The sequence below is a fragment of the Streptomyces capparidis genome (genome assembly GCF_054782095.1).
The window spans coordinates 57672-115342 of record NZ_BAAGTD010000007.1; the positions used below are offsets into that span (position 1 = coordinate 57672).

Here is a 57671-nt window from a genome sequence, read left to right on the forward strand (position 1 = left end):
TCCCGCCGGGATCCATGGTCAGTTGGGAGGTCTTGACCTGGGTGGGCGGGCGGTTGTAGCGCACCCGCAGGAAGGCGTCGTCGGAGAAGCGCTTCCAGCCGTAGGGGTCGTTCTCGTCCTCGGCCCGGAGCCCGAAGGTGATCGACGGCCAGGACTTGGCCGCGGCCTGCTGCACCGTGCCGAGGATGTCGAACTCCGCGTCATCGGCCTCGCATCCGTCGTGGCCGTGGGCGAAGTTGCCCGTCGTCAGGTGGTCGATCCAGAAGCCGGCGGCGAGCTGGGAGTTCCAGGTGGTGGAGGAGGAGATGTCCTTGGTCCGCCACAACTGGACCTTCCGCGGTTCGCAGGAGGCCGCGTGGGTCTCACGCACCACGAACTCCGCGTTGAGAATCGTTTTTCCCGCGAACTTGGCGGTGGGGATCCGGTAGAACAGGCGCTTGGTGTCGTGCGGCTTGCAGTAGGCCCAGTTGCAGTACCCGAGCCCGGCGTCCCTCTCACCGTTGAACTTCCACTGGGGCGAGTTCTCCCAGTACTTCGACGCCATCGTCCACGCGGTGGTCTTCGGCGTGTACCACTGGGGGTCGATGTACACCGGGTACACGGTGTCCGGCCCGGTCAGAACGTCACGGTCCGGGGTGAGGAGCAGTTCGCCGCCGCCTGGAGGCACCTCCACCTTCAAGGGCGCCAGCTTCCCGGTCTCGCCCGGTCTGGGCTCCTCGCCGGCGGTGGTCGCGGTGCGGCGTGCTCGGACGGTCCCGTCCCCGGGGCCGGAGTCCCACATCATCGGGGTCGGGGCCTCGAAGACGACGCCGCCGGAGCCGCCGTCCAGCGCCTCCACCCCTCCGGCGGCGGTCTCGCGCACCGTCACGGCCTCGGTACCGAGTCCCAGGCGCAGCTCGGACAGTTCCTCGCTCGCCGCCGCCTGGGCCGACTTGACGACGAGCAGGTGCTGGAAGCCGTCGGCCTGGGCGCGCACGCGCAGGTCCACGTCGGGGACGACCTCGGGGTAGGTGGCCGTGTCACCCTCCAGGCGGGGCGCGGGCAGCGACCCGGGCCAGGACAGGGCCAGGCTCCGCCCCGCGCGCTCCAGCCGCACCAGCGGCTCGCCCCCGCCGCCGGAGAACTCCAGGCCGACGGTGGCCGCACGCGGGGTCACGGTGCCGTCCTCGTGCCGTACCAGGGTGGTGTCGACGGGTTTCCAGGCACCGCCCACCCGGGTCCGGATCGGCCGCAGATGCTCGATCGCCTCCAAGTCGCCCTCGGGCGTGGCGAAGACCTCGCCGGTCTCACCGCGCAGGTGGAGGATCTCCACCCGTCGGCCCGTGCTTCTTGCCTCCTCGAAGGCCCTGGCCTCGGCGGACGGTCGCCCTTCCGGGTTGTCCGGTTCGGCCGCGGTGGTGCGGTGCGGCGTGGTGGCCGCCGCGGTGGCTTCCTGAGCTGTGCCGGGCAGCGGTCCGGCGATCAGTGCCAGACCCAGCCCGCAGGCGGCAGCGCCGCCCAGAGCGCGTATGCGCGCACGACGAAACATCCCCCCAGCTCCTCCCCAGAGCAGGACGTGAAGATCGCGCAAAGAACTCGCAAGAACCTAGGGGGAACCGGAGGGGGTGGTCCACGGCGGCGAATCGGTGCATTCAGTGACCGGAGCGGACCAATTCCGCGTACACGTGACGTGATGCGTGCCACACGCAGGGTAGCCGCCTTCGGCAGGATTTCATCGTTTGATGAAGGGCGCACGAGGAGAAGGGCGCAGGCCCAAGGGGCGGTTGTTCCCGGGAGAGGGGATGCGGGCGGCAGCGTGCTCCCCGGTGGAGGGGTTGTTACCGGACAGGGGCCCTGCCCTGTTTCCCGGGTGGAGTCAGGCTCTAGGGGGTGGCGCGGATCATGGGGTGGGTTCGTGGAGGTCGTCGGTTCGGGAGCCCGTCATGTCGTCGGTACGTTCGCACGCGGTCGTCTTGGGTGGAAGTCTCGCGGGGATGCTGGCCGCGTCGGTGCTCGCGCGGTCGGCGGACCGGGTGACGGTGGTGGAGCGGGACCGGCTGCCCGAGGGGGCGGAGGGGCGGCGGGGGGTGCCGCAGGCGCGGCATGTGCACATGTTGTGGTCGGGGGGTGCGCGGGTCGTCGAGCAACTGCTGCCGGGGACGACGCAGCGGTGGCTGGCGGCGGGGGCGCGGCGGATCAGTCTGCCGGGGGAGCTGGTGGCGCTGTCGCCGCACGGGTGGTGGAGCCGTCAGGGGCCCGAGGCGCAGTTCCTGATGGCGTGCAGCCGGGACCTGCTGGAGTGGGTGGTGCGGGACCAGGTGCGGCGCATACCCGGGGTCGAGGTGCTGGAGGGCGTCGAGGCGGAGGGGCTGCGGGGGGACGCGGGGAGGGTGACGGGGGCCGTGGTGCGGGACCCGGAATCCGGAGAAACGTCCCTGCTCGAGGCCGACGTGGTCGTGGACGCCACCGGGCGGGGGTCGCGGGCGCGGGCGTGGCTGGCCGGTCTGGGGCTGCCGGAGGCGGCCGAGGAGACGGTGGACTCGGGGCTGGTGTACGCGACCCGGGTCTTCCGGGCACCGCCGGGGACGGAGGGCTTCCCCGTGGTGAACGTGCAGGCGTTCCCGGAGCCGGACCGGCCGGGGCGGGGCGCGGTGCTGGTGCCGATCGAGGACGGGCGGTGGATCGTCACCGTGGCGGGCACCCGCGGCGCCCACCCCACGGACGACCCGGGGCAGTTCGAGGACTTCGCCAGGAGCGCCCGGCACCCGGTGGTGGCGGACCTGCTGGCGCGGGCGGAGCCGCTCGGCGAGGTGCGGCTGACCCGCAGCACCGGCAACCGGCGGCTGTTCTTCGAGCGGCTGTCGCGCTGGCCCGCCGGGTTCGTGGTGGTCGGGGACGCCGTGGCCGCCTACAACCCGGTGTACGGGCACGGGATGGCGGCCGCCGCGCTGCACGCGGCCGCGCTGCGGGACGGGCTGGCCGGGCGGGGCGGGCTGGACCCGGCGCGGGCGCGGCGGGTGCAGCGGAGGGTCGGCCGGGCCGTGAACGACGCCTGGGCGATGGCGACGACGCAGGACATGCGCTACCCGGGCGCGGAGGGGCGCCCGCCGAACGGCTTCACCCGGCTGCTCCAGCGGTACACCGACCGGATGTCGGTCACCGCGACCTGCCGTCACGCGGCGATGCGGGCGATGCTGGACACGCTGTCGCTCTCGGTGCCCTCGGCCCGGCTGCTCGCGCCGCGGGCGGTGGCGGTGACGGTGCTGGGCCCGAACCGCCCTCCGCTGCTGGAGCCGCCGCTGAGCGAGGCGGAGCGGGCGGTGGCGGAGACCCCGGAGGAGGTCGCCTGACGGGTCGCCGCGCGGGAGGGGGAACGGGGGCCGCCGGCCGCGGGCGCCCCGTCAGCCGCAGGCGTGCTCCAGCCACAGCGTGTTGGGCGGCAGCTCCTCCTGCTGGGCCTGCTGGATCCTGCCGAGCAGGGGACGGGGGTCCTGACCGGGGTCGGCGAGGAACTCCAGCGCCTTCTCGTGGAAGGCGCGGCGCACGGTGGGCGGCATCACGTCGGAGGCGTCCAGGCACAGCCGCTCCGACCGCCGCAGCTCCTCCACCACGCGGGCGCCGACCGGGTCGTCCCGGTAGTCGGCCGCGATGACCTCCCTGTTCGCGGAGAAACCGGCGGGAGCGGCGTCGGTGGCCCAGGCGCGCTGGGTGCCGGTCTCCACCAGGAACTCCAGCAGGTCGTGGGCGGCGGCGTCGTCCCGGAAGACGGCGGCGTAGTCGGCCGCCACCTGCCGGTCCGGGCCCTTCCCCGCGGCGTCCCGCAGCATCCGGTCGGGCAGCAGCTCCGGGGACGGCCGGAAGTCGGCGTCGCGGGCCCTGTCCCCGTACCAGCCGCGGGCGAAGCTGCCCTGGTGCTCCAGGTCGCACGGGGAGCGCTCGGAGAACAGCAGTCCGCTGCCGCCCTCCTCGCCGCGGGCGTCCCGGACGAGGGAGTCGGGCCCCTCGGTGCCGTCGCCGCCGGACATGAACTCGCCCAGCTTCTCCCAGGCGTCCACCACCGCCTCGTCGGTCCAGGGCAGCCGCCCGGTGGCCCACCGGTCGTAGACGTCCCGGCCGGAGCGCTGGAGCAGGACGTCCTCGATCCAGTCGGTGGCGGGCCAGCCGATGGTGGAGTCCGTGCCCATGCCCAGGCACCAGCGCCTCACGTCGCGGGGCGGGTCGGCGGGGTCGCCGCCGCGGTCGGTCCGGTACCACACGATGCTCTTCAGGTCGGCCTTGACCGGGACCCAGTAGCGCTTGGCGTCACCGCGGGGGCGGGCCTGCCACGGGTCGGGGTACGCGGACCGGTCGAAGGCGTCGGCCCGCAGCGCCCTCAGCTTGCCCCGGCGGGCGAAGTCGGCCAGGTCGCCCGTGCCGGACAGCACCGCCACGTGCGGCGGGTCGCTCGCCTCCACACCGGCCAGCAGCACCTCGCGGGTGGCGGTGGTGCCCTGGTAGTCGACGTCGATTCCGTGCCGCCGCTCGAAGGGCTCCAGCAGTTCGCGGAACGCCTTCTCCTCCCCGCCGGTCCACGGGCCGATCAGCGTGACCCGCTCGCGGGGTTCGCCGCAGCCGCCGGTGAGCGCCGCGAGGGCCACCAGCAGGGCGGCCAGGCACAGCCGCGCCGGGCGGGCGGCCCTCACGAGCGGGGCCGGTACAGGGCGCGGTGCCGGTGCAGCCCGGCCGGCACGGCCAGCGCCGCGACGGCGCCGCCGGGCAGGATCGCGACCAGCCACAGCCATCGGCGTCCGCTCGCCGCGTCCATCTCCCCCCGGACGACGCGCGCGCTGCGCTCGGTGTCCGCCTGCCATGCCTTCACCTTCCCGTCCGTGGCGGCGTCCGGCGGCGCCGACAGCTCCACGTGCACGTCCGGCTGCCGGTCCACCAGCGCCTCCAGACGCGTCCTGGCGTCCTCCAGGTCCTGCTGGGTCTGCCAGGTCATCGTGAGCGGCGCCGCTGAGGCCAGCACCAGCGCGGAGGCCAGCAGCAGCCACGGGTTGAGGCGCTGCGGGAAGCGCCGGCCGAGCTGCCACTGGGTCAGCGCCAGGGCGGCGGTCAGCAGCAGCAGCGCCGTCCCGGCCACGCACCACATCGCCCAGCGGAGGTCGGTGAACGCCGTCTGCCGGCGCAGTTCGTCGAGCTGGTCGTCCTGGAGGTCGCCGAGGCGGGAGAGGATCCCGGTGCCGTCGCGCTTGAGGGTCGCCTCGGCGCTCCCGAACCACGCCTCGGCGAGCGCGCACCGGGGCCGCCGCCGCTCGCCCTGCCCGCACTCGGCCTCCCCCTCCCGGCCGGGTTCGGGTGTGGCGTGGCGCACCGCCGTGTCCACGGCGTAGTCGTAGCTGGTGAGCAGCGCGTTGACGGTGGCCAGGGCGCGCTCGCCGGAGCTGCCCGCGACCTGCCGGTCGGCGGTGCGGGACAGGCTGCGGGTGGCGACCGCGATCTGGGTGCGGTACTCCTCGCCGGCGCCCACCACGTCCACCGCCGGAGAGCTGATGCCGTCGCGCGCGGCGCGGTGCGCGCCGAGCAGGGCGTTGCGCGCGACGGCGATCTCCCGGACGGCGGGCCCGGTGGCCTCCCTGACCATGGCGGGGCGGCGGTGCGTGTCGTCGTGGGCCAGGGACAGCAGGGCGGCGGTGAGCAGGGTGAGCAGCACCAGGAGGTACAGCCTCCGCTTCAGCATGCGCCGGGTGCTCTTCACCGTTCTCACCGCGCCTCCGCGAGGAGGTGGCCGCAGCGCTCGCAGAAGCGGCCGGGCCGCACCCGCTTCGCGCAGGCGCCGCAGGTGACCGGCCCGGTGGCGCCGGAGGTGCCGGTGTGCTCCCGCACGGGCGGATGGGTGTGGTTGCTGGCGAGGAGCACCGACTCGATGTGCTGGGGCTCGGGCGCGGAGCGCACCCTGACCCGGCCCTCGGCGGGGTCCTCCACGACGACCAGCCTCGCCAGGCGGGCGAGGTGCTCCTCGTCGTGCAGGAGGTGGGCCAGGCGCACGGCGCGGCCCAGGTGCCGCACCGCTTCGTCGAGTTCGCCCTCGCGCAGGGCCCGGGAGCCGTCCTGGGCGGCCCGGTCGAGTTCGGTGTAGCGGTGCCAGTGCTCGGAGGGGCCGCCGAGGTCGGTGGGCGGCGGGGAGGTGTCGGTCCAGTGGACGGTGATCCGCCGCGGGGGCGGCAGCTCCACGTCCCCGGTGTCCGCCTCCAGCCACACCTCGGCGATCGGCGGGGAGCTCCCGGGGCCGGGGGCGGGGTATCCGGTGTCGGGCCGCAGCCGCAGCTCGTACCAGCGCTCGCCGTCGCCCCACGCGCCGGTGGGGTAGGCGTGGGTGCCGCCGTCGTGCTCGGCGGTGGCGGTGAGGTCGTCCAGCGCCGGGTGGTGCTGCCGGAACAGGGTGACGTGCACGTGCGGCGCGGGCCGCACCCGGACGGTGAGCCGCGGCAGGGCGCGGGCGGTGGCGGCGCCGACGACGCGGCGGAAGACGCCGGACAGGCGCTGCCTGGCCCCGTCGGGGCCGTCGCCGTCGAGTTCGACGTGTTCGGCGCGGCCGCCGAGGCGGGTGACGATCCGCCGGAGCTGGTCGGCGTCCCAGTCGGTGCCGATGCCGAGGGCGTCGCAGGTGAACCGGCCCGCGCAGCGGTCGAGGACCCGGTCGAGCTCGGCGGCGGAGTCGTGCTCGTCCCTGCCGTCGGTGAGCAGCAGGGCGTGGCGGAACGCGGCGTCGGGGCGGGCGGTGAGCAGCCGGTCGGCGAGGTCGAGCCACGCGGAGATGCGGGTGCCGCCGTAGGCGTTCATGGCCAGGGCGGCGCGGCGGCCAGCCTCACGGGTGCCGGGGGACGCGGCGACGGTGGCCGGGGCTGACGGGTCGCCGCGCGGGTGGATGACGCGGGCGCTGCCGGTGCCCTCGATCAGGGCGAAGTGGACGCCGTCGGGGAGCCGGCCGATGGCCTCGGCCGCCGCCGCGCGGGCCGCGCCCATCTTGCGGAAGGTGGGGTGGGCCATGGAGCCGGAGCAGTCGATGATGACGACCTGGCTGTGGGCGTGCGCGAGGCCCGCCGCGGCGCCGCTCATCCCCTGGGCCGCGACCTGGAGGAAGACGCCGACGTCGGGTCCGCTGCCCGGCGCGTACTGCTCCTGCCCGGCGTGCACGGCCAGGGTCAGGCGGGGGCCGCCGTGGCCGGGCGGGCCGCCGTGCCGCGCCGTCCCGCGCTCGCTCATCTCCGTCGCCTCCTTCCGTCCGCCCGGCGCTCCCCGCCGGGTGCGGGCCCGGGGCCGTGCTCGCGCTCCGGCCGGGCGCGCCCGCGCCGCTCGGCGCCGCGCCGTCCGCCGCCGGGCCCGCCGAACAGCCAGGTCCGCGGGTGCACGGCGTTGGCGCAGTCCACCAGGTGCTCGTGCCGGGCCTCGGCGGCGCGGCACAGCTCGGCCAGGGCCAGGAAGGACTCGGCGAGCAGCCCGCGCAGGCCGTGCTCGGTGGGGCCCTCGCCGAACAGCGGCCCGGCGAGCTCGGCGAGGCCCGCCCGTTCCGCCGCGTCCCGGCAGGTCCGCTGGACGCGGTCCAGGGCCCACTCGCGCAGCTCCGCCGTCAGCCGGTCGCGCTCGGCGCCGTGCTCCGCCCCGCCGTCGAGGTCGAGGCCGGGCAGGTCGCGGGCGGCGCGGGCGAGGCTGCTCAGGGCGGGCAGCCCCGTGTCGGGGTCGCCGTCGGGCGTGGCCAGGCGCGCGGCGCGGATCCGGACCGCGGCGACGCGGGCGGCGTCGTAGTGCCGGGACACGGGCGGCACGGCGTCGAGCACCTCGGCGGCCTCCTCCCGCCCGCCGCGCGCCAGGTGGACGCGGGCCAGTCCGAAGGCGGCTCCGGCCTGCTGGTTGTTGCGCCGCCACACCGCGTGGTAGAAGCGCTCGGCCTCCTCGGGCCGGCCGGCGCGCTCGGCGCACTGGGCGACGGCGAGCTTGGGCGCGTACTCCCCCGGCAGCGCCCGGTGGACGGCGTCGAAGCGGGCGAGGGCGGCCGCGGTGCCGCCGCGGGCGAGCTCGACCAGGCCGCGGTGCCAGTCGAACCGCCAGCTCGCCCCGGGGGCGGGCGGCGCCGTGCCGCGGACCCGCTCGGCCTCCGCCAGCCAGTGCCCGGCGGCGGCCAGTTCCCCGGCGCGGCCCTCGGCGTCCCGCGGCGGCAGCTCCTCCATGGCGCGCAGGTGCGCCCGGCACAGCCGCAGCCGGACCTCCACGCTGGGCCGCATGCCGTCCTCCTGGGCGTCCAGGTACCGCCCGAGCTGCCGCACCACGCCGAGCGGGTCCTGCGGCGGGGGCAGCCGCAACTGGGCGATCGCCGGGTCGGCGGGGTGCGGGAACGGCTCGGGCAGCCCGGCGGCGACCGCGGCGGCGGTGGGGCGGCCGTCGCACAGCGTCGGGGCGGTGATCCGGGCGGCGCGGTAGCTCCTGGCCTCGCGGCCGTCCCAGTGCTCGGGCCCGGGCACGGCGCCGAGCCCGGAGTCGAGCAGGGTGTAGGTGGGCGCGAACACGGTGGAGGGCCGGGTGTGCTGGCGGCCCGTGCGCAGCGACAGCAGTTCCCGCAGCACCCCTTCGAGCTGCTCGCCCATCTCCGCGGCCGACGCGAAGCGCTCCCGCGGGTCGGTGGCGGTCGCGCGGGCGAGGAGCCGGTCGAAGGACTGGACGCCGAGCCCGTGCCCCGGCGGCTGGTGCTCCACGGCGGCCCGCAGGTCGGCCAGGGTGACGCCGACGGTGTGCAGGTCGTGCGCGACCGTGGGCGGGCCCTTGCCGGGGCCGGTCTCCGGGGCGCGGTACCGGGGGGTGGTGACGCAGGGGCCGTCGGTGTCCCCGGGGCGCTGCACACCGCCGAGGTCGATCAGCACCACGCGGGTGCCGCGGTGGATGACGTTGTCGGGCTTCATGTCGGAGTAGACCAGGCCGCGTTCGTGCAGGGCGGACAGGGCGGTGAGGATCTGGCAGCCGTAGCGGGCGGCGTGCTCCAGCGTCAGCGGCTCGTCGGCGCCCAGCGGCCGCCGCCCGTGCGCGGCCTCCGTCACGATGGCGCGCAGCGACTTGCCGCCGACGAACTCCATGACGATGTAGTCGGCCGGGAGCCTGCCGTCGTCGGGCTCGTGGGCGACGTAGTCCAGGATGCGGACGATGGACTCGTGGCTGATGGCGATCATCCGGTCCCGTTCGTCCTGCATGCGGGCCGCGGCGTCCGGCTGGTGCGGGTTGAGCACGCCCTTGAGCGCCACCGCGCGGCCGGGCAGCCGGGTGTCGTCCGCCAGGTAGATCCAGCCGAGGCCGCCGTGGGCCAGGCAGCCGCGCACCTCGTACCGCCCGCCGTCGAGCAGCTCTCCCGAGTCCAGTTGCGGCAGCAGGGAGTACGGGGTGCGGCACACGGCGCAGTACCCCTTGGGCACGGCGGGCAGGTCGCCGAAGGGCCGGCCGACGGCGGCGCGGCAGTTGCCGCAGGGCCGGCCGTCGGACGGCGGGGCGGGCTCCGCCAGCACCAGCGACCCGGGGTCCGGCGGCCGCAGCTCGGGCAGGGCGAGCAGGTCGGCGCCGGTGCCGGGGGCGCCCGGGGCGGCGCCGGGGGCGGCGCGGTCGTCACCGGAGGTCATGGCTCCCCCGTCCAGCCGCGGCGGCGGCGCACGGCCTGCGTGTACCGGGTGACGGCGAGCCGGGCGGCGTCCTCGTCGAACGCCAGGTGGTAGAGCTGGTCGCGGGCCGCCCGGTACTCGACCTCCAGCTCGGTGTCCTCCGCGGGGCCGTCCACGACGGCCAGGTAGCGGCTGGACTCCAGGTCGGCGCGGAGCCGTTCGCGCCGCGCGCGCCGCTCGTCGGTGACGCCGCGGGCCGCGTCGAGGCCCTGCCCGGCCTGCTCCGCCCGCTCCCCCAGGGCGGTCAGCGCGTGCTCGGTGCGCCGCTGCGGCAGTTCGGCGCCGGCGCGACGGGCCAGGCCGAACAAGGCCAGGGTTTCGGCGACCCGGGTGACGGCGCCGACGGCGGGGGTGACGTCGCAGAGCCCCGCCGCGTCCCTGGCCAGGGCGCGGGAGCGCGCGGTGAGCTCGTCCACCCGGCGGGCCAGGTCGCCCATGCGGTACCGCAGTTCGAGGTCGGCGCCGACCGCCGCGTCCGGCCGGTGGCCCTCGCCGTACCAGACCAGCAGTTGGCGGCAGGCGCAGTCGGCCAGCTCACCGCACAGCCGCAGCAGGTCCGGCGGGTCGGCGGCCAGGTTCATGCCGAGGACGGCCACGGTGAGCGGCGCCCTGCCCGCCCGCAGCCGCTCCCGCACCCGCGCCGGGTCGGGCTCCTGGAAGTTGAGCCGCTCGGCGATCCGCAGCACCACCTCGTCGGCCGTGGCGCCGCGGGCGTCCACCGCCAGGTCGAGGCTGCCGACCGGGGGCACCGTCGCGGGCGGGTCGCCGGAGGGCACCGCGGGGGCGTACCGGGACATCTCGCGGTCGGCCAGGGCGAGGGCGCGCTGGAGGGTGAGGTCGCGGACGGAGCCCCGGACCACCTCGGTGACGCGGACGCCGGGGGCGCCGGACTCGCCCCGCAGCCAGGCGGCGAGCCGCTCGGCGTACCCGGCGTCCCACGCGGGGTGGCCGCCCGGCGCCGAGACCTGGGAGACCATCCCCGGTTCGACGCCGGGGCGGCCGGTGACCCACGGCCGCACCTCGGGGAGGTATTTGACGACGGTGTCCACCGGGATCATGTGGACGAGGTCGAGGGGGGCGCCCGCCTGCTCGTCGTGGTACCCCGTGGCGGTGATGCCGAGCACGCTGGCCGGCTGGTGCAGGTCGAGCACCGGGCCGCCGCTGAAGCCGTGCCGGACCGCGTGGGCGGGGGTGGCCGGGTTGAGCTGCACCCGCTCGCCCGTCCGCATGCTGACGGTGGCGTCGAAGGCGGTGCCCGTGCCGCCGGCGACCGACTTCGGGTACCCCCACAGGTGCACCTTGGTGCCCGGGGAGGGGGCGGTGCGCAGCAGTGACGCGGAGACGTCCGCGGGCTGCGGGCGGTGCAGCCGGAGCAGGGCGAGGTCGCCCTTGTCGCCGTCGTGCTCGGGGACGAGGCGGTCGTGGACGACCTCGGCGGTGCAGGGCGGCTCGCCGTCGATCTCGGGCAGTTCCACCTGCACCGTGTCCACGCCCGTGACCGCGTGGGCGCAGGTCAGGACCGTGTGCCCGCCGAGCAGGACACCGGAGCCCAGCAGTTCCCCGCTGCCGGGCCTGCGTAATCGCACCCGCCAGGGATGCCGGTCCGGCGGGTGGTGCTCCCCGCGGCCGCCGGGGCCGCTTTCGCCGTTGGCCTTGAACACACTGCCGCCCCCCATACGGCTGTTCCCCCGATTCGTCCGTCAGCATACGCCGGGGGACCGACAGCCAGTAGCCTCGTGTTACGGACATGTGACAGACAGACAGGTCGCGGACACATGCGGAACGGCTCGCGGACGGCTCGCCGACGGCTCGGGCTGACGGATCGGGCTCACGGATCGGGCCGACGGATCGCGGGACGGAACGCCTGGGACAGTGGGGGCGGGCATGGGGGAGACGGCTTTCGGTGACGAGATCGGCCTGGCCGACGTCATCCGGCAGGTGCGCGCGGACCTGGAGGCCGCGCAGCGCGAGAGCGAGAGGCTGGACGGCGGGCTGCGGTTCACCGTGGAGAAGGTGAGGCTGGAGATCGCCGTCCAGGTCCGCCGCGAGGGCTCGGGCCGCGCCGGCCTGCGCATCGGCGTGGTGACGGCCGACCTCGGCGGCGGCGCCACCCGGGACGCCACGCACCGGGTCACGGTGGACCTGCTGCCGCGGGGCAGGGAGGGTACCTACCAGGTCGGCGGGATGGAGAAGTTGGGCGGCGGGGGCGGGACGGGTTGAGGCGAGTGGGCTGAGGCGGGGCTCGGTCGGGGCGGCTGTCTGCCTGACGCGTCCCCCCTTGCGGGCGCCGGGTTCGAGGTGAGGTGGGCGGCGGGAGGGCGGGGCGGCGTTGACAGGCTTGTCGTCATGACCGGAAACAAGGCCGCGGGCCAGGACGGGGGAGTCGGCCGCGGCGTCACGTTCGGGCTGCTCGCCGCGTGGGCGGTGCACGATCCGGAGGAGCCGGCCGCGATGCCGGGCTGGACCCGCCGCCGCGTCCCCGAGCTGCGGGAGCGCTTCCCGCGGGTGCAGGAGTCGGTGTGGCGGCGGCTCGGGTCCGCGGACGGGCGCGAGTTCGCGGTGGCCGTCGCCGGGATGGCCGCCCTGGTCGCCGCCGCAACCGCCGACGGGCACCGCACCGGCGGGCGCTCCCCCTTCCACCGGGCGGCGCTCGACGGGTTCGGGCTGCACGGCCTGGTGCACCTGGGGCAGGCCGCGGCCGTCCGCGGCTGCACCCCGGGAGTGGTCACCTCCCCGCTGGTGGTCGTCCCCTTCACCCTGTGGGCCCGCGGCCGGCCGCGGCGCGCCGGGGTGGCGCGCCCCGCCGGTCCCCGCGACGCGGTGCGGGGACCGGCGCTCGCCGCGGCGGCCACGGCCGGGAGCCACCTCCTGGCCCACCGCCTGCTCCACCGGAGCCGGGTGACCCCGGCCTGATGGCCGCCGGGCCCGCCCCCGCCGCCGTCAGGCGAGCGCCGCGCTTGCGGCGGCGGCGTGGAACTCCACGTACTCGATGGTCGCGCCGCCCGGGTGGCGCACCGTGAGGTTGCGGCCGGTGGGCACCTCGTTGGGGCCGTCGAGCACCTCCCCGCCGCGCCGGGCGGCCAGCCGCAGGACCTCCTCGACGGACTCGACGATCGCGGTGGCGTGGGTGCCGCGGTACGGCGCCAGCGCCTCCTCGCTGCCCGCGAGGAGCAGGTAGCCGCCGATGCTCGCCAGCTCCAGGCCCCGGTAGGAGAAGCGCAGGCCCGGCTCCTCCCCGGTGAGCTCGGTGAACGTGGGCAGGGCGGTGTCGAGGTCGTCGACGTAGACACGGGCGTAGGTGGCGAGCACGGGCATGGCCCCTCCGGAACGACTGAACATTTCGACTTTCCCGAATTGAGGAAGTGATCTGCATACTAGGGCCTGTCGTCGCATCCCGTCGCCACCCGAAGGGCGGGCGGCCCGGCGGCGTCTGCCGCGCGCCCTCGGCATGCCGGGCGGAAGTCCCCGCACCGGACGCGCTCGGGCTTTCGCCCGGTGCGGTGCCGGCGAGAGCGCGTGCCGGGCGCCGCGGGGCGGGCGGGGATTCGACGACGGGCCCCAAGGGGTGTCCGACCGTCCCCTCCGGGCGTGGTGCCTCGCTGCCTGGTCGGATCACCCGCGTACGCCCGGCGCGCGGGAGATCCTCCGCCGTGCGACGCACCGCGCGGGAGGAGCCGTCGCGCGCTCATCCGACGCGGATGGCCGGACACTCCCTGGGGGACGCACACGTGAAGGAGGAGGCGGGGATGGCGGAAACCGGGCACGACGACCTGGAGCTGGCCGCGGTGCTGCACGCGCTGGGCGACCCGGTGCGGCTGGCGCTGGTCCGGCGGATGGCGGAGGACGGGGAGTGCACGTGCAGCCCGCCGGGCGTGGACGTGCCGCGCTCGACGCTCTCCAACCACTGGCGCATCCTGCGCGAGGCCGGCCTCACCCACACCCGCCGAGCCGGCAAGGCGCGCGTGATGACCCTCCGCCACGAGGAGCTCGCGACCCGCTTCCCCGGCCTCTTGGCGGCGGTCCTGGGCAACGCCCGCTGAGACCCGCCCGGTCGGGACGGGCGGGGTGCGCCGCGACGGGAAGCCGTCGCCATCGGCGCCACGCGACGAGCCCCGCCCCGCGCACAGCAGGCAGCAGGCAGCGTACGCCCCGCTCCCACCGTCCCCCCGCACGCCGCAAAACCCTCCCGCACACCCTCTCCCCGCGCCCCCCGCGCCCCCGCGCCGCACCAAACCCACCCCCCTCCTCAAGCAGCACCCTTGTCCGATCTCTTGACGGCTCCTCCTCCGGCGACGAACCATTCTCACGTCCTTGGGAGCGCTCCCAAAGTTCCCGAGGGCGGCACCGACGTACGCATGCGCCTCCTTCTTCACCCGCACAGGAAGGACCGACCGTGCCACCTCCGTCCCCCCACACCCCGCGCCGCCGCGGCACCGTGGCGGCGCTAGGGCTCGCCGCCGTGCTCGCCGGCTCGGTGCTCGCCGCGCCCGCCTCCACCTCCACCGCGGCCGCCGCGGACGAGGGCCCCGAGCAGATCGTCAACGGCGACTTCGCCAACGGCACCACCTCCTGGTGGTGGACGAGCAACACCTCCGCCTCCGTGGTCGACGGACGGCTGTGCACCCAGGTGCCGGGCGGCACCGTCAACCCCTGGGACGCCATCGTCGGCCAGGACGACCTGCCCCTGATCGCGGGCGAGAGCTACCGGCTGAGCTTCTCGGCCAGCTCCACCGTTCCCGTGTCCGTCCGCACCAACGTGCAGATGAACACCGAGCCCTGGACCTCGGAGCACACCTCCAACGACACCGTCGATCCCACCGCGAGGACGGTCAGCCACGTCTTCACGGCCGCCGCCGACCACGACGCGGCGCAGCTCGTGTTCCAGATCGGCGGCAGCGCCGAGCCGTTCACCTTCTGCCTGGACGACGTGTCGCTGCGCGGCGGCGCCGAGCCGCCCGTCTACGAGCCCGACACCGGCTCCCCCGTCCGGGTGAACCAGGTGGGGTATCTAACGAACGGCCCGAAGAGCGGCACCTTCGTCACCAACGCCGAGCAGGCGCTGCCGTGGCGGCTGAACGACGCCGCGGGCGCCCAGGTGGCCTCCGGCAGCACCACGCCCGCCGGGGTGGACCCCACCTCGCGGCAGGCCGTGCACACCTTCGACTTCTCCGCGGTCACCCGGCAGGGTGAGGGCTACACGGTCACCATCGACGGGAAGACCAGCGAGCCGTTCTCCATCGGCGACGACCTGTACGGGTCCCTGCGCTCGGACGCGCTCGCGTACTTCTACCACAACCGCGCCGGCATCGAGATCGACGCGGACCTCGTCGGCGAGGAGTACGCCCGTCCCGCCGGGCACCTCAACGTGGCGCCCAACCAGGGCGACAACGACGTGACCTGCTGGGCCAACAACCCCTGCGACTACACCCTGGACGTGCCGAAGGGCTGGTACGACGCGGGCGACCACGGCAAGTACGTGGTCAACGGCGGCATCTCCGTGGCGCAGCTCATGTCCGCGTACGAGCGCACCCTGCACGCCCCCGGCGCGGACGGCGCGCCGCTCGGCGACGGGAAGCTGCGGGTGCCCGAGCGCGGCAACGCCGTCCCCGACGTGCTGGACGAGGCCCGCTGGGAGCTGGAGTTCCTGCTGGCCATGCAGGTGCCACAGGGCGAGCCGCTGGCGGGCATGGCGCACCACAAGCTGCACGACAAGGAGTGGACGGGCCTGCCGATGCGGCCCGAGCTGGACCCGCAGCCGCGCGAGCTGCACCCGCCGTCCACCGCCGCCACGCTGAACCTGGCCGCCGCCGCGGCGCAGTGCGCCCGGCTGTACGCGCCGTACGACAAGGCGTTCGCGGACCGCTGCCTGACCGCGGCCCGCACCGCCTGGGACGCGGCGAAGGCGAACCCGGACCGGTACGCCGACCCCAACGACGGCACCGGCGGCGGCGCGTACAGCGACGGCGACGTGCGCGACGAGTTCTACTGGGCCGCGGCCGAGCTGTACGTGACGACCGGCGAGTCCGCCTACCGCGACGCGGTGACCTCCTCGCCGCTGCACGGCGACACCGCGGCGGTGTTCCCCCGCGGCGGCATGTCCTGGGGCGCGACGGCGGGCCTGGGCGCGCTCGACCTGGCCACGGTGCCCAACGGGCTGAGCGCGGAGCAGCGCGCCGCGGTGCGCAAGATGGTCACCGAGGCGGCGGACGGCTACGCGCAGGACTCGGCGCAGGCGCACTACGGCACGCCGATGCAGCCCGGCGCCAACGCCTTCGTGTGGGGCTCCAACAGCCAGGTGCTCAACAACATGGTGGTGCTGGGGACGGCACACGGCCTGACCGGCAAGGCGGGCTACCGCGACGCGGTGCTGCGCGGCATGGACTACCTCCTGGGCCGCAACCCGCTGAACCAGTCCTACGTGACCGGCTACGGCGAGCGGGACGCGCACAACCAGCACCACAGGTTCTGGGCCCGGCAGGCGAACCCGAACCTGCCGCACCCGGCGCCCGGCTCGCTGGCGGGCGGCCCGAACGCGGCGCTCCAGGACCCGGTGGCGGAGCGGAAGCTGAAGGGCTGCGCCCCGGCGATGTGCTACATCGACGACCTCGAGTCGTACTCGACCAACGAGGTGGCCATCAACTGGAACGCCCCGCTGGCGTGGGTGGCGTCGTACGTGGACGACCTGGGCGGCGGAACCGCGCCGTCCGGCTCCTGCCAGGTGACGTACACCGCGCACCGCTGGAGCGGCGGGTTCACCGCGAACGTCGCGGTCCGCAACACGGGTACGGCCGCGCTCGGCTCGTGGTCGCTGGACTGGGGCTTCGCGGACGACCGGACCGTCACCCAGTCCTGGGGCGCGAAGGTGCAGCAGCGCGGGCGGTACGTGACGGCCGCGCCGGAGACGTGGAACACGCGGCTGCGGCCGGGCGAGACCGTGCACTTCGGGTTCAACGCGACGACGGGGCGGCTCGGTGACGTGCAGCCGTCCGCGTTCCGCCTGAACCTGGCGCGCTGCACGACCGGCTGAGCCACCGGCTCACCGACGCACGAGGACCGGCCGGGCACCGCGGAAGCGGGCCCGGCCGGTCTGCGCGTACGGCCTCCCGGCCGTTGGGAGGCCGGGAGGCCGGGAAGCCAAGAGGCCAAGAGGCCGAGAAGCCCAAGAAGCCGAGAGGCCGAGAAGCCAAGAAGCCGAGAGACCGAGAGACCGGGGAACGCCGAGAGACCGGAAGGCAGAGAGACCGGAAGGCCGGAAGGCCGACAGACCGAGAGACCGAGGGCCGACAGGCCGGAAGGCCGAGAGACCGAGGGCCGACAGGCCGGAAAGCCGGGAGCAGAGAGGCCGGGAGGCGGCCTCGGTGAGCCCCTGCCCCGCGGCGGGCGCGGTCGCCGCCGTCCGGGGCGCGCTCGGGCGGCCCGGCGGACGCGGGGGCGAGCGGACGCGGGGGCGCGGCTCGCGGCGCCCCCGGCCCGGTGTTCCGCTAGAACGTGCCCGACGTCCTGACCGTCCCCTTCGTCGCCTTGCCCTGCACGGAGTAGGAGTCCTCGCCCGGGGCGCGGCTGTCGGTGCCGTAGGTGTACTGCACGGTGAAGGTGTGGGTGCCGGCCGGGACGGTGCGGCCCGGCTTCAGCGTCCAGCGCAGGACGACGGCCTCGCCCTCCCGCCGCGTGGTGACGTGGAAGTCGTCGGCGGACAGCGAGCTCCACTGGCCGGTCGCCTCCACGCCGCCCGTCTGGGCCAGGCGCACGTCCACGGTGAGGGCGGTCAGTTGCTCGGTCGCGGTGACGGTGAGGTTGCCGGCGGACCAGTAGCGGCTGCTGTTCGGGTCGGTCTCCGCGGCCGCCCGCAGCGGCCCGGCGCCGGGTGCGGGCGGGGGCGCGGAGGGCGCGGGCGGCGAGGACGCCCCCGCGGTGGCGGGCGGCCCGCTCTCCTCCGCGTCGTCCTCGGCTCCCCGGGTCGCCGACGCCGCGGCGGACGAGGCGGGGGCCGACGGAGCGGTGACGGTCTCGCGGGTGGGGCGCGCGGCGCGGGAGGGGGTGCCCGACTCGGCGCCCGGGGAGAAGCTGGCCCGCAGGTGCGGGTCGCCGTCCGGGACGGCGACGTTGCCCGAGGGCCCGCTGACCGCGGCGAGCAGGACGGCCGCCGCGCCCACCGTCAGGAGCGTGCCGCCGGTGGCGACGGCGACGCGGGGCCAGCGCCCCGCGTCGGCGCGGCGGCGGGCGGAGCGGCGGTGGGAAGAGGACACGGACCTGAACCTTTCGATGCCAGTACGCGAAAGCCGGTGCTCGGGACCGGCGCACGGGCCGGCGCGAGAGCCGGCGCGGGACGCGGACCGGCACGGCGGGCCCGCACACACTGTCGCGGCCCGCGGCCGCCAGGTCGCCGCCGTGTGACGAAGACCACTCCGGGCAGGCTTCACTCCGTCACGGGCCCGCGCCCGCCCCCGGCGTGGGCCTCCCCGGCCGGGCCGCGCCGTCAGTGGGCGGAGGGCTCCAGCGCGGCGCCGGCGCTCTCGGCGTCCTCGTCGGGGTCGGCGGCGTTCAGGATGGAGTCGAGCAGGCCGGGGAAGCGGGCGTCGAGGTCCTCGCGGCGCAGGGAGAGCAGGTTCTCCCGGCCGGACGGGCGCTGCCAGATGACACCGCTGCTGCGCAGGACCCGCCAGTGGTGCGTGAGCGTGGACTTCGACACTCCGTCGAGCACCGTGCCGCAGGGGTGCTCACCGCCGGAGGCGAGGATGCGGACCACTTTCAGCCGCATGGGGTTGCCCAGGGCCGTGAGCACGTTCTCGAGCCGGATCTGATGACGGTCGGGGTGCTGGGGGATCACCGTTCCATGGTAACGCGACAGCCGAACGATCGCCGGAGGCGCCCGTTCCCGGCCCCGCGGCGGACGCCCCCTCCCCGCGCGTCGAGGGAGGGTCGAATTCCGGTACAGCCCGCGCCTTCCCCACTCCCCGCCGCCTCACCTGCCCCACGCCCCCAACTTGACCGAAATCAGCGGCACTCCGCCCCGAGCGAGTCCCGTTCCGGCGATCATCTCCCCTCCTATGCTGGGTAGCCGGAACACGCGGGCGGCCGCAGGCACGGGGGAACGGGGGCAGCGTGGGCAGTGCGACCTATCCGGCGGGCGAGGACACCGGCGCCCCACCGGCGAGCACGGTGCGGGTGCGCGTCCTCGGGCCGGTCGCGGTCGAGGTGGAGGGCCAGGAGGTCACCCTCGGTCCGCAGCAGCGGGTGCTGCTCGCGGCCCTGGTGCTCGCGCGCGGCCGGGCGGTCAGCCGGGAGCGGCTGCTGGACCTGATGTGGGAGGACGACGTCCCCGAGGGCGCCGCCGCCTCGCTGCGCACCCACATCCTCAATCTGCGCCGGGTCCTGGAGCCCAGGCGCCGCGCGCACGACGGGTACGCCGTGCTGGTCAGCGTCGGCGGCCGGAACAACCCCGGCTACGCGCTCCGGTTGGCCGAGGAGCAGCTCGACGCGGCCCGCTTCCTGCACCTGGCCGAGCGGGCCCGCCGCGCCGTGGCCGACGCCGACCCGGCGGGTGCCCTGGCCGCGCTCGACCAGGCCCTGGCGCTGTGGCGGGGGCCCGCGCTGGACGGGGTGGGCGACCGGGCGTTCGCCGTCGCCGAGGCCACCCGGCTGGAGGAGCAGCGCCTGGCCGCGCACGAGGACCGCGTGGACGCGCTGCTGGCGCTCGGCCGCTACCAGGAGGTGGTGGGCGAGCTGACCACGCTGGTGGGCGAGCACCGGCTGCGCGAGCGGCTGTGGTCGCAGTTGATCCTGGCGCTGTCCCGCTCCGGCCGGCGGGCCGACGCCCTGGCCGCCTACCGCCAGGTGTACCGGCTGCTGGACGAGGAGCTCGGGGTGCGGCCGGGGCGGCCGCTCCAGGAGCTGCACCAGCGGATCCTGGAGTCCGACCCGGAGCCGGCGGCGCCGGTGCGGCCGCGGCCGGCCGCGCCCGTGCCGCGCCAACTGCCGCCGGACGTGGCGAGCTTCACCGGCCGCGACTCGTACGTGCGGGCCATGGACGCGCTGCTCGGGGAGAGCGCGCGGCCCGGCCGGGCGCTGGTGATCTCCTCGGTCTCCGGCACGGCCGGGGTCGGCAAGACGGCGCTCGCGGTGCACTGGATGCGCCGGGTCGCCGACCGCTTCCCCGACGGCCAGTTGCATGTGAACCTGCGCGGCTACGCCCTGACCGACCCGCTCACCGCCGACCAGGCCCTGGGCCGGCTGCTGCGCGCGCTCGGCGTGGGCCCGGCGCACATCCCCGTGAGCCAGGACGAGAAGGAGAGCCTGTACCGGTCGCTGCTCGCGGACCGGCGGATGCTGCTGCTGCTGGACGACGCGGCCTCGCTGGAGCAGGTCAGGCCGCTGCTGCCGGGCTCGGCGAGCTGTCTCGTCGTCGTCACCAGCCGGCACGACCTGCGGGGCCTGACCGCGTTCCACGACGCGCGCCGCATCAGCCTGGACGTGTTCACCGAGGAGGAGTCCGTGGCGCTGCTGGCGCGGATCCTCGGCGAGGAGCGGGTGCGGGCCGAGCCGGAGGCGGCGCGGGAGCTGGCCCGGCTGTGCGGGCACCTGCCGCTGGCGCTGCGGATCTGCGCGGCGAACCTGGCCGGGGGCAGGCACCGCGGCATCGCCGACATGGCCCGCGCGCTGCGGGAGGGCGACCGCTTCGCCGAGCTGCACCTGGAGGGCGACCGGCGCAGCGCCGTGCAGGCCACGTTCGACCTGTCGTACGACGCGCTGCCCCCGGCGGCCAGGCGGGTGTTCCGGCTGCTGGGCCTGGTGCCGGGACCGGACATCACCGCGCCGGCCGCGGCGGCGCTGGCCGGGTGCCCGCAGGCCGAGGCGGAGCGGCTGCTGGACCAGTTGGCGGCCCGCCACATGATCGAGTCCTATGAGCCGGGCCGCTACCACCTGCACGACCTGCTGCGCCTGTACGCGCGGGAGCGCGCCGAGCGGGAGGACCCGGCGCCGGAGCGGGAGGCGGCCGTGCGGCGCCTGCTGGGCTGGGGCCTGGTCACCACCGACAGCGCGGCGCTCGCCATCTACGGCCCGATCCACGCCAGGTTCGTGCTGGTCAGGCACACGGCGGCGGGGGTGGTGCCGCACACCTTCAACGACCCGCAGGAGGCGTGGTCCTGGGTCAACGCCGAGCGCTACAACCTGCTGAGCTGCATCGAGCACGCCGCGGACCACGGCATGCACTCCCTGGCGTGGCAGCTCGCGGACGCGCTGCACGGCCACTTCGTGATCGGCGGCCAGCGCGCGGAGTGGCTGCGCGCCGCCCACGCGGGGCTGCGCGCCGCGGTGGCCTGCCGGAGCGAGCTGGGCCAGGCGGCGATACACGGCAGCCTCGCCGACGCGTACCTCCAGTTCGCCGACTACGCGGGCGCGGTCCGGCACGCCGGCCGCGCGGTGGAGCTGGCGGAGCTCGCCGGGGCCCGGCTGCTCGGCGAGACCAACCGGCTGGTGGTGGGGCTCGGCGAGCGCGAGCAGGGCCGGCTGGAGGCCGCGACCGCTCATCTGACGCGGGCGCTGGAGGAGATGCGCCGCTGCGGGGAGCCGGCCGGCGAGGGCATGGCGCTGGCGCTGCTCGGCTTCGTCCGCGCCGAGCTCGGGCATCTGGACGAGGCGCTGGCGCACGTGGAGGCGGCCACGGAGCTGAGCGTCAAGCACGACAGCCTGCTCACCACGGACACCACGCTGCGCTCGCTGGGGGTGGTGCACCGCTATCTGGGCAATCTGGGCGAGGCCCGCCGCAGCCTGAACGACGCGCTGAAGCTCGGCCAGGAGAGCCACACGCCGTACTACCAGGAGTCGTCGTTCCAGGAGCTGGCGCTGGTGCTGCGGGACTCGGGCTATATGCGGCTCGCGCTGATCAACGCCGAGCGCGCGCTCCAGGTGGTGCACCGCACCAACCGCCGCATGCTGGAGTCGGACGTCCTCAACACGCTGGGCTCCATCCTGTGCCGGCTGGGCGACGTGGCGGAGGCGCTGGACCACCACCGCAGGGCGCTGCGGGTCGCCGCGGAGATCGGCTGCCACCGGGGCGAGGCGGCCGCGCACGTGGGGATGGCGGCGGCGCACCGGGGTCTGGCGCGGCCGGACGACGCGGTGGCGCACGCCCGGCAGGCGGTGCTGATAGCCAGGCGGCACGGGTTCCGGCTGACGGAGGGCGAGGCGCTGGAGGAGCTGGCGGCGGCGCACGCGGCGCGCGGGGCGTACGAGGAGGCGGCCCGCCAGGCGGAGTCGGCGCTGGCGGTGCACCGCGGCACCGGGTACCGGCTGGGCGGGGCGCGGAGCCTGGAGCTGCTGGGCGACGCGATGGCGGCGGCCGGTGAGCCGGCGGCGGCGCGGCGGTGCCGGGGGCAGGCGCTCGAGGCGTACGAGGCCATGGGCGTCCTGGACGGCCGGCGGCTGCGGGCCGCGCTGGACGAGCGGCAGACCGAGGGCGTCCAGAGCTGCTGACGGGGTCGGCCGACGGGCGGCCTCGCCGGGGCGCCGCTCCGGCGAGGCGCGGGCCCCCGGCGGTTTGGTGCCCCCGGCGGAGGTGGGGCCGCCGGGGGCCGGGTCCGGGACGGCAGCCGGGCGGTTTCGCGGTTCCCCCGTCGCGCGGCGGCGGCTTTCCCCCGTGAAGCCGTCTGTACCGCGTGGCGACCGCTCACCGGCTGCCGTCCTCCCAGAAACAGAGTGGCACCGGTCAGTGAAAGATGTGTCAAAGCGGCGGCGGGCCCGCCTCGGCGGGGCGTCCCGCGGCGGTGCGCCGGGCCCGGAGCGCCGGTCCCCGGCGCGGTACGGACCGGCCCGGTCGTCCGCCGTGTCCGGAGAATCCGCCGCCGTGGCGGCTTCGTCAAGCGGGGCGGGGCCCGGACGGCAGCCGATCAGGCCACCGCGGCGCGGGGCGGCGGCTCCGGGGCGGGCCCGCGCCGCGGCGCTGCGGCGGGGGTGAGACCGCCCTGACAGGTTGCTCGTGCCGAGGTCGACGGGCGCCGCACACCCGGTCGAGCCGCGGTGCGCGCCAGTACGGTGAGCGTCCGCACACGGTGTGTCCGCGCTGGTCAGCGTATGAGGTGGCAAAGTAGCCAGACTCTGACCAGAAAACGACATTTGAGAAGGTAATTTAGTCGCGAGCTCACTGGGCGGAGCGCCTGTCAGGATGCGAGCCACACAAGGGGGAGTGATCTCACATGCCGCCGAGCGACACGAGAGAGGCCGCGCCGGCCGACACGCTCTTACTTCGGACGTTCGTGGAGGAGGTCTTCGAGCCGTTGCAGCGCGCGGATCAGCGGCGCTGGGCCAGGGCCTACCTGAGCGGACTGCTCAGCGTCAGCGGCAAGAAGACGCTGCAACGGCTGGCCAAGGCGGTCTCGCCCGGCCCCGCCGCCTCCCACGGGCTCCAGCAGTTCATCAACGCCAGCCCCTGGGACTGGACGCCCGTGCGGCAGTGCCTGGCCCGCGCCGTGGCCGCGCGCACCGCGCCGCGGGCGTGGAGCGTGGCGGAGCTGGTCATCCCCAAGCGCGGTGAGCACTCCGTCGGGGTGCACCGGCGCTTCGACGCCGACTCGGGCCGCACCATCAACTGCCAGTTGGCGCTCGGCCTGTTCCTGTGCGCGGAGTCCTGCTGCGTGCCGGTGGACTGGAGCCTGGTGCTCGGCGACTCGTGGTGCCGGGACGAGCAGCGCAGGCGCCGCGCCCGGATCCCCGAGTCGGTCTCGGCCCGCCCGGCCTGGGCGCACATCCTGGACTTCGCCACGGCGGTCTCCGCCCACCCCGGGCTCGCCGCCGTCCCCTGGGCGGTGGACCTGCGCCGCACCCCGGTGGCGGGCGCGGTCGTCGCGGGCCTGGCCCGGCGCGGCCTGGACTTCGTCTGCGAGGTGGGCCCGGGGCAGCCCGTGGTGCCGCCGAGCACCACGGCCCCGGCGCTGGGCATCGGCGAGGTGATGGCGCGCGGCCAGGCCAGGCAGCCCCATCTGGCCGTGCGTCAGCAGACGCCGCTGGGGCGGCCGGAGCTGACCACCGTCCACTCCGCGCCGGTGCGGCTCCCCGTGCAGGAGGGCACGCCCGAGCCCCTGGCGTCGCGCAGGTACCGGGCGCTGATGCACCCCGCGGCCGGTGCCCGGCAGGGCGCCCGGTACTGGATCACCAGCTTCACCGACCGGCGGGTGGACGAGGTGCTGGCCCTGGCCCGCCACGCCCCGGCCTCCGCCGCCGCCGTGGCCGACATGGAGGCCCACTTCGGCGTGCAGGACTTCGAGGGCCGCTCCTATCCCGGCTGGCACCATCACATGACGATGTCCTCCGCCGCGTACGCGTTCCGGCAGCTCTGCGCCCGGGCCGGGGACGGCGCGGTCCCCTCGCGGCCGGTCGCCGGGTCCTCCTGCGCCTGACCGGCGGCGGCCGGCGCCGAACCCGGCTGCGACTTCCGCAAGTCGGGGTTGTCCCGGCCCATCGGCTGCCTCAGAATCCTGGCAGGAAAGCACCGGACGGGTCGGCTCTCCGCGATCCGTGACACGGGTGGGACCCCAACCGTCCCGCTCCGCTCTCCGCGGACGGTGCCGGGTGCGCCGCTCGAGCGGTTCCCTCCAGGCCACCTCCCCTCCCCCGGCGGAGCGCACCGGGAGCACCGCACGCGGCGCACCCCGCACTCCCCTACGCGTATCAGCGTGGATACGCCCCCGATGACCGAGCGCCAGGGGCCGCCTTCGCGGCTAAAGTACGCATGTTCGCGTACTAACGAAGCGAAATGCGCCACCGGTATCGCCCGCATCGCCCGAAAAGCACCGACCACCGCCTTCTCCGACCCCGCGACCGACGACTGTGGAGTTGACTGCCGTGAGCCCTGCCGCCACCGCGCGCGAACTGTTCCGTACCGGCCCGTCCGAGCAGACCCGGGAGTGGCTGGCCCGGGTGGAGAGGATCGCCCCGGTCATCGAGGCCCACCGCGAGGAGGCCGAGCGCGAGCGCGTCACCCCGCGCCCGGTCTTCGAGGCGCTGCGCGACGCGGGCATCCCCCGGATGTGGGTGTCCCGGGAGTTCGGCGGCGAGCAGGCGTCGATCGCCGCGGGCTCCGCCGTGATCCAGGCGCTCGCCGGGCTGGACGCGTCCGTGGCCTGGCAGATGGGCGTCCAGGGCGCCATCGGCCGGCTGTCGGACTACCTGCCGGAGTCCGCGGCGCGCACCATGTTCAAGGACCACTCCGGCCTGGTGGTCGGCGGCGTCAACCCCTCGGGGCACGCGGAGCCGTCCGGGGACGGCTACACGCTCAGCGGCGAGTGGGCGTACGCCAGCGGCTCCGCGCACGCCGACTGGCTGGTGTGCGCGGCCTTCGTCACCGACGCGGGGCAGGTGCGCCGCGGCCCGGACGGGCAGCCCGAGGTGCTGATGCTGTTCGTCCCGTGCGCCAAGGCGGAGCTGCTCGACACCTGGTACACGGTCGGGCTGCGGGGCACGGGCAGCAACCACTACCGGGTCAACGGCGTGCACGTGCCGCGGGAGTTCACGGTGCCGGTGGCCGACATGCACCGGCCGCCGGCCGAGCGGCCCTCGCGCGCCTACGCCGTCAGCTACTACGACTTCGGCCCGTTCACCTCCGCCTCCACCGCCCTGGGCATCGCGCGGGACGCGCTGGAGTCGTTCCGGCGACTGGCCGTGCGCAAGACCCCGGCCGCCGCCACCTCCGCCCTGGCCTCGGGCCACACCGTGCAGGACCGGCTGGCCCGGGCGGAGATGCAGGTGCACACCGCGCGGGTGCTGCTGGAGGACGCCGCGCGGCGCGTCACCGAGTCCGGCCCGACCGGGGGCGACGCCCTGACCGCGCTGGTGCGCCTCACCGCCGCCACGGTCGCCGAGAAGACGGTGGCCGCGGTGGACACCGTGTACGAGCTCGCCGGGGCCAGCTCCCTGTACGCCACCAGCCGGCTGGAGCGCTGCTTCCGCGACGTCCACTCGGCCGTCAAGCACATCACGCTCTCGCACACCCACTTCGAGATGGTCGGCCAGTACCTGCTGGGCGGCGAGCTGCGCATGCGGCGGTAGCCGCCCCCTCGCCCGCGCGCCGCGGACCCCAGGGAAGCCCGCGGCGCACCTGATGGAAACCGACGGAAGACGAAAAGAGGGCTGACTCCCATGGAGACGATGAAGGCCGTTCAGTTGCTCGCCCCGCGCAAGACGGTCCTCGCCGACATCCCCGTGCCGCCCACCCCCGCGGACGGGCTGCTGATGAAGACGCGCTGCGTGTCGATCTGCTCGACCGACATCTCCTTCTTCGAGGGGCACCTGTTCCCCTCGGAGTATCCGGTCATCCTCGGGCACGAGTACCTGGGAGAAGTGATCGACATCGGCCCGGAGTTCGACCAGGGCGGCGCCGGCGTCCGGGTCGGGGACCGGGTGGTGTACTGGGGCCAGACGGACTTCGGCGGGTTCGCCGAGTACCGCAGCGTCCGGCCGATCTTCTCCGGGCAGGTCAAGGAGGACGTCTTCCGGGCGGACCGGGACTTCTTCGACGACCGGCGCGCCGCGGCGGTGAAGGTCCCCGACGAGCTGGGCGACCTGGAGGCGTCGTTCATCGAGCCGGTCACCGGGGCGCTGCGGTCGGTGCTGTCGAACCCGCCGGGCATCGGCGACCGGGTGCTCGTCCTGGGCACCGGCCCGATCGGCATCATCGCGGGCAGCGTCATCAGGCGGCTGCTGGCGCCGAACTCCGTGGTCTCGGTGGACAGCAACCCCGCGCGCAACGCGTTCGCGGCGCGGCACTTCTCCGAGCGGGCGTACCTGCCGGAGGAGCTGATCGAGACGGTGCCGGACGGCACGTTCGACTACGTCTTCGACGCGCTGCCCACCGTCAAGGGCGTGGCCGAGGACCGGGACCCGCGCCGGGTGGCGATGCGGAAGCTGCGCGCGGGCGGGCGGTACGTGCTGTACGGGGCGTCGCAGGAGATGCAGAAGTTCGACACGTGGCTGATGCTCGCCAAGGGCATCACCATACGGTCCGCGCCGTTCGACGTGACGAGCTTCCCCATGCACAAGACCGCCAACGTCATCGCCTCGGCGATGCAGATGCTGCTGTCCGGGGTGGTGGACGGCAAGGCGCTGCTGTCCACCGTGCACAGCTTCAGCGACTACGACGGGCTGGTGGAGATCCTGGAGAACTACCGGTTCACGACGGATCTGAAGACCATCGTCGACTTCCGGGAGTGAGGTGGCGCGCGCCGCCGCCCGCTCCGCCCCGGCGCCCCCGCCCCGCGACCCCCTCCCCCGAAACGGACACCGCCATGCCTGTGCATCCCGCGGACTTCACCCGGACGATGGCCCGGGTGCCCGCACCCGTCACCGTCGCCACCACGCTGGACGCCTCCGGGCGGCGCTGGGGCTTCACCGGGAGCTCGTTCGCCTCGCTGTCCCTGGACCCGCCGCTGGTGCTGCTCTGCCTGGGCCGCGGCGCCAGCACGCACGGCGCGTTCACCTCGGCCGAGCACTTCCTGGTGAACGTGCTGGCACGGGACCAGGCCGAGGTGGCGCTGCGGTTCGCCGCCTCGGGCGCCGACCGGTTCGCCGCCGGTGACATGGTGCCGTGCGAACTGGGCCTGCCGGGGCTGCCCGGGGCGGCGGCCCGGGTCGCCTGCCGCATGCACGACATCCTGGACGGCGGCGACCACAGCATCCTGGTCGGCCGGGTGGAGCAGGCGCACACGGGCGGCGCGCCGCCGCTGGTGTACAGCGACCGGGCGTTCGCCTGGCCTGCCCCCGCCGACCGCTCCGTCCCGCAGGGCGTCTGAGCCGCCCGCCCCTCCCTGGCGGGGCACCGGACTTGGCAAAGTCGCGGTCCTCCGCTGGCCCACCCGCCCCACCGTACGATTCAATACGTACTGTCGCACTGTCGAACTGACGCCCAGGCACACCGGCGTCGGCCCGCCGGATCCCGGCCCACCACCCCACGACTGGAGGCACCGCATGACGTCGCCCCTGACCCCCACTCCCCTGATGGACCTCACCCTGGGCGTCTACGCCTTCAAGGCGCTGGCCCTGGCCACCGAACTGGAGGTGTTCACCGAGCTCGCCGGTGGCGGCACCACCACCCTGGAGGGCTTCGCCGGCCGGCACGGCATCCACGAGCGGCCCGCCGAGCTGCTGCTCACCGCGCTGGTCTCGCTGGACCTGCTGGAGCTCGACGACGAGGGCCGGTACCGCAACACGGCGGTCTCGGAGGAGTTCCTGGTCAAGGACAAGCCCCGGTACTTCGGCGGCTGGGTGACCCTGGTCGACAAGCACGAGTACCCGGCGTACATGAAGATGCTGGACTCGCTGCGCGGCAACCACCCGACGACCTGGGACGTGGAGAACCAGAAGTCGCTGTTCCAGCCGGACGACCCGGTGGTCAAGGAGCACTTCTGGGACGCGATGCACTCGCTGTCGGCGTACACCGCCAAGCAGCTCGGCGAGCACTTCGACTTCACCACCGTCACCTCGCTGCTGGACGTCGGCGGCGGCGGCGCCGCGTACGACATCGAGCTGTGCCGGCGCTACCCGCACCTGCGGGCGACCGTCTTCGACCTGCCGTTCGTGTGCGAGCTGACCAGGCCCCGGGTGGTCGAGGCGGGCCTGGCGGACCGGATCGGCTTCGCCAGCGGCGACTTCTTCGAGGTCGGCGGGGTGCCCTCCGGCCACGACGCGATCCTGCTGTCGAACATCCTGCACGACTGGGGCATCGAGGACGCCCGCAGGATCCTGCGGGCCTGCGCCGAGGCGCTGCCCTCGGGCGGGGTGCTGCTCATCACCGAGTCGTTCGTGGACGACGACAAGCGCGGCCCCGCCCCGGCGGCGCTGATGAGCCTGAACATGCTGGTGGAAACGTGGGGCCGCAACTACACGGCCGCCGAGTACGGGCAGTGGATGGCCGAGTTCGGCCTGAAGTCCGAGGGCGTCACCCCGTTCGAGGGCCAGGGCGCCAACGGGGTGCTGGTCGCCCGCAAGCCCTGACCGGGCACCCGAGGCCGGCGGCACCCGCCGCGGCGCACAGCACCGGGCCCCGCCGGATCCTCCGGCGGGGCCCGGTGCTCGGCCTGCCGCCTCCCCGGGGCCGCCCCGGCCCGGGGGAGGCGAGGGCGGCCCTATCCGGCGGACGCCGCCCGCGCCGCGTCGGCCGGCCGGGGCCGGCCTGCCGCCGCCCGCACCGCCGGGTGGAGCGGCGGCTCGGCCGTGCCCGGGGCGCGCCGGGCCGCGAACTCCCTGCGCAGCACCGGCACCACCTCCTCGCCGAGCAGGTCGAGCTGCTCCAGCACGGTCTTCAGCGGGAGCCCCGCGTGGTCCATGACGAACATCTGCCGCTGGTAGTCGCCGAAGTACTCGCGGAAGCGCAGCGTCTTGTCGATCACCTGTCCCGGGCTGCCGACCGACAGCGGGGTGATCTCCATGAACTCCTCCAGGGAGGGCCCGCCGCCGTACACCGGGGCGTGGTCGAAGTAGGGCCGGAACTCCTCCACGGCGTCCTGGGACCGCCGCCGCAGGAACGCCTGCCCGCCCAGGCCGACCACCGCCTGCTCGGGGGCGCCGTGCCCGTTGGCCGCCCAGTGCTCGCGGTACAGCGCGATCAGCTCCTGGAAGTGCTCCTTGGGCCACAGGATGTTGCTGGCGAAGAACCCATCGCCGTACATCCCGGCCTGCACGGCGATCTCCGGGCTGCGGATGGAGCCGTGCCACACGAACGGCGGCACGCCGTCGAGCGGCCGGGGGGTGGCGGTGAACTGGTACAGGGGCGTGCGGAACCGGCCCTGCCAGTCCAGGTCGCGCTCGCGCCACAGCCGGTGCAGCAGCGCGTAGTTCTCCAGCGCCAGGGGGATGCCGAGCCGGATGTCCTTGCCGAACCACGGGTACACCGGCGCGGTGTTGCCGCGGCCGAGCACCAGGTCGACGCGGCCCCCGGCGAGGTGCTGGAGCAGCGCGTAGTCCTCGGCGATCTTCACGGGGTCGTTGGTGGTGATCAGGGTGACCGCGGTGGACAGGATGATCCGCTCCGTGCGGGCGGCGATGTAGGCGAGCAGGGTGGTGGGCGAGGTGGGCACGTGGGGCGGGTTGTGGTGCTCGCCGGTGGCGAAGACGTCGAGCCCGACCTCCTCCGCCTTCAGCGCGATCGTCACCATCGACCTGATGCGCTCGTGCTCGGTCGGCACCCGACCCGTGGTGGGGTCGGGGGTGACGTCGCCGACGCTGTAGATCCCGAATTGCATGGTGTCCCTCTCCTGTGGTGGCGGTGGCGGTGCCCGGACCGGCGCGCACCGCGGGCGCGGGGCGGCTCGCGACCATGCGGATCGGCGGGCGCCTGGGCCCGTCCGGCGTCAGCGCGAGGAGATGCCGAGGGCCTCGGCCGCCTCGTCGCCGCGGGCGCCGGCCAGGATGGCGTCGAGCAGCCCGGGGTAGCGCGCGTCGAGGTCCTCGCGGCGCAGTGAGAGCAGGTTCTCCCGCCCGGAGGGCTGCTGCCGGATGACGCCGCTGTCCCGCAGGACCCGCCAGTGGTGGGTCATGGTGGACTTCGCGGTCACGCCGATGACGTTGAGCACGCTGCCGCAGTTGTGCTCCCCTCCGGCGTCGAGCACGCGCACCACGGCGAGCCGTACGGGGCTGCCCAGCGCCGACAGGACGCTTTCGATCCGGATGTCGTCGCGGTGTGGGTGACGGAGACTCATGTCACCACGGTACCGCGACATACGTACGAATGTTCCTCCTCCCCGGTCGCGCGGCCGGCACGGCACACGGGCCGCGCGGCGGGCCGCGCCCCACGGCGGGCGCGGGCCCGTCCGCCCAACTCCCGGACGCGCACGCCAGGTTGTCGACCGGTCCGGGTTGCCGAACAGTCCGAGTGTACGTAAAGATACGAACAGTTCGCGACCCGGATGGGCCTCATCTCCCGTCCGCCGCCCCGATTCCCATCCGTTCCCGAGAAGGGACGCCTTCCCATGTCCACTTCGTCCGCGCTGCACGGGCAGCCCCCGGGCGGCGCCAAGCGGCGGCTCGGCTGGACCCTGGCGCTGCTGGCCCTCGCCCAGCTCATCTACGGGCTCGACCTGAACATCGTGTTCGTCGCCCTGCCGGAGATCGGCTCCGACCTGGGCTTCCCCGGTCAGACCCAGCAGGCCGTGGTGAGCGCCTACGTCGTCGCGGCCGGCGGCTTCCTGCTGTTCGGCGGGCGCGCCGCCGACCTGCTCGGCCGCCGTCGGATGTTCGTCCTGGCGCTGAGCCTGTACGCCGTCTCGTCGCTGGCGGGGGGCCTGGCGGGCCACCCCGCGGTCATCGTCGTCGCCCGCGCGTTCCAGGGCATCGGCGGCGCGCTGCTGCTGCCGTCCACCCTCTCCCTGATCAACACGCTGTTCGAGGAGGGCCCGCGGCGCAACCGGGCCCTGGCGGTGTGGGGCGGCGCCGGCGCGAGCGGCCTGACCCTGGGCGCCCTGCTCGGCGGCGTGCTCACCGAGAGCTTCGGCTGGCCCTCGGTGTTCTTCGTCAACGTTCCGCTCGCCGGTCTGGTCGCCCTGGCCGCCCTGTTCGTCATCCCCCGCGACCCGGCCCGCACCGAGCGCCGCAAGTTCGACCTGCCGGGCGCGCTGAGCGTCACCGGCGGCGCGACCCTGCTGGTGTTCGCGCTGGTCGAGGGGCCCGAGCTGGGCTGGGGCGATCCGCTGGTGGTCGGCGCGTTCGCGCTGTCCGTGGTGCTGCTCGCCGTGTTCGCGACCGTCGAGACGCGCAGCGCCGACCCGCTGATGCCGTTCCGGCTGTTCCGCAACCGGAACCTGACGGTCGGCATGACCGTCACGTTCATCTACATGGGCACCTTCGGTGTGCTGCCGTACTTCCTCACCGTCCTGATGCAGAGCGTGCACGGCTACAGCGCGCTCGAGACGGGCGTGGCGTTCCTCATCCCGTCCGTGTCCATCGCCGCGGGCACCCAGTTGGGCGAGCGGTTCGCCAGCCGCATCGGCAACCGCACCACGCTGGTGATCGGCTTCGTCATCGGCGTGGTCGGCACGGTGGCCATGGCGTTCGGGTTCGACGTGGACGCGGGTTACGGCGTGCTGGTGCCGGGCCTGATCGTCTCCGGCGTCGGGCAGGGCATCGTGTGGACGGCCATGTGGAGCGCCGCCGCCACCGGCACCGCGCCCGAGGAGCAGGGCGTCGCCAACGGCGTGGCCTCCACCACGCTCAACCTCGGCAACGCCATCGGCCTGGCCCTGTTCACCGTGATCGCGGACATCGGCACGGAGGGCAAGACCGGCGAGGCGCTGCGGACGGCCACCGCGGACGGCGAGTTCCTGGTGGTGCTGCTGACCGCGGCGGGCATGGCGGTCGGCCTGCTGGTCACGCTGGCGCTGCGCCGCTCGTCGCCGGCCCCGCGGGTGGTCGCGGCGCCGGACGGCGAGGAGGCCCTGGCGGCGCAGGCCCCCTGACCGCCGGACGGCGGGCCCCGCGCCGGTGTCCCCCGCCCGGCGCCCGGCCCGCCGTCCGGCACTCCTCCCCCGCGCCGGGGCGCCGGGGCGGCACGGCCCGAGGCCCGGTGCCGCCCCGGCGCTCCCTTCGGCCGCGAGCCGCCCGGGTTCTCCTGGGGGCGCACCACCGCGCCGCACGGCGGGTCCTGGCCACCGGCAGGACCCGCCGCACCCCCGCAGAGCCGACCACAGGAGTCGAGATGCGCATAGCCGTCACGGGCTCGATCGCCACCGATCATCTGATGACGTTCCCCGGCCGCTTCGCCGAGCAGTTGCTGCCGGACCAGCTCGCCCATGTCTCCCTGTCCTTCCTCGCCGACACCCTCCAGGTGCGGCGCGGCGGTGTGGCGGCGAACATCGCGCTGGGCCTGGCCCGGCTGGGCCGGACCCCGGTGCTGGTCGGCGCGGTCGGCACGGACTTCGCCGAGTACCGGCGGTGGCTGGACTCGCACGGCGTGGACACCTCCTGCGTGCGGGTGAGCGAGCACCTGCACACCGCGCGCTTCGTGTGCACCACCGACGCGGAGCAGAACCAGATCGCCACCTTCTACGCGGGCGCGATGGCCGAGGCGCGGGAGATCCGCCTCGCCGACGTGCACCGCGCCGCGGGCGGCCTGGACCTGGTGCTGGTCGGCGCCGACGACCCGATGGCCATGCTGCGGCACACCGCGGCCGCCCACGACCTGGACGTGGACGTGGCCGCCGACCCCTCCCAGCAGCTCGCCCGCCTCGACGGCGAGCAGGTCAGGCGCCTGGTGGCCGGGGCGCGCTGGCTGTTCACCAACGAGTACGAGGCGGCGCTGCTGCGCGAGCGCACCGGCTGGGGCGAGGAGGAGGTGCTGCGCCGGGTGGGCACCTGGGTCGTCACCCGCGGCGCGGGCGGGGTGAGCCTGCTGTCCGGTGGCTCGGCGCGCCTGGACGTGCCCGCGGCGCCGTGCGGCGCGGTGGCCGACCCGACCGGTGTCGGCGACGCCTTCCGCGCCGGGTTCCTCGCCGGTGTCGCGGGCGAGCTGCCGTACCGGCGCGCGGCGCAGCTCGGCTGCGCGCTGGCCACGGTGGTCCTGGAGTCGGTCGGCCCGCAGGAGTACAAGCTGCTCGCCCCCGACCTGCTGACCCGCCTGGACCGCGCCTACGGCCCCGAGGCCGCCCGCGACGTCGAGCCGCTGCTGTCGGCCGTCGCCTGACCACCCCGGCGCCCGGGGCCCGCCCCCGGGCGCCCGCCCGGCCCCGCCGTCCCGCCCCCCGGGGACGATCCGCGTCCCCCGGACGTTTTTCCGTCCGCGGGGCAACCCCATCGCCACCCCACCCGGTTGTGGCGGATGTGGAGTGCCCCGAACGAGCAGGGACAGGATGCCGAGGACGACCGTGAAGAGCGCAGCGCCGGACTTCGACGAGTTCGTCACCGCGCGCGGCCCTCGGCTGCTGCGGGTCGCCTGGCTGCTGACCGGCGACGCCCACCTAGCCGAGGACCTGTTGCAGACCGTGCTGGCCAAGGTGTGGCCGAAGTGGCGCAGGATCGCCCAGGACAGCCCGGAGGCGTATGTGCGCAGGGCGCTGGTGAACACGCACGCCTCCTGGTGGCGGCGGCGCTGGCGGGGCGAGGTGCCGCACGGCGAGCTGCCGGACGCGGCGGCCGACGGCGACCCGTTCGGCGACGTCGACCTGGAGCAGACCCTGGCCGCCGCGGTGCGGTCCCTGCCGGTGCGGCAGCGGGCCGTCATCGTGCTGCGGTTCTTCGAGGATCTGAGCGTGGAGGACACCGCGGAGGTGCTGGGCTGCTCCCCCGGCACGGTCAAGAGCCAGACGTCGAAGGCCCTGCGGACCCTGCACGGGCAGTTGCCGCCGGCGGAGCTGACGAGAGGTGGTGAGCATGGTGGCCGGACATGACGGGACGGACCGCGAGGAGCGGGACGAGCGGGAGCTGCGGCTGCTCCTGGAGCGCGCCGTTCCGCATCTGCCCGCTCCCGAGGAGCGGATGCGGCGGGTGCGGCAGCGGGTGGTGCGCCGCAGGAGGCGGCAGGTGGCCGGGGCGGTCGCCGGGGTCGTGGCGGCGGCGGTGGTGACGCTGCTGCTGCGCACCCCGCCGGGCGCGGACGGCGCCCGGGAGCCGCTGCCCGCCGCGTCCCCGTCCCCGCCCTCCTCCGGCTCCCCGCTGCCGTCGCCGTCCTCGACGGTGCAGCTCGGTCCGTACACCGACATGGGCGGGATCGACGTGCGGGTGCCGAACGGCTGGGTCGCGCGCTCGTACGCCGGCTGGCAGCCCGCCACGGTGGTCTCCACGGTGGTGCCCGAAGCGCTGCACCAGCGGGGCGTCAAGAAGTGCGAGAAGGCGTGGGGGGACTTCTGCCTGCCGCCGCAGGGCCTGAAGCCGGGCACCGCGGTGATCTCGTTCCACTTCGCCCCCTTCGACGCGGAGGAGACCGCGGGCGGTGCCCTGGAGGACATGGAGCCCGGTCCGGCCTGTCTGGCCTCGGGTGGCGACCGCCAGCTCAGGCACGCGCGGGACATCGGCGACGGGCGCAAACGGGTGGTCCTCCAGGCGGTGGTGTGCCTGAAGGCCCCATACCACCCGGTGCTCGACGAGGTCGACGCCATCGCGCGTTCGGCCATCAGATCCAACTGAGGCAGGGCCGTTCCGGCCGTCCCGCGTCCCCGCCCGTTCTCCTTCACCCCCCTGTCTCGTTGGCTTGTGTGTCCCCCGCGTGGAGTCCGCAGGGCCCGGCCGTGGCGCCGGGCGGGTACGGTCCCCGCGTTCGGTCCTCGTTGCGGAAAGGCTTGGGTCATGGCCCCCTCCTTCACCAGAGCCGTCGCCTGCGCCGTGGTGGCCGGCGCCGCCCTCGCGGCCTGCGGCGCGCCCGGCCACGGCGCCGGCGGCCGGGCGAACGACAAGGTCCCGGCGGCGGTGGCCCCGGCCGGCGGGGACGGCGCGCCGCCGGGCGGCGCCGAGTCCGCCCCGGCGCCGCCGCGCACCCTGCCCGGCCTCGGGCCGAAGACCCGCGCGCAGGTGCCGGACGGGGCCCGGCAGGTGGTGCTCGTCCGCGGCGACGGCCGGGACTCCTCCCGGTCCACTGTCGTGCTGTACGAGCGCACGGACGACGGCTGGCGGGCGGGCCCGGCGTGGCCCGCGCACAACGGGTTCAAGGGCTGGACGGACGACCACCACGAGGGCGACCTGCGCTCCCCGATCGGCGTGTTCACCCTCACCGACGCGGGCGGCCTCCTCCCCGACCCCGGGTCGAAGCTGCCCTACGACCGCTCCGACGCCTTCACCGCCTCCGGCACCGGCGTCCAGGGCGAGCCGCTCGCGGGCTCGTTCGACTACGTCGTGGCCATCAACTACAACCGCGTCCCCGGCACCAGCCCACTGGACTGGACCAGGCCCCTGGGCCCGCGGAAGGGCGGCGGCATCTGGCTCCACGTGGACCACGACGGCCCCACACAGGGCTGCGTCAGCCTGGAGCGCCCCCACATGCGGGACCTCCTGCGCACCCTGGACCCGGAGCTGCACCCGGTGGTGGTGATGGGGGACGCGGCGTCACTGGCGCGGTGAGGGGAGGTGGTGGCGGACCGTTCCCCAGCCGTTGACCATCCGCAGGTAGCGGGTCCAGTCCCACAGCGGGCCGGGGTCGGTGTGGGTGGCGCCGGGGACCTCGTTGTGGCCGATGATGTGCAGGCGGTCCTTGGGGATGCCGTAGCGGTCGCAGACGGCGGCGGTGAGCTGGGCCGAGGCGCGGTACATGGCATCGGTGAAGTACTCGGGGCGGTCCACCCAACCCTCGTGCTCGATGCCGATGCTGCGGGTGTTGTACGTCCAGTTGCCCGCGTGCCAGGCGATGTCCTTCTCGCGGACGCACTGGCCGATGTGGCCGTCGGAGGACCGCACCACGTAGTGCGAGGAGACCTTCCGGGCCGGGTTCTGGAAGATGGCGATGGTGTCGGCGTACGTCTCCTGGGTGACGTGGACGACGACGTACTGGATCGGGTGGCTGGTGGGGCGCGAGGCCACGGTGTAGTTCGAGGTGCTGGCCGGGGTCCAGTGGGTGGGCGGGTAGGCGGCGGCCCCGCTCTGGCGGGCGGACGCGGTCCCGGCGGCGGCGAGCCCCGCGGCGGCGCCGCCGAGGAGCAGTGAGCCGCGGAGCAGGGCGCGGCGGGTGGGGGCCCGGTGGGTGGGGACCCGGGGGGTGGGGGCGGTGTCGTCCATGAAGGCTCCGATGGGGGCGGGGGCGGGTCCACGGTGGCGACGTGCGCATGCTCATGACACGAGGGCGGTGTAGACCAATCGTCCCCGCTCCCCCGGCCGCTGCCAAGAGGGCGGCGGCCGCCGTCACCGTCCGGCCGCCGCCCGCTCCCTGGCCAGCGCCGCGGCCTCGCGCGGGCCGCCGCGGTGGGCGGGGCCGTGCCCGGGCAGGATGACCTCCGCGTCCAGGGCGGCCAGGGTGTCCAGCGCGGCCAGGGTCGCGGCCCGGTCGGAGTCGAACATCGGCAGCAGCAGTTGCGGGCCCTGCCGCCGGGAGGTGGGGTGGGCGCTGACCAGGGTGTCGCCGCTGATCAGGGCACCCCTCTCCGGCAGGTGGTAGGCGCAGTGCCCCGGGGTGTGGCCGGGCGTGGGCACCGGGACGGGGCGGCCGGGGATGTCCAGCGGGGCATGGTCCGCGGGGAACGGCTGGGCCATGGGCACCCGCACGTCCTTGGTTCCGCCGACCCGCAGCGCGTGCACCGCCCAGGGCAGCACCCCGGGCCGCCAGCCGTTGCCCAGCACCCGGCCGACGGAGACCTGCTCCAGGAACTCGCGGCGGGCGTGCGGCACCTCGCGCTCGTGCATCAGGACGGGGATGCCGTGGCGGCGGCCGAGGTGGTCGGCGGAGCCGATGTGGTCGGTGTGGGCGTGGGTGACGAGGATCGCCGCGACGTCACCGGGCCCGCGCCCCACCGCCGCCAGGGACCGCTCCAGCCGCGCCCGGTCCCCGGGGTACCCGGTGTCCACCAGCGTCACCGCGTCGCCGTCGGTGACGATGACCCAGTTGACGGCGCTGCCGCGCACGAGGTGCACCCCGGGGGCCGCCTCGGTGATGTGGTCGGTGGTCATGTCTGCTCGACTTCCGTGAAGGCCCTTCCCCGGGCCGCGACCGGGCACCGCACCCGGCCCGGCCGCGGAGTCCGTACGAGGAGCGAGACGGACGAGAGTACTGCGGGGTACACCACCGGGGGGCACTCCCGCACGTCGGGGGCGTGCGTTCCGGCCATTCGGCGGGGGTGGCGGGCGGACGCCGCGCGGGTGCGCGGTCCGGCTCACGCGCGGGGTCGCGCCGGGTCGCGCCTGGAAGGCGCCCGGCCCGTTGACAGGTGACGGGTCGTCAGTACCGTGGTTTTCGCACAGCATGTCGCACGTCGTTCGGTATTTCGAATCTCTGGTCCCGGCGGGACACCGGACACGAGCCGATCCCCCGGGTCCCATCCCCCCACGAACCGCGGATCAAGGAGCAGGCATGCCAAGACGAGGCATCCGCGCGGCGCTGGCCGCGGCCGTCCTCGCGCTGTGCACGGCGTTCGCCACCCCGGCGCTCGCCGCGCCCTCCGCGCCGTCCCCCGCCGCCGACGTCTGGAACCCGCCGTCCCACCTGGTCCGGCCCCTGGACGAGGTGTGGCGGCACCAGGAGGCCACGTACGGCAACCTCTACGGATTCCGCAACTACGGCTGGGACCAGGTCGTGGCCAACGGCGGCCGGATCAACTACTGCGTGCGCTGGGACTCCTCGGCACCGGTGAGCGCGCAACTCCGCGACGAGATCCACACCGCGATCAAGCGGCAGTACAAGAAGTGGATGGACTCGATGCTGGACAACGGCCAGGGCCACAACGCCTGGCCGTACCGGGAGGTCCCGGTGACCATTGTCGGGTGGGCCGTGCGGAACCGGTCCACCCTCCAGTGGACCGACAACTCCGTGGACATCCACAGCGGCCTCCTGGACGGCGGCGGCGCCCCGCAGTGCTCGCCCGACTGCGGCCGCTTCTTCCACCAGGACGGCAACTACTCGCGCTGCCCCGGCGGCGCGGCCCGGCACTACGACCAGTCACTCTGGCTGACCGCGGGCTTCCAGGGCGGCGCCGGGGGCGACTGGGGCCAGCGGGTCGGCAGCGAGTACTTCGTGAACGCGCGGCACCAGGACAACATCCACATCGTGCTGCACGAGATCGGCCACACCTTCGGCCTCGACGACTTCTACGACTGGACGCCGACCGGAGTGGGCGGCTTCCTGATGAAGGCGGGCTCGGCGACCCAGATCACCGAGTTCGACAAGTGGATGCTGCGGGACTGGTGGCGCCACTTGAAGAACCGCTACGGCTACTAGCCGCCCCGGAGGGCTGGGGGCGGAGCCCTCAGTGGGGGTCCGGGGGGCGGAGCCCTCGGTGGGGCGGGGGGCGGAGCCCCGGCGGAGATCCGGGGGCGGAGCCCAGGCGGGGGATCCTGGGGGCGGAGCCCAGGCAGGGCTCCAACGGGCGAAGTCGCGATGGGGAACCGGAGGCGCAGCCCCCGGCCGGGATTCGGGGGCACAGCCACCGGGGCCCGGGGGCACAGCCCTTTCAGTAGGCGCGGAGGCAACCCCGGGCACCGGAGGCGCAGCGCTACGGGCCCGGAGAGCATGCGTCCGCGGCCTCCGGTGAGACCCCCCGCCCACGCCATGCCACCGACCCATCGGGGGCCTGGGGGCGGAGCCCACAGTGGGGGGTCCAGAGGGCGGAGCCCCCTGGCCTCCGGAGGATCTTCTTCCTCCCCACCCCCACACCCCGGGGGGCAGGGGGCGCAGCCCCCGGGCCCGGAGCATCTCCTTCCCCCGAACCCCCACCCCCCGGCCCCGCCCCGGTTACCGGAACTCCGCGCACGCTCCCAGCCACAACTGGGCCTCCACCCACGCGGCCACCGCCGTGTCGCCCTCGTCGTCGGCTGCCTTGAGGGCGGTCAGTTCCGTGGTCAGGGCGGTCACCCGGTCCGCGGCGCGGCGCAGCCCGACCGCGGTGAGCGACCTCGCCGCGGCGGCGAGCCGGTCCCGCAGGCCGGGGGTGGTGTGCCGCAGCCCGCGGTGCGCGGCCTCCGCGCAGGCGGCCAGGGCCGTGTGGAGGGCGTCGTCCAGCGGGTCGGCCGGTTCGGGCCGGGCCGCGGCGAGCGCGGCGCTGCCGTCGCCGGGGGCGAGGTCGGGCAGGTGCGGGCCGGTGTCGGTGACGACGGCGACGGGGTCGACGCGGACGCCGCCGCGGGCCCGCTGCACGGTGCCGCTGACGAACCGGGGGGCGCCGAACTCCCCGGCGAGCGCGGCGGCCAGGTGGTCGAGCGCGGCGGGGCTCGCCGGGTGGTACTCGGCGGAGACGGTGGCGGTGGTGCCCGCGGCGTCGGCGATCACCGCTTCCAGGCGCTGGTCGCCGGGCGCGTAGCCGATCGAGCGGACCTCGGCGACCGGCACGACCCGCACCAGCTCGGCGGCGACCCGGGGCCGCACCGGGCGGGGCGGCAGCTCGGCGAGTTCCTTGCCGAGGGTGGCCAGGTCGGGCGGGGCGACGGTGGCGGGCAGGTGCTCCCAGGCCCGGCCGAGCGGGGTGACGCCGGTCTTGGCGATCCGGCCGGCGGCCAGCCGCAGCACCCGCCCGGCGCTGCGGACGGCGGACTCGGAGACGACGTTGCCCGCGGCCAGGTTCCGCAGCGGCACCCCGCCCAGGCGCCGCCCGGCGAGTTCGGCGCCGGTGAGGGTCTCGTCCTCGCCGAGCGGCCACCGTTTGCGCAGCACCAGCACGGTGCCGCTGTCGCCGTGGGCGAGGTACAGCTCGGCGGTGCGCTCGGTGCCGGTGCCGCCGACGCGGCAGCCGAGCCCGGTCAGGCGCACCCGGCGCAGCGCGGTCTCGGCGGGCTCGTCGGTGCCCAGCACCCGGGAGCGGGGGCTGGCGCCGCCGCGGGTGGCGGCCCGGTGCCGGGCGTGGACCTCGGCGATCAGCTCGGCGAGGCGTTCGGCGCGGTAGTGGGCGGCGCGGTCCCGGTGCGCGTCGAGCTGTTCGGCGAGGTCGGCGAGGGCGGCGGCGGGCCAGCGCATGCCCTTGTCGTCCAGTTCCCGCTCGGCGCGGCGCAGCCCCGCGGGCAGGACGGGGCCCGCGTGGGCGGCGCCGTCCAGGAGCAGTTGCTCCAGCAGGGGCAGCACGGACGCCGATCCGGGCTCGGCGGCGGCGGGCTCGGCCCGGCCGCCGACGTCCAGGTGCGGTTCGTCGCCGTCCAGGCCGCGCCGGTCGGCCTCGCGGAACGCCCACACGGCGAGGGTGACCATCTCGCCCTTGGCGGCGGCGCTCGCGTCGGTGTGGGCGTAGCCGGGTTCGCCGGGGACGAGGAACCGCACGGTGCAGGACGGCAGTTCGGCGCGGGGCACCGGGTCGGCGGGGGTGGGGCGGTGCAGCCGCGCGGGGTAGCCGGCGCGGTGGGCGCGGCGGGCGGCGGTCAGGGCGCGGGCGCCCAGCGCCCGGGTGAGGGTGTCGTCGTCGATGGCGCCGGGGGACCAGGGGGTGAACGGCGGCTCGTCGGGGGCGCCGCCGCCGGGGTCCGTGCCGGCGGTGTGCCGCTGGTAGGCGAGGACGAGGGCGACGCGGTGGCGGCAGACGCCGGGGGCGGCGCAACTGCACGGGGCCGCGGCGAGTTCGGTGTGCGGGGGCAGGGCGGTGTGCACGCCGTCGTCCCACCGGCCGTGGACGGTGCCGTCGTCCGCGACCTCGACGGCGGGCCCGGTCCCGGCGTCGAGTTCCTTGGCGGCGCGTTTGACCAGGCCGCGGTTGGCGAGCGCGGCGAGCGTGTCGGGGGTGAGGGTCAGCAGGTCGTCGCGGGTCATCGGCCCAGCCGTTCCGCGACGAAGGCCGCGAGCTGCCCCGGGGTCATGGCGCCGACGTGCGCCCCGGCGTTGACCAGGCGCTGGGCGAGCGCCCGGTCGTAGTCGGGGTTGGCGTCCTCGTCCAGCGCGGCGAGCCCGAGGACGTGGGTGCCCTGCTCGGCGAGGCCGCGCACGGTGCGCACCAGCGCCCCGGCGTCGCCGCCCTCGTAGAAGTCGCTGACCAGGACCAGGACGGCGCGGCGCGGGTTGTCGATGAGCCCGGCGCCGTAGGCGGCGGCGCGGGCGATGTCGGTGCCGCCGCCGAGCTGCACCTTCATCAGCAGCTCCACGGGGTCGGTGACGTCCTGGGTGAGGTCGACCACGCTGGTGTCGAACGCGACCAGGTGGGTGCGCAGCCCGGGCAGGTTCCACAGGCAGGCCGCGGTGACCGCGGAGTGGATGACGGAGCCGGCCATGGAGCCCGACTGGTCCACCAGCAGCACCAACTGCCACTGCTCGGTGTGGCGGCGGGTGCGGCTGAAGAAGCGGGGCTGCTCGATGGCGACGCGCCTGGCCGCCGGGTCGTAGTGGGCGAGGTTGGCCCTGATGGTGGCGTGGAAGTCGAAGTTCCTGGCGTGCTTGAGCCGGCTGGGGCGGCGCGCCCTGGTGCCGGAGAACGCCTGCCTGACCTCGGTGTGCAGCCGCTGCATCAGGTCGCGGACAACGGCCTCGACGATGCGCCGGGCCATGGCGAGCACCTCGGGGTTCATCAGGTGCTTGGTGCGCAGCACGGCGCGCAGCAGCGTCTCGTTGGGTTCGACGCGGGCCAGCACCTGCGGGTCGGTGACCACCTCGTGGATCTCGTAGGTCTCCACGGCGTCGCGCTCCAGGCGCTCGACGGTCTCCTTGGGGAACAGGCGGTGGATGTCGTCCAGCCAGTCCACCGTGGTGAGGGTGGACGGCTCGTCGCCCGCGCCGCGGGTGCCGCCGCGCCTGACGTGGCGCCTGGCCAGGTCGGGGTCGCGGTCGTACAGCCAGGTCAGGGCGGCGTCGCGGCGCTGGTCGTCCTCGTCGAGCGGCCCGGTGCAGGACTGGGCGGGTGCGCCGAGGATCAGCCGCCACCGCTCCAGGGCGGGGTCGGGGGTGGTGGTCATGGCGTGCCTTCCAGGCTTTCCGAGGGGCCCGGTTCCGCGGGGGTGAGCAAGGCCTCGCGGGAGAGCAGGTGCTCCACCTTCTCCTCCAGGGCCAGGGCCTCGGCGGTCAGCAGGGGGTCGGTGACGGTGCGGGTGAGGGCGCGGCCGGAGGCGGGCAGGCCGCGCCGCTCCAGCAGCCCGCGGGCGATGGTCTCGCGTTCGCGGGGCGGGAACCAGGCGAACGCCTGGCGCAGTGCGGGCAGCGCCACCAGGAACTCCGCGGCGGGCATGGCGGCGACCAGGGCGTCGAGGACGCCCAGCAGGCCGCCGTCGCCTTCGGTGCCCTCGTCGTGGCTCAGCACCTCGGCCCTGGCCAGCGCGAACAGGCCAGCCAGCCAGTCGCCGAGCACACCGGGCGCGGACATGCCGCCGACGGCCCCGGCCGGGTCGCCGCCCTCGCCGAGGGACCAGGTGAACCCGAACGCGGCGCCGCGCAGGTCCGGCGGGGCGTCCGGGGTGGCGGCGATCCTGCGGGCGGTGCCGAGCGCCGCCCCGCGGTCCAGGCCGAGGGCGGGCCCGGCGTGCAGCACGGCGTCCCGGACGGCGGCGAGGGCGCGCAGCCTCGGCCGGTCGGCGGGGGCGGGCCCGCCGCGGACGGCTTCCGCCAGCCACAGCACGCGGGCGACGCACTCGGTGACGACGGCGCCGAACACCGGGCTGCGGGCCGTGCCGAGCAGCCGGTCGTGCCGCCACAGGCCGAGCACGGTGGCCAGCACCTCGCCGAGCGCGCCGATGTCCACGGCGGCGCCGATGCCGCTGCCGATGGTCTCCACGACGTCGTCGGACAGTTCGGTGAGCCCGCACAGCGCGGCGTCGAACAGCACGTCGGTGAGCCGCTCCGGGACGCTGCCGGCGTCCGCGGCGCGTTCGCGCAGCACGGCGGCGGCGGCCTCCTCCAGCGTCGCGCCGTGGGCGCCGGCCTCCAGCAGCCCGGACAGCCGCAGCTCGGACGGGGACAGCTCCCACCGCTCGTCGAGCACCGGGTCGGCGCCGGTCACCGGGCCCGCGGTGCGCTCGTACCCGGGGATGCCCAGGACCCGCAGGCGGTGCAGGGCGCGGCTGCGCTCCAGGTCGGGCGGGTCCGTGAGGTCCAGCCGCAGCGGGCCTTCGCGGTCCAGGCGCAGCCTGGCCAGCTCGGCGGTGACGTGACCGACCAGCGGCGGCGCGGGGGTGTCGGGGTGCAGCCGCCCGGTGCGGTCGCCGCTGAGCGCGGCGACCATCTCGGCGACGACGGGGTGGGCGCCCGGCGCGAGCGGCCCGTCGGTGGTCCACGGCAGGCGCTGGTCGAGGTCGTCGGAGACCAGGGCGCCGACCAGGCCGTCCAGCACGTCGGTGCGGCCGGGCACGCGGTGGCCGCGCAGCCGGGCGAGCCCTTCGGACAGGGCGCGGGCGGCGATGAGGTCGGCCGTGGACACGGCCTGCCCGCGCCTGCGCAGACGGGTGACGACGTCGCGGACCAGGCCGGCGGCGGCGCGTTCCGGGCCGTCGTCCCACAGCCGCTGGTAGTAGCCGGGGGAGGGCATGCCGGACTGGTAGCCGGTGAAGGCGTCCAGGCGGCGGAAGGAGTACGGCACCAGCCAGCTCCCGCCGACGGCGCCGTCCGGCGGCGCGGGGATCTCCGGCCACGGCTCGGCCTCCGCCCGCTCCGCGGCGAGGGCGCGCCGCAGGGCGGGGGCGTGGAAGCCCCCGGTCACCACGAGCACGGGCCGCCCCCCTGCCGCGGCGACGGCGGCGCGAACCCACCGCGCCATGTACGCCTCGCGCGCCGTCTCCTCCTCCCCCACCGGCGACTCCCCCCGGACCAGCTCGAAGTAGGCGTCGAGCCGGTGGGAGAGGGGCGGGGTGCCCGGATCGGTTCCTCCGGAGGCCGAGGGGCTCCGCTGGGGGCTCCGCCCCCGGGCCCCCGGGGCGGGAGGGGTCTCCCCCTCGGACCCCGGCTGGGAGCCGGACCCCCGGCCCTCCGGGCCCGAGGAGCCGCCCTCCCGCGGCCCTTCGGGCCGCAGGTCCGGGGAAGTGGGTGGGGAAAGCGGGGATCCTCCGGAGGCCGAGGGGCTCCGCCCCTCGAAACCCCGCCGGGGGCTCCGCCCCCCGGCCCCCGGGGCGCGGGGGGTCTGCTCCTCGGATCCCGGCCGGGAGGCATGTTCGTCGCCCCCCGGCTCTCCGTGGCTCTGTCCCCGGGAGGCCGGAGCGAGAAGAGCCTCCCTCTCAGGCCCCGGCCGAAGGCCTTCCCCTTCCGGCCCCGGCCCCGGCCCCGGCCCCCAAGCCGCCTGCTCCGTCCCCTCCACCTCGAACAGGTGGTCCCACAGGGCGTCAGCGTTGTCGACGGTGAAGGCGGTGCACAGACGGGTGACCACTTCGCTGTAGCGGAGTTCCGCGTCGGCGTAGCGGTTGCCGCGGGCGGTGAAGGCGGGGTGCCAGGCCGGGAGGTCGATGAAGCGGACCTCGGCGCCGCAGGCCCGGCCCGCCGTGACGGCCACCCACTCCGGGGAGTAGGCGCAGAACGGGGTCCACGAGGCGTGGGTGCGCTGCTCGTCGCGGTAGGAGGTGTACACCGCGATCGGCAGCTCGTGGCCGAGCAGCAGTTCGTCCAGCCGGTCGTTGAAGTCGGCGGGCCCCTCCACCAGCACGTACGCCGGGCGCAGCGTCTCGATCGCGGAGGCCACCACGCGGGCGCAGGCGGGGCTGTGGTGGCGGACCCCGACGAAGACGGCCGTCACCGTTCGGGGAGGAGGTGCCGGGCCCGGTGCAGCTCACGCCACTGGGCGCCCTTCTTCCTCGGCACGCGCTGCTCCAGGTAGCGGCGCAGCCGGGCCAGGTCCTCGGGGTTGTCCTTGGCGGCGGTGCCCGCCAGGCACTCCACGATGTCGGCGGCGCCGCCGGGTTCGCCGCGCAGGTACCAGCCGCGCAGCCCGACGGCGTGCGCCACCGACACGGCCTCCGCGGTGCTCATCACCGTGGACAGCTTCTCGCCGCCGCCGGTTCCGGCGCGCAGTTCGCGGAAGGTGGTGACCAGCACCTCCAGCACGTCCCGCCGGGGCGCCACCGCCACGCCGGAGCGTTCCAGCAGGCGCGCGGCCTCGCGTTCCACCAGGTCGAGTTCGGTGGCGAAGTCGGCGATGGGGAAGACGGTCTCGAAGTTGAACCGCCGCTTGAGCGCCGCGCTCATCTCGTTGACGCCCCGGTCGCGGGTGTTGGCGGTGGCGATGACGTTGAAGCCCTCGGCCGCGAACACCATGCCCTCGGGGCCGGTCAGCTCGGGTATCGCCAGGACCCGGTCGGACAGCAGCGACAGCATGCAGTCCTGCACCTCGAGCGGGCAGCGGGTGATCTCCTCGAACCGGACGAGGCGGCCCTCGGCCATGCCGCGCAGCATCGGCGCGGGCACCAGGGCGCGCGGGGTGGGGCCTTCGGAGACCAGCAGGGCGTAGTTCCAGGAGTACTTGATCTGGTCCTCGGTGGTGGCGGCGCCGCCCTGGATGGTGAGGGTGGACCGGCCGCTGACGGCGGCGGCGATCAGCTCCGACAGCAGGGACTTGGCGGTGCCGGGTTCGCCGACGAGCATCAGGCCCCGGCTGGTGGCGAGGGTGACCAGGGAACGGTCCACCAGGGAGGGGTCGCCGACGAACTTGCGGGTGACGCCCAGGCTCTCGTCGCCGACGATGAACTTGCGGGCGGCCTCCAGGCTGAGCGCCCAGCCGGGCGGGCGGGGCGCGGTGTCGGCCTCGCGGAGCCGGGCGAGTTCTTCGGCGTGGCGGACCTCGGCGGGCGGGCGTTGCGTGGCGGCGGTGGGCGGGGGTGCGAGGCGGGGGCTGGTGTCGGTGGTGTGGGACACGGGTGGCGCCTCGTGGTCGGTTCGGTCGGGTGGGTGGGTGGGTGCGGGGTCAGGCGGGCCGCGCGGTGAGGGCGGTCAGCTCGGCGAGTATCTCGCTGGCGGTCACGTCGTCCAGCTCCCCGAAGGGCGCCGGACGGGCCGTGTTGTCGTGCCAGTAGCAGCCGGGACGGGTGTCCAGCCGGGCCGCGCCGAGGGTCTGCTCCGGAGTCTCGTCGATCATGCCGACGGTGATGCCGGGGTCGAGGTCGAGCACCAGCCAGCGCCCTCCGGGCAGGGGGCGGTTGATGACGAACTCGCAGCCGTTGTCCATGGCGTCGGCGCGCTGCCAGCCGTGCTTCTCCAGGCCGAGCACCTTGCCGACGGGCACGGTGACGCCCTTGAAGCGGGCCAGTTCCGGGCTGGCGGCCTCCTCCTCGGTGAGGGTGAACACGGGGCGGCCGAGCTGCGGGAACGGCTGGAGGATCTCGTAGTCGGCGAAGACCTCCGCCCAGGCGTCCACGGTGTCCCGCAGGTGCAGCGGGTGGGCGATGGAGACGTGCGCGTCCTCCGGCAGGGCCAGGGTGTCGTCCTCGACGTCGGCGAGGGTGCGGTCCTCGGCGATGCGGAACGACACGCCCGCGTCGGTGGTCCACACCAGCCGCCCGGCGATGTGCCACAGCAGCGGGTGCTCGGCGATGTACGTCCGGAACTCGGGGAGGGACCACCTGCGCCGGTGGGCCATGGCCTGTTCGAAGCGCCGGATCTGGTCGGCGGCGACGGTCCGCACGTCCTTCTTCAGCGCGGCGAACCGCGCGTGCGCGGCGGGCGCGAGGTCGGGGTCGTCCTTGGCGCCCGGCTTGGGCAGGTTCTTCAGCCGCTTGCCGCCGCCGTCCACCACATACGGTTTGAGCTGCTCGTCGAACCCGGCGGTGAAGGAGCGCGGCCCGTAGTCGAGGACCAGGCTGCCGTCCCGGTCGAGCCCGAAGTCGGGGACGAGGCGGTCGGCGAGCTGGTCGGGGGTCAGGCCGAGGTCGGCGGCGAGGGCGGCGATGCGCTCCTGCGCCCGGGTCCTGACGCCCTTGAACTTCACCTTCTGGGCGATGCCGTTGAGCTGCACCAGCGCCACGTCGCTGCCGATGGCCAGCAGCGTGTCCAGCCCGTCCACGGCCTTGGCGTGCGCGCCCTCACCGGGCCAGGAGCGGATGAGCGGGGTGAGGCGGCGGGCGGTCTCGTCGCCGCCGACGGCGCCCAGCGCCGGGAGGATCCAGTCGACCCTGCCGACCTGCTGGAACAGCGACCACGCGAAGGCGTCCAGGGACGCGGGGTCGCAGTGCTCCTTGACGACCTGCACGCCCGGGTACACCTCGCCCCTCCGGGACATGGCGAGCATGGTGACCAGGTGCCGGACGGCGGTGCCGGGCAGCGCGTGGCGGCGGTCCTTCAGCAGCACCGGGGGCAGCACCAGGCAGTCGACGTCGTCGGCGGCGGTGGGGATCTTCGCCGGGAGCTCGTCCAGCGGGTCCTGGGCCAGCAGTGCCGCGACGGCCCGCGCGGCCTGCTCGCCGTGCGGCTCGGCGGCCTCGGTGACGGCTTCGGCGTGGCCGGTGTGGGCGAGGTGGCGCAGCGCGTTCTCGGCGGCGCGGCGCTCCTTGCCCGCCTTGCCGAGCGCGGCGGGCAGCAGCGCCCGGGCGGCGGGGCCGGGGTGGCGGCGGAACCAGGCGCGCGCCGTCCGCCCGGCGTTCTTGAGCCTGGCCAGCCAGTCGGCCATGGCCGCGGCCACCTCGGCGTCGAAGAACGGCAGCAGCACCCGGCCGTGGGCGGCGGGGTCGGAGGTGGCGAGCCGCAGCGCGAACGGCAGCGCGTCGAGCTCGAAGCGGGCGGCGACGCGCAGCGCCGCGTTGTCGTACCACCAGCCGTCCGCCGTGAGCCGGGACAGCAGCGGGCGCACCAGCTCCTCGGGGGCGCTGCACGCGACCGCGGTGGCCTGGTAGCCCCGCAGCCTGCCGGACTCCAACTGCCCGATCGTCGAGGCCCAGTCGTCGGGCTCGTTCCAGAAGCCGATCCGCGTGGCCAGCCACTCCTCCCGCTCCCCGGCGGCCCACGCCACGTACCGCTCCGCGGGGGCGGTCAGGCCGGGGACGACCACCGGCTTGGGCCTGGCCTTGCGGGCGCGGGTCCACGGCGGCCGCACCAGCAGCGGGGGCAGGGCCTCGGCCGGGGCCTCGGGCACGGCGGCGCCACCGGGCGGGGCGGGCAGGGCGGGGGCGCCGTCGGCGAGTTCGGGGTGGGCGTCCAGGTGTGCGCGCAGCAGTTGGGCGGCGAGCGCGGCGCGGTGCGAGCCCGCGGCGGCGGCCTTGGCCAGCACCCGCAGCCCGCGCCGCGGGAACCGCTCCAGCGCCTCCTGGACCGCGGCGGGGACGTGGGCCCGGTCGAGCCGCGCCGCCAGCGCCTCGAACGCCTCGTCGGTGGGCACCGCGGCGAGCACGGACAGCAGGGGCCGGGTGTCCGTGCCGCCCTCGCGGGGGTACTCCTGGTCGTAGACCTCGATCAGCGCCGGGGCGACCGCCGGGCCGATGGCCTCCGCCACGGTGGGCGCGGCCCGCTTGAGCTGCCGCCAGGCGCCGAGGTGCGCCTCGCTGCCCCGGATCGCGTCGATGTGGTCGAGGGTGCCGAGCGAGGCGGACAGCATGACCGACTCGCGGGCGCGGTCGTCGCTGAGGTAGCCGGACAGCAGCGCGTCCACCCAGTCGTGGCGGGTGGGCACGAGGTAGCAGGCGGCGACCCGCTGGTGGTCGGTGCCGTGCCGGTGCAGCCGCTCCAGGGCCGCCTCGGCCTGCCGGTACCGCTCCTCGTCGGCGGCGGCGAGCAGGGCGCGGGTGCGGCGGGCGACCTGCTCGGCCTGGCGGCGGTACGCCAGGGCGGGCTCCCACCACCGCAGTTCGAGCACCCGGCGCTGCTCGGCGTGCTTGACGCCGTCCCGTCCGGTGACGTGCAGGCCGAACAGCTCGGCGGTGGCCTCGGCGGCGAACGGCAGGCCGTGCTCCACCGCCCAGGCGTCGGCGACCAGCGGCAGCACCTCCCGGTCGGCGCTCATCGCGACCGCGGCGACGACGGCGGCGCCGAGCGGGTGGGGTGTGCCCTCCCGGTGGGTGCGCGCCGCGTTGGCGAACTTCATGACGCTGCTGGAGTGGCCGAGCGCCCGCCGCACCTGCTCCCCCATGGCCGCCTCGCGCTCCCGCAGCGCCGCCGCGGCCGCCGGGTCCGGCTCGGGGACCGGGCCGCGCAGGGCGCCGCGCCGCGGGTGCAGGTGCGGGTGCCACGCCTCGGGGACGGTGAACGCGTCCTCGTCGGGGAGGGAGCCGGGCGCGGGCGGGAGGCCGGGGAGGGAGTCGGTGGTCATGGGTCGTGCTCCAGGTCTCGGTGGTGTCGGCCACCCTAGGCGAGGGGTCCGACAGCGCAGCGTGATGGGTCGTGCGGGGCTCAACCGGCTCGCGCGGCGAGGCCGTTGAGGTCGGCGAGGAGTTCGCTGGCGGCCACCCGGTCCAGCTCGCCGAAGCGCGGGGAGCCGCCCGGGTGCCGGTCGCCGCCGGGGTGGTCGTGGATCCGCACCTGCTCGACGGTCTGCTCGGGCGTGTACTCGGGGGCGCCGACGGCTATGCCGGGGTTGAGTTCGAGCACCGCCCAGCGGCCGGGCGCGACCGCCTTGCTGAGCCAGCCCTGGATGCCGCCGTCCAGGGCGGGCCCGCGCTCCCAGCCGCGCTGCTCCAGGCCGAGCACCCTGCCGACGGGCACGGTCAGGCCGTGGAAGCGGGCCAGTTCCGGGCCGGAGCGCTCCTCCTCGGTGAGCGTGTGCACGGGGCGGCCGAGCTGCGGGAACGGCTGGAGGATCTCGTAGTCGGCGAACAGCTCCGCCCAGGTCTCCAGGGAGCCGTCCAGGTGGACGGGGTGGGCGACGCGGATGTGCGCGTCCTCGGGCAGGGTGAGGGTCTCGTCGTCGGCGTCGGCGAGGGTGCGGTCCTCGGCGACGCGGAAGGCCGGGCCCGCCGCCGCCCCGGCGTCCTCGCCCGCCGCCACGCCCCGCGGCCCGGCGAGCCACACCACGCGGCGGGCGATGTGCCACAGCAGCGGGTGCTCGGCGATGTGCGTCCGGAACTCGGCGAGGGGCCAGTGGCGCCCGCGCACCATCGCCTGCTCCAGCCGCCGGATCTGGTCGGCGGCGACGGTCCGCACGTCCTTCTTCAGCGCCGCGAACCGCGCGTACGCGGCGGGCGCGAGCTCCGGGTCGTCCTTCGCCCCGGGCCTGGGCAGGTTCTTCAGCCGCTTGCCGCCGCCGTCCGTCACATACGGCTTGAGCTGCTCGTCGAACCCGGCGGTGAACGACCGCGGCCCGTAGTCGAGGACCAGGCTGCCGTCCCGGTCGAGCCCGAAGTCGGGGACGAGGCGGTCGGCGAGCTGGTCGGGGGTCAGCCCGAGGTCGGCGGCCAGCGCCTCGATGCGCTCCTGGGCGCGCGCCTTGACGCCCTTGTACCGCACCTTCTGGGCGATGCCGTTGAGCTGCACCAGCGCCACGTCGCTGCCGATGGCCAGAAGCGTGTCCAGCCCGGCGACGGCCTTGGCGTGGGCGCCCTCACCGGGCCAGGAGCGGATCAGCGGGGTGAGGCGGCGGGCGGTCTCGTCGCCGCCGACGGCGCCCAGCGCCGGGAGGATCCAGGCCGCGCCCTTGCCGACCTGCTCGAACAGCGCCCAGGCGAACGCGTCCAGGGACGCGGGATCGCACAGCTCCTTGACCACCCGCACACCCGGGTACACCTCGTCCGGCCGGGACATGGCGAGCATGGTGACCAGGTGCCGCAGGGCCGTCTCCGGCAGGGCGGCGCGGCGGTCCCGCAGCAGCACCTGCGGCAGCACGCCGTAGTCGACGCCGCCTGCGGCGGTGGGGATCCTCTCCGGGAGCCGGTCGAGCGGGTCCCCGCCGAGCAGCGCCTCGACGCCCGCCTCGGCCCGCTCGCCGTGGAACCGGGCGGCCGCGCGGACCTCGGCGGCGTGGCCGCGCTCGGCGAGCAGCCGCAGCGCGGCCTCGGCGGCGCGCCGCTGCCTGGCCGCGCTGCCCAGCGCGGCGGGCACCAGGGCGCGGGCGGCGGGCGCGGGGTGGCGCAGCAGCCAGGCGACGGCGGTCTCGCGGGCCCGCTTGAGCCGCTCCAGCCAGTCGGCCATCAGCGCGGCCGTCTCGGCGTCGAAGAACGGCAGCAGCAGGCCGCCGTGGTTGACCGGGTCGAGCCTGGCGAGCTTCCGGAACATCGGCAGCGCGTCCAGCTCGAAGCGGGCGGCGACCCGCAGCGGCGCCCCGGCGTACCACCAGCCGCCGGTGCCCAGGGCGGGCAGCAGCGGGCGCACCAGCTCCTCCGGGCCCTCGCAGACCAGCTTGGTGGCCAGGTACGGCGAGAGGCCGCCGGACTCCTGGAGGCGGGCCATCCTCGGCCAGTCCTCGTCGTCGTCGTACCAGCGGGGCGGCAGCGCGGACAGCCACTGCTCGCGCTCGCCCGGCGCCCACACCACGGCGCGCTCCTGAGGCGCGGCCAGGCCGGGGACGACCACCGGCTCCTCCTCCTTGCGCTCCCGCGTCCACGGCGGCTCCACCAGCAGCCGGGGCAGGGCGTCGGCGGGGGCGTCCGGCGCCCAGGTGGTGTCGTTGGCGGCGGCCTCGACGCACTTGCGGGCCCGGGGGGTGAGGTCGGCGGCGTCGGCGAGCCCTGGGTGGGCGGCCGTGTGCTCGCTCAGCAGCCGGGCGGCGAGCCTGGCCCGGTGGGTGGTGCCGGAGGCGGCGTCGGCGAGCAGCCGCAGGGCGCGCACCGGGTAGCGGCGCATGGCCTCGGCCACGGCGGGGTGGACGTGCGGCTGGTCGAGCCGGTCGAGCAGCAGCCGGAACGCCTCGTCGGTGGGCAGGGCGGCGAGGACGGTCAGCGGGGCGGTGCCGGTGCGGGTGCCCCTGCGGTGCGCGGGCAGGTCGTCGAAGAGGGCGGCCATGACGGGGGCGATCGCGGGGCCGACGCCCTCGGCGACGGTGAACGCGTGGTGCCTGATGTCCCGCCAGGCGTCGGTGTCCAGTTCGCGGAGCCGCGCCGCCTGCCGGGCCGAGCCGAGCGCGCACACCAGCAGCCCGGTGTCCCAGCCGTGCCGGTAGTCCGGCTCCTCGGCGAGGACGGCGTCCATCCAGTCCTGCCGCTCGGGCACCAGGTAGGCGGCGGCGATCCGCTGCGCCAGGGAGCCCCTGGCGGCGACGGCGCGCAGGGCGTCGGCGGCCTCCTCGTGCTCCCGCTCCCCGGCCGCGGCGAGCAGGGCGCGGACGCGGCGGGCGATCTCCCCGGCGGAGCGCCGCAGCACCGGCACCTGGTCCCACTGGCGCAGGACCCGCACATGGCAACGCTCGTGGCCGTTGCCCCACTCCTCGCCGGAGACCCAGACGCGGTACAGGGCGACGGCGGCCCGCGCGGCAAACGGCAGGCCGTGCTCCACGGCCCAGGCGTCGGCGAACGACGGGACGGCGCGCCGCTCGACCCGGGCGGCGAACGCGGCGACCACGGCGGCTCCCGTCGGCGACGGCTCGCCGGCGAGGTGGGCGCGGGCGGGCCCGGCCAGCTTCGGGGCGGTGGAGGGGTGTGCGAGCGCCTGCTCCAGTTGCTCCCGGAGCTGCTCCTGCCGCTCCCGGGCGGCGGTCACGGCGGCGGGCCTGGGCCGGAGGGAACGCCCGGGGGCGCCGCCGCGCCGGGGGTGGAGGTGAGGGCGCCACTCCTCCGGGACCGCGAAGATGTCCTCGTCGGGCAGGGGGCCGGGCAGGTGGTTCGCCATGGTCGTCGTTCCAGTTCTGGTCGGCGGGGGTGGTGGCGGACGGCGGGGCGCTCAGGCGGGCTGGGCCGTGAGGTCGGTGAGGTCGGCGACGAGTTCGCTCGCGGCCACCGGGTCGAGTTCGGCGAAGCGCAGCGCGCCGCGCGGGGTCCAGTGGCCGTCGGGCCGGTCGTCGATCCACACGTGCCGGAGGGTCTGCTCCGGCCAGAGGTCGAGCGTGCCGATGGCTATGCCCGGGTCGAGGCCCAGCACCACCCAGCGGTCCGGGGCGACCGCCTTGGTGAGCCAGCCCTGGATGCCGTTGTCCAGGGCGGGGCCGTCCTGCCAGCCCCGGCGCTCCAGGCCGCGCAGCTTGACGGTGGGGACGGTGGCGCCCTGGAAGCGGGTGAGCCCGGTGCTGCTCCGCTCGTCGTCGGTGAGGGTGTGCACGGGGCGGCCGAGCTGCGGGAACGGCTGGAGGAGTTCGTAGTCGGCGAAGACCTCGGCCCACCCCTCCAGGGTGCCGTCCAGGTGCAGCGGGTGGGCGACGCGGACCACGGCCGTCTCCGGAAGGGTGAGGGTGCCGTCGTCGGCGTCGGCGAGGGTGCGGTCCTCGGCGATGCGGAAGGACACCCCCTCGTCGGTGAGCCAGACCAGGCGGCGGGCGATGTGCCACAGCAGCGGGTGGTCGGCGAGGTGGGTGCGGAACTCGGCGAGGGACCACCGGCGCTGCCGCAGCATGGCCTGCTCCAGCCGCCGGATCTGGTCGGCGGCGGTGGTGCGCACGTCCTTCTTCAGCGCGGCGAACCGCGCATACGCGGCCGGCGCCAGCTCGCCGTCGTCCTTCACACCCGGCTTGGGCAGGTTCTTCAGCCGCTTGCCGGTCCCGTCCACCACGTACGGTTTGAGCTGCTCGTCGAACCCGGCGGTGAACGAGCGCGGGCCGTAGTCGAGGGTGAGGCTCCCGTCCCGGTCCAGGCCGAAGTCCGGCACGAGCCGGTCGGCGAGCTGGTCCGCGGTCAGGCCGAGGTCGGCGGCCAGCGCCTCGATGCGCTCCTGCGCCCGCGCCTTGATCGCCTTGAACTTCACCCGCTGCGCGATCCCGTTGAGCAGCACCAGCGCCTGATCCGTGCCGATCGCCACCAGCGCGTCCAGCCCGGCGACGGCCTTGGCGTGGGCGTTCTCCCCCGGCCAGGCGCGGATCAGCGGGGCCAGGCCCCGGGCGGTGGTGTCGCCGCCGATCCGGCCGAGCGCGGGCAGGATCCAGCCCGCCTCCTTCCCCACCTGCTGGAACAGGGCCCAGCCGAAGGCGTCCAGGGACGCGGGGTCGCACAGCTCCTCGACCACCGCCACACCGGGGTACGCCTGGTCCGCCGTGCACATGGCCAGCATGGTGACGACGTGCCGGACGGCCGTCTCCGGCAGGGCGGCGCGGCGGTCCCGCAGCAGCACCTGCGGCAGCAGCCGGAAGTCGAGCTCCACCACCGGGATCTTCGCCGGGAGCCGGTCCAGCGGGTCCTCCGAGAGCAGCGCCTCGATGCCCGCCTCGGCCCGCTCGCCGTGGAACCGGGCGGCGTCCCGGACTTCGTCGGCGCGGCCGTGCTCGGCGAGCAGCCGCAGCGCCGCCTCGGCGGCGGCGCGCTTGCGGCCCGCCTTGCCGAGCGCGGCGGGCACCAGGGCGCGGGCGGCGGGCGCGGGGTGGCGCAGCAGCCAGGCGGCGGCGGTGTCGCGGGCCCGCTTGAGCCGCACCAGCCAGTCGGCCATCAGGGCGGCCGTCTCGGGGGCGAAGAACGGCAGCAGCGCCTCGCCGTGCTCGGCGGGATCTTCCCTCGCGACCTCCATCAGCTTCGGCAGCGCGTCCGCCCCGAACCGGGCGGCGACCCGCCGCGGCAGTCCGTCGTACCACCTGCCTCCCACGGGCATGCCGGGGAGCAGGGGCCGCACCAGCTCTTCCGGGCCCTCGCACAGCAGCCTGGCCTGCTGGGTCATGACCAGCTCCCCGGCCAGGTGGCGCTCGACCGTCCGGGCCCAGTCCCAGTCGGCCTTGTCCCACCACTCGACCGGCGCGGCACTCCACTCCTCCCGCTCCCCCGGCGCCCACACCACGGCCCGCTCCTCCGGAGCGGTCAGGCCGGGGACGACCACCGGCTCCTCCCCCTTGCGCTCCCGCGTCCACGGCGGCTCCACCAGCAGCCGGGGCAGGGCCTCCGCCGGGGCGTCCGGCACCCGGGCGGCCTCGTGCCGCCCGGCCACCTCGGCGGGCACGGCGGCGCCGTGGGCGCGGGCGTGGTCGCGCAGCAGGCGGTAGGCGAGGGCGGCCTCGCGGGACGACGGGCCGGGGGCGGCGGCCGAGCCGAGCACCCGCAGTGCCCGCCGCGGGTAGCGCCGCATCGCCTCGGCGAGGTACGCGGAGGCGCCCGGCCGCTCGGCCCGCTCCAGCAGCAGCCGGAACGCCTCGTCGGTGGGCAGCGCGGCGAGGACGGACAGTATCTCGGCGCCGTCCCTCGGGTCCTCGTCGTACAGGTCGGCGAGCACGGGGGCGAGGGCCGGGCCGACGGCCTCGGTCAGGGCGTGGACGGCCCTTCTGATGGCGACCATGGGGTACCGCCGGTGCTTGCGGAACTGCGCCACCTGCCGGGCGTCGGTGAGCGACCACAGCAGCATCGAGGAGTAGTGGTCCGAGTCGCCCGGAAGGGGGGCGGAGACGATCTCGTCCACCCACTCCGTGCGGGTCGGCGCCAGGTAGGCGGTGACGAGGCGCAGCGGCTCCGGTCCCCCGGCCCGCGCCTCCTCCAGGGCCTCGACCGCCTCCCGGTACTCGCGCTCCCCGGCGGCGGCGAGCAGGGCGCGGGTGCGGTGCGGGATCTGCTTCGCGCAGTTCGCCACCCCCCAGGCGCCGGGCGGGTGCAGGAACCGGACCCTGTGGGACGCCCACACCCGCTCCAGCTCGGCGGTGGCCCGCGCGGCGAACGCCAGGCCGTGCTCGGCCGCCCACGCGTCGGTGATCAGCGCCACGTCCCGCGGTGTGCGGCTGTCCGACCAGCGGATGCCGGTGACCGCGCCGATCACGGCGGCGCCCAGCGGGTCCGCCGTCCCGGCCTGGTGGGCCCACACGGCTCGGGCCAGTTCGGGGGCGGCGGAGCCGTCCTCGTCCAGCAGCCGCTTCAGCGTCTTCTTCGCTTTCGCCTCCTGCTCACGCACGGTGGCGGGCGCGGTGGGGTCCGGCTCGGCCGCGAGGCCGAGGACGCCGCCGCGCCGAGGGTGCAGCCGGCGGTGCCAGTCCTCCGGGACCACGAAGGTGTCCTCGTCGGACCGGGGGTCGGGCAGGGTGTCGGGCAGGGAGTGGGCATGGTTGTGGGTCATGGCTCCGCCGTTCCTGGTCGATCGGTGCGGGCAACACTAGACGGGGGGTCTGACAACGCAGCGTCACCGCCCGTGCCCGCCGGACGCACCGGCGGGCACGGGCGTGACTCGATGTCAGGCGCTCTGCTCCGTCAGCCCGGTGAGGTCCGCGAGCACCTCGCTGACGCTCACCGGGTCCAGGCCGCCGAAGCGCAGGGAGCCGTGCGGGTGCCGGTCGCCGTCCCGGTCGGTGATCCACACGTGCTCGATCGTCTGGTCCGGGAGCGCGGTGGGCAGGCCGATCGCGATGCCCGGCGACAGGGACAGCACCACGGCCCGCCCGCCCGGCACGGACCGGGTGATCCAGTCCTGGCAGCCCGCGTCCTGGGGCGCGCCCCGCTCCCAGCCGTGCTTCTCCAGGCCGAGCAGCTTGCCGACGTGCACGGTGACGCCGTGGAAGCGGACCAGCTCCGTGGCGTCGCGCTCGTCGTCGGCGAGGCGGAGCACGGGGCGGCCGAGCTGCGGGAACGGCTGGAGGATCTCGTAGTCGGCGAACACCTCCGTCCAGGTCTCCACGGCGTCGCCGAGCAGGACGGGGTGGGCGACGGAGACGTGGGTGCCCTCCGGCAGGACGAGGGTGCCGTCGTCGGCGTCGGCGAGGGTGCGGTCCTCGGCGATGCGGAAGCCCACGCCGTCGCCGGTGCTCCACACCAGCCGCCGGGCGACGTGCCACAGCAGCGGGTGCTCGACGATGAACGTCCGGAACTCCTCCGGGCTCCACCGGCGCTGCCACACCATCGCCTGCTCGAACCTCCGGATCTGGTCGGCGGCGACGGTCCGCACGTCCTTCTTCAGCGCCGCGAACCGCGCGTGCGCGGCGGGCGCCAGCTCCGGGTCGTCCTTGGCGCCGGGCTTGGGCAGGTTCTTCAGCCGCTTGCCGCCGCCGTCCGTCACATACGGCTTGAGCTGCTCGTCGAACCCGGCGGTGAACGACCGCGGCCCGTAGTCGAGCACCAGCCTCCCGTCCCGGTCCAGCCCGAAGTCCGGGACCAGGCGGTCCGCGAGCTGCTCGGTGGTCAGCCCCATGCGGTCGGCCAGGTCGGCGATGCGGGTCTGCGCGGCGGACTTGATCCCCTTGAACTTCACCTTCTGCGCGATGCCGTTGAGCTGCACCAGCGCCGCGTCGGTGCCGATGGCGACGAGCGTGTCCAGCCCGAGCACGGCCCTGGGGTGCGCGTTCTCGCCCGGCCAGGCCCGGATCAGCGGGGCGAGGCCGCGCGCGGTCTCGTCGCCGCCGACGCTCCCCATCGCGGCGAAGACCCAGTCGGCGTCCTTCCCGATCTGCTGGAACAGCGCCCACACGAACGCGTCCAGCGACGCCGGGTCGCACGCCTCCTTCACCACGTCCACGCCCTCGTAGCCGCCCTCGGGCTTGCACATGGCCAGGACGGTGACGACGTGCCGCACGGCGGACTCCGGCAGCGCCAGCCGCCGCTCCCGCAGCAGGATCTGCGGCAGCAGGTGGGAATCGACCA

General features: G+C 75.6%; 38 protein-coding genes (2 of these 38 cut by a window edge). 17 read left to right on the forward strand and 21 right to left on the reverse strand.

The window, feature by feature from the left end; translation table 11 throughout:
• Positions 1–1528 carry the beginning of a LamG-like jellyroll fold domain-containing protein gene (locus ACYVO2_RS08315; RefSeq protein WP_461006974.1) on the reverse strand. It extends 2708 nt beyond the left edge of the window, so only the first 1528 of its 4236 coding nucleotides appear in the window; it begins with the start codon at positions 1526–1528; the stop codon falls past the left edge of the window.
• A 394-nt stretch (positions 1529–1922) separates the two neighbouring features.
• Between ACYVO2_RS08315 and ACYVO2_RS08320 the strand changes: the two genes are divergently transcribed.
• Positions 1923–3329, forward strand: coding sequence for an FAD-dependent monooxygenase (locus tag ACYVO2_RS08320; RefSeq protein ID WP_461006975.1), 1407 nt, complete (start codon positions 1923–1925; stop codon positions 3327–3329).
• A gap of 51 nt (positions 3330–3380) precedes the next feature.
• Here ACYVO2_RS08320 and ACYVO2_RS08325 read toward each other — a convergent pair whose 3' ends face one another.
• The 5 genes from ACYVO2_RS08325 to ACYVO2_RS08345 are packed head-to-tail and all read right to left on the reverse strand — an operon-like array spanning position 3381 to position 11332.
• Positions 3381–4661: an ABC transporter substrate-binding protein gene (locus tag ACYVO2_RS08325; protein ID WP_461006976.1), complete on the reverse strand. Its 1281-nt coding sequence runs from the start codon at positions 4659–4661 to the stop codon at positions 3381–3383.
• Entirely contained in the window at positions 4658–5698 is a 1041-nt protein-coding gene (locus ACYVO2_RS08330; RefSeq protein ID WP_461006977.1) for a hypothetical protein, read from the reverse strand. The genes ACYVO2_RS08325 and ACYVO2_RS08330 overlap by 4 nt, the downstream gene beginning before the upstream one ends.
• A gap of 23 nt (positions 5699–5721) precedes the next feature.
• The gene (locus tag ACYVO2_RS08335) at positions 5722–7224 is read right to left on the reverse strand and encodes a vWA domain-containing protein (protein ID WP_461006978.1); all 1503 of its coding nucleotides are present in this window, start codon (positions 7222–7224) and stop codon (positions 5722–5724) included.
• A complete protein-coding gene (locus ACYVO2_RS08340) occupies positions 7221–9617 on the reverse strand; it encodes a serine/threonine-protein kinase (protein ID WP_461006979.1) in 2397 nt (798 codons plus the stop codon). Before ACYVO2_RS08340 ends, ACYVO2_RS08335 begins: the two co-directional genes overlap by 4 nt.
• On the reverse strand, positions 9614–11332 hold the full coding sequence (locus tag ACYVO2_RS08345; protein ID WP_461006980.1) for a S1 family peptidase: 1719 nt from the start codon (positions 11330–11332) through the stop codon (positions 9614–9616). Before ACYVO2_RS08345 ends, ACYVO2_RS08340 begins: the two co-directional genes overlap by 4 nt.
• Before the next feature lie 208 nt (positions 11333–11540).
• On the opposite strand from ACYVO2_RS08345, the gene ACYVO2_RS08350 reads away from it, so the two are divergent.
• Positions 11541–11876 carry a trypco2 family protein gene (locus ACYVO2_RS08350; RefSeq protein WP_461006981.1) on the forward strand — a complete coding sequence of 112 codons (336 nt, stop codon included), beginning with the start codon at positions 11541–11543 and terminating at the stop codon, positions 11874–11876.
• A gap of 126 nt (positions 11877–12002) precedes the next feature.
• Entirely contained in the window at positions 12003–12569 is a 567-nt protein-coding gene (locus ACYVO2_RS08355; RefSeq protein ID WP_461006982.1) for an HXXEE domain-containing protein, read from the forward strand.
• Between the two features lie 27 nt (positions 12570–12596).
• Here ACYVO2_RS08355 and ACYVO2_RS08360 read toward each other — a convergent pair whose 3' ends face one another.
• Positions 12597–12971 (reverse strand): VOC family protein, encoded by a 375-nt coding sequence (locus ACYVO2_RS08360; RefSeq protein WP_461006983.1) that lies wholly within the window; start codon positions 12969–12971, stop codon positions 12597–12599.
• Between the two features lie 431 nt (positions 12972–13402).
• On the opposite strand from ACYVO2_RS08360, the gene ACYVO2_RS08365 reads away from it, so the two are divergent.
• Together ACYVO2_RS08365 and ACYVO2_RS08370 are read left to right on the forward strand one after the other, a co-directional pair.
• Positions 13403–13696 carry an ArsR/SmtB family transcription factor gene (locus ACYVO2_RS08365; RefSeq protein WP_461006984.1) on the forward strand — a complete coding sequence of 98 codons (294 nt, stop codon included), beginning with the start codon at positions 13403–13405 and terminating at the stop codon, positions 13694–13696.
• A 353-nt stretch (positions 13697–14049) separates the two neighbouring features.
• Positions 14050–16683 (forward strand): glycoside hydrolase family 9 protein, encoded by a 2634-nt coding sequence (locus ACYVO2_RS08370; protein WP_461006985.1) that lies wholly within the window; start codon positions 14050–14052, stop codon positions 16681–16683.
• Positions 16684–17137: 454 nt separating this feature from the next.
• Here ACYVO2_RS08370 and ACYVO2_RS08375 read toward each other — a convergent pair whose 3' ends face one another.
• Positions 17138–17902 carry a hypothetical protein gene (locus tag ACYVO2_RS08375; RefSeq protein WP_461006986.1) on the reverse strand — a complete coding sequence of 255 codons (765 nt, stop codon included), beginning with the start codon at positions 17900–17902 and terminating at the stop codon, positions 17138–17140.
• 230 nt (positions 17903–18132) lie between these two features.
• Positions 18133–18483 (reverse strand): ArsR/SmtB family transcription factor, encoded by a 351-nt coding sequence (locus ACYVO2_RS08380; protein WP_461006987.1) that lies wholly within the window; start codon positions 18481–18483, stop codon positions 18133–18135.
• 275 nt (positions 18484–18758) lie between these two features.
• On the opposite strand from ACYVO2_RS08380, the gene ACYVO2_RS08385 reads away from it, so the two are divergent.
• The 6 genes from ACYVO2_RS08385 (at position 18759) to ACYVO2_RS08410 (ending at position 28637) form a co-directional block, all read left to right on the forward strand.
• Entirely contained in the window at positions 18759–22130 is a 3372-nt protein-coding gene (locus ACYVO2_RS08385; protein WP_461006988.1) for an AfsR/SARP family transcriptional regulator, read from the forward strand.
• Positions 22131–22849: 719 nt separating this feature from the next.
• Positions 22850–24049 (forward strand): IS701 family transposase, encoded by a 1200-nt coding sequence (locus ACYVO2_RS08390; RefSeq protein ID WP_461006989.1) that lies wholly within the window; start codon positions 22850–22852, stop codon positions 24047–24049.
• 445 nt (positions 24050–24494) lie between these two features.
• The gene (locus tag ACYVO2_RS08395; protein ID WP_461006990.1) at positions 24495–25697 is read left to right on the forward strand and encodes an acyl-CoA dehydrogenase family protein; all 1203 of its coding nucleotides are present in this window, start codon (positions 24495–24497) and stop codon (positions 25695–25697) included.
• A gap of 90 nt (positions 25698–25787) precedes the next feature.
• Entirely contained in the window at positions 25788–26858 is a 1071-nt protein-coding gene (locus ACYVO2_RS08400; RefSeq protein WP_461006991.1) for a zinc-dependent alcohol dehydrogenase, read from the forward strand.
• Between the two features lie 74 nt (positions 26859–26932).
• Positions 26933–27436 carry a flavin reductase family protein gene (locus tag ACYVO2_RS08405; protein ID WP_461006992.1) on the forward strand — a complete coding sequence of 168 codons (504 nt, stop codon included), beginning with the start codon at positions 26933–26935 and terminating at the stop codon, positions 27434–27436.
• Between the two features lie 175 nt (positions 27437–27611).
• A complete protein-coding gene (locus tag ACYVO2_RS08410; protein WP_461006993.1) occupies positions 27612–28637 on the forward strand; it encodes a methyltransferase in 1026 nt (341 codons plus the stop codon).
• Between the two features lie 131 nt (positions 28638–28768).
• On the opposite strand, the gene ACYVO2_RS08415 is transcribed toward ACYVO2_RS08410, so the two are convergent.
• Together ACYVO2_RS08415 and ACYVO2_RS08420 are read right to left on the reverse strand one after the other, a co-directional pair.
• The gene (locus tag ACYVO2_RS08415; protein ID WP_461006994.1) at positions 28769–29884 is read right to left on the reverse strand and encodes an LLM class flavin-dependent oxidoreductase; all 1116 of its coding nucleotides are present in this window, start codon (positions 29882–29884) and stop codon (positions 28769–28771) included.
• Between the two features lie 108 nt (positions 29885–29992).
• A complete protein-coding gene (locus ACYVO2_RS08420; RefSeq protein WP_461006995.1) occupies positions 29993–30340 on the reverse strand; it encodes an ArsR/SmtB family transcription factor in 348 nt (115 codons plus the stop codon).
• 270 nt (positions 30341–30610) lie between these two features.
• On the opposite strand from ACYVO2_RS08420, the gene ACYVO2_RS08425 reads away from it, so the two are divergent.
• The 5 genes from ACYVO2_RS08425 (at position 30611) to ACYVO2_RS08445 (ending at position 35681) form a co-directional block, all read left to right on the forward strand.
• Entirely contained in the window at positions 30611–32092 is a 1482-nt protein-coding gene (locus ACYVO2_RS08425) for an MFS transporter (protein ID WP_461006996.1), read from the forward strand.
• Between the two features lie 239 nt (positions 32093–32331).
• Positions 32332–33315, forward strand: a complete 984-nt coding sequence (locus ACYVO2_RS08430) for a carbohydrate kinase family protein (RefSeq protein WP_461006997.1) — start codon at positions 32332–32334, stop codon at positions 33313–33315.
• A gap of 166 nt (positions 33316–33481) precedes the next feature.
• Entirely contained in the window at positions 33482–34018 is a 537-nt protein-coding gene (locus ACYVO2_RS08435) for a SigE family RNA polymerase sigma factor (RefSeq protein ID WP_461006998.1), read from the forward strand.
• Positions 34002–34754: a hypothetical protein gene (locus ACYVO2_RS08440; RefSeq protein WP_461006999.1), complete on the forward strand. Its 753-nt coding sequence runs from the start codon at positions 34002–34004 to the stop codon at positions 34752–34754. The genes ACYVO2_RS08435 and ACYVO2_RS08440 overlap by 17 nt, the downstream gene beginning before the upstream one ends.
• Positions 34755–34913: 159 nt before the next feature.
• Positions 34914–35681, forward strand: a complete 768-nt coding sequence (locus ACYVO2_RS08445; RefSeq protein ID WP_461007000.1) for a L,D-transpeptidase family protein — start codon at positions 34914–34916, stop codon at positions 35679–35681.
• On the opposite strand, the gene ACYVO2_RS08450 is transcribed toward ACYVO2_RS08445, so the two are convergent.
• On the reverse strand, positions 35667–36332 hold the full coding sequence (locus tag ACYVO2_RS08450) for an N-acetylmuramoyl-L-alanine amidase (protein ID WP_461007001.1): 666 nt from the start codon (positions 36330–36332) through the stop codon (positions 35667–35669). The two genes, ACYVO2_RS08445 and ACYVO2_RS08450, sit on opposite strands and share 15 nt — an antisense overlap.
• A 123-nt stretch (positions 36333–36455) precedes the next feature.
• A complete protein-coding gene (locus tag ACYVO2_RS08455; protein ID WP_461007002.1) occupies positions 36456–37217 on the reverse strand; it encodes an MBL fold metallo-hydrolase in 762 nt (253 codons plus the stop codon).
• A gap of 400 nt (positions 37218–37617) precedes the next feature.
• On the opposite strand from ACYVO2_RS08455, the gene ACYVO2_RS08460 reads away from it, so the two are divergent.
• Positions 37618–38481, forward strand: a complete 864-nt coding sequence (locus tag ACYVO2_RS08460; RefSeq protein ID WP_461007003.1) for a hypothetical protein — start codon at positions 37618–37620, stop codon at positions 38479–38481.
• A gap of 513 nt (positions 38482–38994) precedes the next feature.
• Here the strand turns inward: ACYVO2_RS08460 and ACYVO2_RS08465 are convergent.
• The 8 genes from ACYVO2_RS08465 to ACYVO2_RS08500 form a co-directional block, all read right to left on the reverse strand.
• A complete protein-coding gene (locus ACYVO2_RS08465) occupies positions 38995–40989 on the reverse strand; it encodes a hypothetical protein (protein ID WP_461007004.1) in 1995 nt (664 codons plus the stop codon).
• Positions 40986–42122: a VWA domain-containing protein gene (locus tag ACYVO2_RS08470; RefSeq protein WP_461007005.1), complete on the reverse strand. Its 1137-nt coding sequence runs from the start codon at positions 42120–42122 to the stop codon at positions 40986–40988. The genes ACYVO2_RS08465 and ACYVO2_RS08470 overlap by 4 nt, the downstream gene beginning before the upstream one ends.
• Entirely contained in the window at positions 42119–44878 is a 2760-nt protein-coding gene (locus ACYVO2_RS08475) for a DUF5682 family protein (protein WP_461007006.1), read from the reverse strand. Before ACYVO2_RS08475 ends, ACYVO2_RS08470 begins: the two co-directional genes overlap by 4 nt.
• On the reverse strand, positions 44875–45993 hold the full coding sequence (locus ACYVO2_RS08480; RefSeq protein WP_461007007.1) for an ATP-binding protein: 1119 nt from the start codon (positions 45991–45993) through the stop codon (positions 44875–44877). The genes ACYVO2_RS08475 and ACYVO2_RS08480 overlap by 4 nt, the downstream gene beginning before the upstream one ends.
• Positions 45994–46042: 49 nt before the next feature.
• A complete protein-coding gene (locus ACYVO2_RS08485) occupies positions 46043–49372 on the reverse strand; it encodes a DUF4132 domain-containing protein (protein ID WP_461007008.1) in 3330 nt (1109 codons plus the stop codon).
• A gap of 80 nt (positions 49373–49452) precedes the next feature.
• Positions 49453–52818 (reverse strand): DUF4132 domain-containing protein, encoded by a 3366-nt coding sequence (locus tag ACYVO2_RS08490; protein WP_461007009.1) that lies wholly within the window; start codon positions 52816–52818, stop codon positions 49453–49455.
• A 51-nt stretch (positions 52819–52869) separates the two neighbouring features.
• Complete coding sequence (locus ACYVO2_RS08495; protein WP_461007010.1) at positions 52870–56157, reverse strand: DUF4132 domain-containing protein; 3288 nt, start codon at positions 56155–56157, stop codon at positions 52870–52872.
• 114 nt (positions 56158–56271) lie between these two features.
• Positions 56272–57671 carry the final stretch of a DUF4132 domain-containing protein gene (locus ACYVO2_RS08500; protein ID WP_461007011.1) on the reverse strand. Its footprint extends 1939 nt past the window's final position, so only the last 1400 of its 3339 coding nucleotides appear in the window; its start codon lies beyond the right edge, outside the window; it ends in the stop codon at positions 56272–56274.

Coding starts and splice junctions, on each gene's coding strand:
- ACYVO2_RS08465 (WP_461007004.1), bottom strand. CDS start 40,989: ATGACCCGCGACGACCTGCTGACCCTCACCCCCGACACGCTCGCCGCG.
- ACYVO2_RS08335 (WP_461006978.1), bottom strand. CDS start 7,224: ATGAGCGAGCGCGGGACGGCGCGGCACGGCGGCCCGCCCGGCCACGGC.
- ACYVO2_RS08355 (WP_461006982.1), top strand. CDS start 12,003: ATGACCGGAAACAAGGCCGCGGGCCAGGACGGGGGAGTCGGCCGCGGC.
- ACYVO2_RS08400 (WP_461006991.1), top strand. CDS start 25,788: ATGGAGACGATGAAGGCCGTTCAGTTGCTCGCCCCGCGCAAGACGGTC.
- ACYVO2_RS08425 (WP_461006996.1), top strand. CDS start 30,611: ATGTCCACTTCGTCCGCGCTGCACGGGCAGCCCCCGGGCGGCGCCAAG.
- ACYVO2_RS08420 (WP_461006995.1), bottom strand. CDS start 30,340: ATGAGTCTCCGTCACCCACACCGCGACGACATCCGGATCGAAAGCGTC.
- ACYVO2_RS08445 (WP_461007000.1), top strand. CDS start 34,914: ATGGCCCCCTCCTTCACCAGAGCCGTCGCCTGCGCCGTGGTGGCCGGC.
- ACYVO2_RS08350 (WP_461006981.1), top strand. CDS start 11,541: ATGGGGGAGACGGCTTTCGGTGACGAGATCGGCCTGGCCGACGTCATC.
- ACYVO2_RS08365 (WP_461006984.1), top strand. CDS start 13,403: ATGGCGGAAACCGGGCACGACGACCTGGAGCTGGCCGCGGTGCTGCAC.
- ACYVO2_RS08330 (WP_461006977.1), bottom strand. CDS start 5,698: ATGCTGAAGCGGAGGCTGTACCTCCTGGTGCTGCTCACCCTGCTCACC.
- ACYVO2_RS08320 (WP_461006975.1), top strand. CDS start 1,923: ATGTCGTCGGTACGTTCGCACGCGGTCGTCTTGGGTGGAAGTCTCGCG.
- ACYVO2_RS08455 (WP_461007002.1), bottom strand. CDS start 37,217: ATGACCACCGACCACATCACCGAGGCGGCCCCCGGGGTGCACCTCGTG.
- ACYVO2_RS08345 (WP_461006980.1), bottom strand. CDS start 11,332: ATGGGGGGCGGCAGTGTGTTCAAGGCCAACGGCGAAAGCGGCCCCGGC.
- ACYVO2_RS08410 (WP_461006993.1), top strand. CDS start 27,612: ATGACGTCGCCCCTGACCCCCACTCCCCTGATGGACCTCACCCTGGGC.
- ACYVO2_RS08405 (WP_461006992.1), top strand. CDS start 26,933: ATGCCTGTGCATCCCGCGGACTTCACCCGGACGATGGCCCGGGTGCCC.
- ACYVO2_RS08490 (WP_461007009.1), bottom strand. CDS start 52,818: ATGGCGAACCACCTGCCCGGCCCCCTGCCCGACGAGGACATCTTCGCG.
- ACYVO2_RS08435 (WP_461006998.1), top strand. CDS start 33,482: ATGCCGAGGACGACCGTGAAGAGCGCAGCGCCGGACTTCGACGAGTTC.
- ACYVO2_RS08390 (WP_461006989.1), top strand. CDS start 22,850: ATGCCGCCGAGCGACACGAGAGAGGCCGCGCCGGCCGACACGCTCTTA.
- ACYVO2_RS08485 (WP_461007008.1), bottom strand. CDS start 49,372: ATGACCACCGACTCCCTCCCCGGCCTCCCGCCCGCGCCCGGCTCCCTC.
- ACYVO2_RS08340 (WP_461006979.1), bottom strand. CDS start 9,617: ATGACCTCCGGTGACGACCGCGCCGCCCCCGGCGCCGCCCCGGGCGCC.
- ACYVO2_RS08360 (WP_461006983.1), bottom strand. CDS start 12,971: ATGCCCGTGCTCGCCACCTACGCCCGTGTCTACGTCGACGACCTCGAC.
- ACYVO2_RS08460 (WP_461007003.1), top strand. CDS start 37,618: ATGCCAAGACGAGGCATCCGCGCGGCGCTGGCCGCGGCCGTCCTCGCG.
- ACYVO2_RS08440 (WP_461006999.1), top strand. CDS start 34,002: ATGGTGGCCGGACATGACGGGACGGACCGCGAGGAGCGGGACGAGCGG.
- ACYVO2_RS08430 (WP_461006997.1), top strand. CDS start 32,332: ATGCGCATAGCCGTCACGGGCTCGATCGCCACCGATCATCTGATGACG.
- ACYVO2_RS08415 (WP_461006994.1), bottom strand. CDS start 29,884: ATGCAATTCGGGATCTACAGCGTCGGCGACGTCACCCCCGACCCCACC.
- ACYVO2_RS08450 (WP_461007001.1), bottom strand. CDS start 36,332: ATGGACGACACCGCCCCCACCCCCCGGGTCCCCACCCACCGGGCCCCC.
- ACYVO2_RS08470 (WP_461007005.1), bottom strand. CDS start 42,122: ATGACCACCACCCCCGACCCCGCCCTGGAGCGGTGGCGGCTGATCCTC.
- ACYVO2_RS08495 (WP_461007010.1), bottom strand. CDS start 56,157: ATGACCCACAACCATGCCCACTCCCTGCCCGACACCCTGCCCGACCCC.